56 protein-coding genes (1 of these 56 running past the window's edge) are annotated in these 57671 nt (G+C 44.3%); 47 read left to right on the forward strand and 9 right to left on the reverse strand.

All coding sequences use genetic code 11. The features are described from left to right. Positions 1-93 precede the first annotated feature (93 nt). Positions 94-4659: a DUF5057 domain-containing protein gene (locus tag A8708_RS21060; protein WP_068667063.1), complete on the reverse strand. Its 4566-nt coding sequence runs from the start codon at positions 4657-4659 to the stop codon at positions 94-96. 302 nt (positions 4660-4961) lie between these two features. Between A8708_RS21060 and A8708_RS21065 the strand changes: the two genes are divergently transcribed. The 7 genes from A8708_RS21065 (at position 4962) to pilO (ending at position 12424) form a co-directional block, all read left to right on the forward strand. After that, on the forward strand, positions 4962-6626 hold the full coding sequence (locus A8708_RS21065; RefSeq protein WP_068667065.1) for a GspE/PulE family protein: 1665 nt from the start codon (positions 4962-4964) through the stop codon (positions 6624-6626). A gap of 20 nt (positions 6627-6646) precedes the next feature. Next, positions 6647-7699 carry a type IV pilus twitching motility protein PilT gene (locus tag A8708_RS21070; protein ID WP_068667066.1) on the forward strand — a complete coding sequence of 351 codons (1053 nt, stop codon included), beginning with the start codon at positions 6647-6649 and terminating at the stop codon, positions 7697-7699. Continuing rightward, positions 7699-8907 carry a type II secretion system F family protein gene (locus tag A8708_RS21075; RefSeq protein ID WP_068667068.1) on the forward strand — a complete coding sequence of 403 codons (1209 nt, stop codon included), beginning with the start codon at positions 7699-7701 and terminating at the stop codon, positions 8905-8907. Before A8708_RS21070 ends, A8708_RS21075 begins: the two co-directional genes overlap by 1 nt. 23 nt (positions 8908-8930) lie before the next feature. Beyond that, positions 8931-9383 carry a type II secretion system protein gene (locus A8708_RS21080; protein ID WP_068667070.1) on the forward strand — a complete coding sequence of 151 codons (453 nt, stop codon included), beginning with the start codon at positions 8931-8933 and terminating at the stop codon, positions 9381-9383. Between the two features lie 73 nt (positions 9384-9456). Further along, positions 9457-10215, forward strand: a complete 759-nt coding sequence (locus tag A8708_RS21085) for a prepilin peptidase (protein ID WP_068667072.1) — start codon at positions 9457-9459, stop codon at positions 10213-10215. Positions 10216-10230: 15 nt separating this feature from the next. Further along, complete coding sequence (pilM, locus tag A8708_RS21090; protein WP_068667074.1) at positions 10231-11838, forward strand: pilus assembly protein PilM; 1608 nt, start codon at positions 10231-10233, stop codon at positions 11836-11838. Then, positions 11822-12424: a type 4a pilus biogenesis protein PilO gene (gene pilO, locus A8708_RS21095; RefSeq protein ID WP_068667076.1), complete on the forward strand. Its 603-nt coding sequence runs from the start codon at positions 11822-11824 to the stop codon at positions 12422-12424. The genes pilM and pilO overlap by 17 nt, the downstream gene beginning before the upstream one ends. A gap of 64 nt (positions 12425-12488) precedes the next feature. Here pilO and A8708_RS21100 read toward each other — a convergent pair whose 3' ends face one another. After that, positions 12489-13082: a nitroreductase family protein gene (locus A8708_RS21100; protein WP_068667078.1), complete on the reverse strand. Its 594-nt coding sequence runs from the start codon at positions 13080-13082 to the stop codon at positions 12489-12491. A gap of 211 nt (positions 13083-13293) precedes the next feature. On the opposite strand from A8708_RS21100, the gene A8708_RS21105 reads away from it, so the two are divergent. The 9 genes from A8708_RS21105 to A8708_RS21145 all read left to right on the forward strand — a co-directional run bounded on the left by A8708_RS21105 (position 13294) and on the right by A8708_RS21145 (position 22917). After that, positions 13294-13455, forward strand: coding sequence for a hypothetical protein (locus tag A8708_RS21105; protein ID WP_239696783.1), 162 nt, complete (start codon positions 13294-13296; stop codon positions 13453-13455). A gap of 59 nt (positions 13456-13514) precedes the next feature. Then, complete coding sequence (locus A8708_RS21110; protein WP_068667082.1) at positions 13515-15803, forward strand: DEAD/DEAH box helicase; 2289 nt, start codon at positions 13515-13517, stop codon at positions 15801-15803. Beyond that, positions 15800-17188, forward strand: coding sequence for a ribonuclease H-like domain-containing protein (locus A8708_RS21115; protein WP_068667084.1), 1389 nt, complete (start codon positions 15800-15802; stop codon positions 17186-17188). The genes A8708_RS21110 and A8708_RS21115 overlap by 4 nt, the downstream gene beginning before the upstream one ends. Positions 17189-17287: 99 nt before the next feature. After that, the gene (locus tag A8708_RS21120; protein WP_068667086.1) at positions 17288-18091 is read left to right on the forward strand and encodes an Fpg/Nei family DNA glycosylase; all 804 of its coding nucleotides are present in this window, start codon (positions 17288-17290) and stop codon (positions 18089-18091) included. A gap of 15 nt (positions 18092-18106) precedes the next feature. Next, positions 18107-18967, forward strand: coding sequence for a deoxyribonuclease IV (locus tag A8708_RS21125; protein WP_068667088.1), 861 nt, complete (start codon positions 18107-18109; stop codon positions 18965-18967). Then, entirely contained in the window at positions 18945-19298 is a 354-nt protein-coding gene (locus A8708_RS21130; protein ID WP_068667090.1) for a cyclic-phosphate processing receiver domain-containing protein, read from the forward strand. Before A8708_RS21125 ends, A8708_RS21130 begins: the two co-directional genes overlap by 23 nt. Before the next feature lie 19 nt (positions 19299-19317). Continuing rightward, positions 19318-20091, forward strand: coding sequence for an ABC transporter ATP-binding protein (locus A8708_RS21135; protein WP_068667591.1), 774 nt, complete (start codon positions 19318-19320; stop codon positions 20089-20091). Between the two features lie 53 nt (positions 20092-20144). Further along, the gene (locus A8708_RS21140; RefSeq protein ID WP_068667592.1) at positions 20145-21182 is read left to right on the forward strand and encodes an SAM-dependent methyltransferase; all 1038 of its coding nucleotides are present in this window, start codon (positions 20145-20147) and stop codon (positions 21180-21182) included. Positions 21183-21273: 91 nt separating this feature from the next. Next, complete coding sequence (locus tag A8708_RS21145; RefSeq protein WP_157264929.1) at positions 21274-22917, forward strand: serine/threonine protein kinase; 1644 nt, start codon at positions 21274-21276, stop codon at positions 22915-22917. Here the strand turns inward: A8708_RS21145 and A8708_RS21150 are convergent. Next, complete coding sequence (locus A8708_RS21150; protein WP_068667094.1) at positions 22901-23383, reverse strand: TspO/MBR family protein; 483 nt, start codon at positions 23381-23383, stop codon at positions 22901-22903. The two genes, A8708_RS21145 and A8708_RS21150, sit on opposite strands and share 17 nt — an antisense overlap. Before the next feature lie 132 nt (positions 23384-23515). On the opposite strand from A8708_RS21150, the gene A8708_RS21155 reads away from it, so the two are divergent. The 16 genes from A8708_RS21155 (at position 23516) to A8708_RS21230 (ending at position 41469) form a co-directional block, all read left to right on the forward strand. Further along, complete coding sequence (locus tag A8708_RS21155; RefSeq protein ID WP_068667096.1) at positions 23516-24028, forward strand: acyl-CoA thioesterase; 513 nt, start codon at positions 23516-23518, stop codon at positions 24026-24028. Positions 24029-24304: 276 nt separating this feature from the next. Continuing rightward, positions 24305-25441: a nucleotide-binding protein gene (locus A8708_RS21160; RefSeq protein WP_068667098.1), complete on the forward strand. Its 1137-nt coding sequence runs from the start codon at positions 24305-24307 to the stop codon at positions 25439-25441. Continuing rightward, positions 25422-26681, forward strand: a complete 1260-nt coding sequence (locus A8708_RS21165; RefSeq protein WP_068667100.1) for a CpaF family protein — start codon at positions 25422-25424, stop codon at positions 26679-26681. Before A8708_RS21160 ends, A8708_RS21165 begins: the two co-directional genes overlap by 20 nt. Before the next feature lie 191 nt (positions 26682-26872). Next, entirely contained in the window at positions 26873-27556 is a 684-nt protein-coding gene (locus A8708_RS21170; RefSeq protein ID WP_239696784.1) for a type II secretion system F family protein, read from the forward strand. Between the two features lie 22 nt (positions 27557-27578). Next, positions 27579-28427 (forward strand): type II secretion protein F, encoded by an 849-nt coding sequence (locus A8708_RS21175; RefSeq protein WP_204787607.1) that lies wholly within the window; start codon positions 27579-27581, stop codon positions 28425-28427. 15 nt (positions 28428-28442) lie between these two features. Beyond that, positions 28443-28670 (forward strand): Flp1 family type IVb pilin, encoded by a 228-nt coding sequence (locus A8708_RS21180; RefSeq protein ID WP_068667104.1) that lies wholly within the window; start codon positions 28443-28445, stop codon positions 28668-28670. After that, on the forward strand, positions 28660-29664 hold the full coding sequence (locus A8708_RS21185) for a TadE family protein (RefSeq protein WP_068667106.1): 1005 nt from the start codon (positions 28660-28662) through the stop codon (positions 29662-29664). Before A8708_RS21180 ends, A8708_RS21185 begins: the two co-directional genes overlap by 11 nt. Before the next feature lie 14 nt (positions 29665-29678). After that, positions 29679-31937, forward strand: a complete 2259-nt coding sequence (locus tag A8708_RS21190) for a hypothetical protein (RefSeq protein WP_068667108.1) — start codon at positions 29679-29681, stop codon at positions 31935-31937. Between the two features lie 16 nt (positions 31938-31953). After that, positions 31954-32619: a hypothetical protein gene (locus tag A8708_RS21195; RefSeq protein ID WP_068667110.1), complete on the forward strand. Its 666-nt coding sequence runs from the start codon at positions 31954-31956 to the stop codon at positions 32617-32619. Then, on the forward strand, positions 32604-33164 hold the full coding sequence (locus tag A8708_RS21200; RefSeq protein WP_082927683.1) for an A24 family peptidase: 561 nt from the start codon (positions 32604-32606) through the stop codon (positions 33162-33164). Before A8708_RS21195 ends, A8708_RS21200 begins: the two co-directional genes overlap by 16 nt. Positions 33165-33168: 4 nt before the next feature. Then, entirely contained in the window at positions 33169-34674 is a 1506-nt protein-coding gene (locus tag A8708_RS21205) for a DUF6382 domain-containing protein (protein WP_068667113.1), read from the forward strand. Between the two features lie 106 nt (positions 34675-34780). Continuing rightward, positions 34781-36337 carry an ABC-F family ATP-binding cassette domain-containing protein gene (locus A8708_RS21210; protein ID WP_068667115.1) on the forward strand — a complete coding sequence of 519 codons (1557 nt, stop codon included), beginning with the start codon at positions 34781-34783 and terminating at the stop codon, positions 36335-36337. Between the two features lie 25 nt (positions 36338-36362). After that, the gene (locus tag A8708_RS21215; RefSeq protein WP_068667117.1) at positions 36363-36653 is read left to right on the forward strand and encodes a Dabb family protein; all 291 of its coding nucleotides are present in this window, start codon (positions 36363-36365) and stop codon (positions 36651-36653) included. A 153-nt stretch (positions 36654-36806) separates the two neighbouring features. Continuing rightward, on the forward strand, positions 36807-37856 hold the full coding sequence (locus A8708_RS21220; protein ID WP_239696785.1) for a M42 family metallopeptidase: 1050 nt from the start codon (positions 36807-36809) through the stop codon (positions 37854-37856). Further along, the gene (locus A8708_RS21225) at positions 37853-39808 is read left to right on the forward strand and encodes an ABC-F family ATP-binding cassette domain-containing protein (protein ID WP_068667119.1); all 1956 of its coding nucleotides are present in this window, start codon (positions 37853-37855) and stop codon (positions 39806-39808) included. The genes A8708_RS21220 and A8708_RS21225 overlap by 4 nt, the downstream gene beginning before the upstream one ends. A gap of 47 nt (positions 39809-39855) precedes the next feature. Then, positions 39856-41469 (forward strand): ABC-F family ATP-binding cassette domain-containing protein, encoded by a 1614-nt coding sequence (locus A8708_RS21230; RefSeq protein WP_068667121.1) that lies wholly within the window; start codon positions 39856-39858, stop codon positions 41467-41469. Between the two features lie 65 nt (positions 41470-41534). On the opposite strand, the gene A8708_RS21235 is transcribed toward A8708_RS21230, so the two are convergent. Continuing rightward, a complete protein-coding gene (locus A8708_RS21235) occupies positions 41535-41756 on the reverse strand; it encodes a hypothetical protein (protein WP_068667123.1) in 222 nt (73 codons plus the stop codon). Positions 41757-41829: 73 nt separating this feature from the next. Here A8708_RS21235 and A8708_RS21240 point away from each other — a divergent pair, with 73 nt between their 5' ends. From A8708_RS21240 to kapB, 3 genes are read left to right on the forward strand one after another with little or no spacing between them, the layout of a single operon-like run. After that, complete coding sequence (locus A8708_RS21240) at positions 41830-42348, forward strand: hypothetical protein (RefSeq protein WP_068667125.1); 519 nt, start codon at positions 41830-41832, stop codon at positions 42346-42348. Between the two features lie 2 nt (positions 42349-42350). After that, positions 42351-42674 carry a thioredoxin family protein gene (locus tag A8708_RS21245; protein WP_068667127.1) on the forward strand — a complete coding sequence of 108 codons (324 nt, stop codon included), beginning with the start codon at positions 42351-42353 and terminating at the stop codon, positions 42672-42674. A 14-nt stretch (positions 42675-42688) separates the two neighbouring features. Next, positions 42689-43075: a sporulation phosphorelay system protein KapB gene (gene kapB / locus A8708_RS21250; RefSeq protein ID WP_068667129.1), complete on the forward strand. Its 387-nt coding sequence runs from the start codon at positions 42689-42691 to the stop codon at positions 43073-43075. Here the strand turns inward: kapB and A8708_RS21255 are convergent. Next, positions 43072-43293, reverse strand: coding sequence for a hypothetical protein (locus tag A8708_RS21255; protein ID WP_056621044.1), 222 nt, complete (start codon positions 43291-43293; stop codon positions 43072-43074). The genes kapB and A8708_RS21255 overlap by 4 nt on opposite strands. Positions 43294-43549: 256 nt before the next feature. On the opposite strand from A8708_RS21255, the gene A8708_RS21260 reads away from it, so the two are divergent. The 11 genes from A8708_RS21260 to A8708_RS21305 all read left to right on the forward strand — a co-directional run bounded on the left by A8708_RS21260 (position 43550) and on the right by A8708_RS21305 (position 53037). Beyond that, the gene (locus tag A8708_RS21260; RefSeq protein WP_068667131.1) at positions 43550-44626 is read left to right on the forward strand and encodes a Gfo/Idh/MocA family protein; all 1077 of its coding nucleotides are present in this window, start codon (positions 43550-43552) and stop codon (positions 44624-44626) included. A 17-nt stretch (positions 44627-44643) separates the two neighbouring features. Beyond that, the gene (locus A8708_RS21265) at positions 44644-45279 is read left to right on the forward strand and encodes a trimeric intracellular cation channel family protein (RefSeq protein ID WP_082927684.1); all 636 of its coding nucleotides are present in this window, start codon (positions 44644-44646) and stop codon (positions 45277-45279) included. A gap of 48 nt (positions 45280-45327) precedes the next feature. Further along, complete coding sequence (locus A8708_RS21270; RefSeq protein ID WP_068667135.1) at positions 45328-45807, forward strand: hypothetical protein; 480 nt, start codon at positions 45328-45330, stop codon at positions 45805-45807. Between the two features lie 147 nt (positions 45808-45954). Continuing rightward, on the forward strand, positions 45955-46110 hold the full coding sequence (locus A8708_RS35560; protein WP_157264935.1) for a hypothetical protein: 156 nt from the start codon (positions 45955-45957) through the stop codon (positions 46108-46110). A gap of 29 nt (positions 46111-46139) precedes the next feature. Continuing rightward, positions 46140-46814, forward strand: a complete 675-nt coding sequence (locus tag A8708_RS21275; protein WP_068667137.1) for a hypothetical protein — start codon at positions 46140-46142, stop codon at positions 46812-46814. A 284-nt stretch (positions 46815-47098) separates the two neighbouring features. After that, positions 47099-47989: an AAA family ATPase gene (locus tag A8708_RS21280; protein WP_068667595.1), complete on the forward strand. Its 891-nt coding sequence runs from the start codon at positions 47099-47101 to the stop codon at positions 47987-47989. Positions 47990-47993: 4 nt separating this feature from the next. Next, the gene (locus A8708_RS21285) at positions 47994-49922 is read left to right on the forward strand and encodes a nitric oxide reductase activation protein NorD (RefSeq protein ID WP_068667139.1); all 1929 of its coding nucleotides are present in this window, start codon (positions 47994-47996) and stop codon (positions 49920-49922) included. A gap of 218 nt (positions 49923-50140) precedes the next feature. Then, the gene (purT, locus tag A8708_RS21290) at positions 50141-51319 is read left to right on the forward strand and encodes a formate-dependent phosphoribosylglycinamide formyltransferase (RefSeq protein WP_068667141.1); all 1179 of its coding nucleotides are present in this window, start codon (positions 50141-50143) and stop codon (positions 51317-51319) included. 60 nt (positions 51320-51379) lie between these two features. Beyond that, the gene (locus A8708_RS21295; RefSeq protein WP_068667143.1) at positions 51380-51853 is read left to right on the forward strand and encodes an acyl-CoA thioesterase; all 474 of its coding nucleotides are present in this window, start codon (positions 51380-51382) and stop codon (positions 51851-51853) included. Between the two features lie 180 nt (positions 51854-52033). Next, positions 52034-52258, forward strand: coding sequence for a hypothetical protein (locus tag A8708_RS21300; RefSeq protein WP_204787608.1), 225 nt, complete (start codon positions 52034-52036; stop codon positions 52256-52258). After that, complete coding sequence (locus A8708_RS21305; protein ID WP_068667147.1) at positions 52255-53037, forward strand: DUF817 domain-containing protein; 783 nt, start codon at positions 52255-52257, stop codon at positions 53035-53037. Before A8708_RS21300 ends, A8708_RS21305 begins: the two co-directional genes overlap by 4 nt. A 52-nt stretch (positions 53038-53089) precedes the next feature. Here A8708_RS21305 and A8708_RS21310 read toward each other — a convergent pair whose 3' ends face one another. From A8708_RS21310 to cysT, 4 genes are read right to left on the reverse strand one after another with little or no spacing between them, the layout of a single operon-like run. Next, positions 53090-54205 carry a sulfate ABC transporter substrate-binding protein gene (locus A8708_RS21310; protein WP_068667149.1) on the reverse strand — a complete coding sequence of 372 codons (1116 nt, stop codon included), beginning with the start codon at positions 54203-54205 and terminating at the stop codon, positions 53090-53092. A 44-nt stretch (positions 54206-54249) separates the two neighbouring features. Beyond that, the gene (locus A8708_RS21315; RefSeq protein ID WP_068667151.1) at positions 54250-55335 is read right to left on the reverse strand and encodes an ABC transporter ATP-binding protein; all 1086 of its coding nucleotides are present in this window, start codon (positions 55333-55335) and stop codon (positions 54250-54252) included. Then, a complete protein-coding gene (locus A8708_RS21320) occupies positions 55325-56155 on the reverse strand; it encodes a sulfate ABC transporter permease subunit (RefSeq protein WP_068667153.1) in 831 nt (276 codons plus the stop codon). The genes A8708_RS21315 and A8708_RS21320 overlap by 11 nt, the downstream gene beginning before the upstream one ends. Beyond that, positions 56152-56958 carry a sulfate ABC transporter permease subunit CysT gene (cysT, locus tag A8708_RS21325; RefSeq protein WP_068667154.1) on the reverse strand — a complete coding sequence of 269 codons (807 nt, stop codon included), beginning with the start codon at positions 56956-56958 and terminating at the stop codon, positions 56152-56154. Before cysT ends, A8708_RS21320 begins: the two co-directional genes overlap by 4 nt. Before the next feature lie 327 nt (positions 56959-57285). Between cysT and A8708_RS21330 the strand changes: the two genes are divergently transcribed. Next, positions 57286-57671: the 5' end (the start) of an alpha/beta hydrolase family protein gene (locus A8708_RS21330; protein WP_068667156.1), read on the forward strand. The gene runs 445 nt beyond the window's last position; the window shows 386 of its 831 coding nt (coding positions 1-386); its start codon is at positions 57286-57288; its stop codon lies beyond the right edge, outside the window.

The following is a 57671-nucleotide window of genomic DNA, read 5'->3' on the forward strand; positions in this document are numbered from 1 at the left end:
AACATCGGAAAGCCGTATGAGGGAAAACCTCACGTACGGTTTGATGAGGAGGGGCTGAAATATTTCAGCCCTTTACTCTAGGCATAATCGGAATTAATACCGATTATCAAATTGTTTTTGTACAATGACACGAACCGTACCTAATATCTGTTGGTCATCAAGATATCTAAGAGTTACATCCGTAGTGCCTGCTTTCGTCCCTGTTACAACACCATTGCTTAGCGAGACGATAGTAGGGTCAGCGATAATCCACTCTAATCGGTCTTTGAGCTCATCGCGCCATTTCGTTGGCGTAATAACAGTCTGAGACCAGATGTCTGATGTATTTTTATCCGTGTTTAGGATTAAACGAATAGGCCCATCAGGTAATTTAATACTGGTTAACGCTTGTACAATAGCTACGTTTCTAATATCTTCTTTACCGCCAACGAGAACTCTTACTTTAATGGTTCCTTTCGTATCTCCCGTAAGAGTAACGTTCTGGGTGCTGTCTGTATTTAATGTCGCGGAGCCAGTGGACCCAGCTTCTTTGATGATGAACCATTTAAATCCAGTGTGAACAGCATCTGGACGCTGAATGAGGGCTGTAAGATTGACAGATGCCCCTTTATCAACGGTTATCGTACTTTGTGAGTTATCCGTCTCATCAGGTTCGCCATTAACTTGACGTTTTATGGAAACGGAATTAACTGGATTCTCCACAGTTACTCGAAAGTTCGCTGAGTATTGCTTACCTTCATTAGTATCAATCGTAACTGTCCCTGTTACCGTACCTACTTTGGCACCTGTTATGGATCTTGTAAGAATGGCATCACCTTTAAATACAACGATAGACTGATTAACATCATCTAATTTCCAAGTGCTCTTAATGGGAACCTGGTGAATGAACTCAGTGGATACCTCTAACGTTACTGGGGTATCCTCTACGTTTATTTGTACAGGAGTATTAATGGAAATCGCAGGATCAATGACACGGATCTCTATCTGGTCGGACAGATTGCTTCCATCACGAGCGCTTACGGTAATTGTTGCATTTCCAGCTGACTTAGCTTTGATCGTTGCAAGTCCTTCATTAGAGCTTGCATTTGAGCTTGTTTGCAAGATTTCAATCACATTTGAATTCGATGAATGCCAGTCTAAAGATGGATTTGTAGCATAACCCGGCTCATAGTAGGCGTGTAAAACGGATGAGTCACCAACTTCGTAGCTTGTCTCGCCAACAAGGTCTAACGAAGTAAGGGGAGCTAAGACAGTTACCCGATACGTTTGTTTATAAGTCTTTCCTTTGTCCGTTGTTATCGTAAGAGTGACAACTACTTGTCCAGGTGATTTCCCCCAAAGGACACCATTATTCTGGGTATTTGTAATCTCGCTGAACTTCGCAATGGTGTCATTGGATGATTGCCAGTAAATGGTCTTGATATTTTCATTTGCGGTTACAAGCACAGATCTTAATTCAATGGGTTGATTAACATTCACCACAGATGGACCTGTGATATTTAGGCCAGGTATGATGACAGTCACTGTGGCTGTGGCTTGCAATCCACTTCCATCTTTCGAAACAGCTGTGATGTTGGCAGTACCGGCTTGGTTACCAGTTACGATGCCAGTGTCATCGACGCTTACGATAGATGGTGCATTCGATGACCATGTGTAATCCGTATCTCTTATAAATGTGGCATCTTCTGGTAGATATATTGGAATTAACTTTGTTTTGTCGTCCTTCGCGATGGTTAATCCATTTAAGGATAAACTTGTTAATTTCGTGAAAGCCGTCAGTAAACGGTCTGTGAAAAGAATAGTTTGCTCATTTGCAGTACTGTAATCCTTAAAGCTCAAAGTCGCATTGGTTAAAGAGTAATTACCGTTGTTTAACGGTTGTACTTGAATTGAAAATATACTATTATCCGCTATGAATTTGGTTCCAACTTGCTTATAAGGAATGTCTGGTAAGTTTCCTTCAATTGTATACCCTGCGGCTACAGTACCGGATTTAGAGAATCCTGCTGGCAGGTTAATGATTTCTAATTTTGCAGGCAACTTTTCTTTAAAATGGATTCTTCTAATGGTAAGATCGCCCACATTAATGCCCGTATTATAATCCATTGCAATTGGTGTTATAGCGTACTGAATCGTAACTGGCGTGTTTTTCTCAACACGATCATTTGATAGGGTCCGCGTCGGATTCAATCCCGTAGAGGTAATAACTTTGACTAACACACTTTTGGTTTCTTTTGCACCACTTGGATCTACGGTAGAAACAGTAATTGTCAGGTCTCCACCTCGATTAGCTAATGGATTTGAATAAGTTCGTGTGACGGTTTCTCCTTTGGGAGTTTCTAAATTGGACAGAACTGTATCCACTTGCGTTGAACCATTTGCTTTTTGGTAAGTAAACGTTACTGTAGATGTGACCGTCTTATCATCTAAATCCAAATCATCAGGCTTGAAGCTGACGGAAATATCGCTATTTGCTGAGATATAGTTTTTGGAGTTATCGCTGAAAGCGGCTGGTGACAATATGTCTAACGTAGGTTTATGGTTGGAACCAATAAAGGCCCGGTACATCGTGTTTACGAACAGCTTCTGTTCCCAATCAGGGAAGGAGCTATTTGTTGTTGTATTTACGAAATTATGTCCTGTTCCTGAATAAGTTACGTTCCCTTTGGAGTACGTATAATAATGGTTCCAGCTGTCTTCGATATCGCGGGGATCCCCTTTAATGTTGTACCATGGAATGACAGTTGGGTCGTCCAAGTTAAGTCGAAAATATTGATCATGCGTGGTTGCAACCGCAGTTGTCATATCGCTAATAAAGAAAGGGAATTGTGTAAGCAGACCCTCATTTACTTTAACGGTTGACGTTGATGTATTAGGTGCATTGAGACCCATATTTGTCATAGGTCCGATTTGCCCCGTAGCTGCTTGGAAATAGTTAATCCAAGTCTGATTCCCTTGATATACGGTATCATGCGTGAACATGACTCCTTGCTTCGTAGCAATGAAGGATTTTACAGCCTCGGCAGCAGTGTTAGAAATATCGCCCGTTCCATTATAGGAATCATTGAAACCGAATATGACCATATCGTATTTACTATTTAGTGTACTGTAGATCGTGGAATTAAAGGAACTGAAATCAGTGACGGAAAGATTAATATCATAATCACTTGAGTGCAAGTATGTTTGGTTCATATTCGTACTTTTGAGTAAGCTGCTTGTTAAAGCTGTAGATTGTGAGTTCGGTAACACTTGCAGTACATTAATCGTCGGTTTTTGGTCCTTGTACCGGAATACGCCAGATGCTGTATCCTTCAGCTTTCCTGTGCTGGTCTGGTCTACAAGCTCTAACCGCCAGTAGTATAAACCGGAATAGCCTTTGGGAAGTGTGAAACTAATTGTGTTGTTCGTTAAAGCAGTTACAGGTACAGTTTGAACGATGTTCGATGCGCTGAATCTCAAGACACTGTCCGTGCCCAAATATAGATTCGCTACTAGGTTTCGTTGCGCGAGATTGCGTACATTGGAGACGTTGAATGTATAAGTTAAAGTATCGCCCGCGGTATACGTTGTGTTTCTATTTATACTGTTGGTGTAGTCCGTTGGTGCGGTTATTAAATTGAGTTGAGGTCTTACATTGGCGTTCATAAGCAGATTTGTTTTGGTCATAAAAGCAGCAGTTGATGCTAAATCAGTTTGATTTACGAAAATAACGTTGCTCTTTGGAGTAGTCGTATTATACGGATTAAATAAGTTGAAAAGCTTTCCGCGATTGCTGATGGCATTCGAGTAGCTTTGATATAGAGCTCCACGTTTCTGTGTGGAATCACTGTAAACGATAACAGGTAGCCCTTTATTAATGTATTTCTCGGTGATTTCGGTCGCCTTCAAGTTTGTAATGTCATTTTCTTCATATCGCGTATTATGATTATTACCTGTTTCAGAAGTGGGATTGAACAAGCTATTACCGAAATAAATAGCATCATATTTCCCATCCAATTCATCACGAAGTGCGACGAACTTTTTGATACTCATCGTTTCAAGCTGAAAGCTAGTGTTCGATCCCAAAACGGAAGTTAGATCGGAAATAACTGAGTTTGCTTCTCCGCTCGATGGCTTCTCTAAATCTTTGATTTCAAGAACCTTTAAAGGTTTAGTGAGATCGAAATAAGTTACTTTGAATTTGGCAGCATTTGCAGTTGAGGTGTTTGGGGTTATGGAATTATTATTACTCGGTGAATTGAGAAAATTAAAGGATAAAGATTTGAAAGAAATTGTTCCATCAGCATTAGTGAACTGTTGAAATTTCTCCGACGTTCCAACGGTATTTGCAGATGCTTGTATGGCGTTATTTTCATTAGAACCAACACTAATATAACGATTGTTTGTACGCGATTTTAACGCTACATTACCATCACCCTGATCGATGACGTCAAATAACTCACTAAACCAAGGATTAGTTTTGTTGGCCTTTAATTTAGAGTTATCGTTTGTATCGACCGAAACATACTTGTTATTAGAAGTCTGCAAACTAATTGTAACCGAATCACCCGTTGCTGCAACTGCTGTCTGGGTAAATGATGATCCTTGAAACCAACTAAACATCGATGCGAGTAAAGTGGCAATTAATACAAAACTTATTCTTTTATATAAGGTCCTCAATCGATCATCTCCTCTTTAATTATTTACTCAAGAGTTATATGGGACTATTTTACTACTTATACATACAGTTTGTGTACATAATATCGAAAATAATTGTGAATAATTTATATTTTAATTTTAAATACCTATTTACTTGTGGATTTCAGGGGGTTATTTTCAAAGAAACGCGAGAAAGTGTATTCACTATGTGACTTTGATGTTGTATAATAGGCCAATGGTATTATATTGTAGGCAATAAGGCCTATGTTTTTGGGTAAATGACAACTCTATTTACCTTGTAATCAGGGATGGAGCTGATGGGTATGGCACTGCTTAGAAAAAGATTAGGTGATTTGCTAGTCGATAGTGGAATTATCTCGGAGGCTCAGCTTCAAGAAGCGCTTCAAGAACAACGGAAAACGAAACAAAAACTAGGTGACTTGCTAATCACGCAAGGCTATATCACCGAGCAACAATTAATTGAAGTTCTTGAATTTCAACTAGGCATCCCACATGTGAGCTTGTTCAAATATCAGATTGACCCTGAGATTACCAAAATCATTCCAGAAAGCATGGCAAGACGTTACCAAGCCATTCCCCTTACGAAAGATGGCGGAAAGCTTATGGTCGCGATGGCGGACCCGCTTGATTATTTTGCAATCGAAGAAATGCGCATGAGTACGGGCTATCGTATTGAACCGGCAATCACGAGTAGGGATGAGTTGCAGCGTGCAATTGCGAGGCATTACGGTCTCCAGGATTCAATGAGTCAAATGTTGACGGATATGCCTACGACGGAAGATATCAAAGAAACAGAAATCACTGATGAAGATTCTCCGATCGTTAGACTCGTAAATCAGATGATCCAGCAAGCTGTTCAGTTGAAAGTATCTGATATTCACGTGGATCCAGGTGAAACCAGTCTTGTGATTCGTTATCGGGTGGATGGCCACCTTCGAACGGAACGTGTCATTCCAAAGCAGATGCAAGGCTTTATTACGGCAAGGTTGAAAATTATGGCCAAGCTGAACATTGCTGAACGAAGACTGCCTCAGGATGGTCGAATCAAAATGCAAGTTGATTTTAAACATGTTGATATTCGTGTGTCCTCTCTACCAACGATCCACGGCGAGAAAATTGTACTTCGATTACTCGATCTATCCACAGGTGTTAAACCGATTGACCAGCTTGGCTTTGGCGAACGGAACATGGGTGTATTTAGAGAAATGATTGAGCAGCCTTATGGAATCTTGCTGATTACGGGACCCACTGGAAGTGGAAAAACAACGACTCTGTATTCTGCGCTAAGTCACTTGAATCGAGAGAATGCGAACATTATTACAATTGAAGACCCTGTCGAATATCAATTGCAAGGTATTAACCAAGTGCATGTAAATCCTACGATCGGTTTAAGCTTCGCAGCAGGGTTGCGCTCAATTCTGAGGCAAGATCCGAATATCGTGATGGTCGGCGAGATTCGTGATTCAGAAACTGCTGAGATCGCCATTCGAGCGTCGTTGACAGGTCATTTGGTACTATCCACCCTACATACGAACGATTCCGTGAGTACAATTACGCGTTTCCGAGATATGGGAATTGAACCGTATTTAATTGCTTCGTCTTTAATTGGCGTTGTCGCGCAGCGACTAGTTCGAAGAATTTGTCCAGAATGTAAAGTTGCTTATGTGCCAACGGAACAAGAATCAATTTTCATGAAAAACAAAGGTATTAGTACGGATCAATTACATAAAGGCGCTGGCTGCGGCAACTGTAATCGAACGGGATATCGAGGTCGATTCGCCATTCACGAAATTCTCGTGGTAAACGAAGAACTACGTCAATTAATCAGTAATAAAGCAACTGTTCAAGAAATGAGAGCAGCAGCGCAAGAGCATGGCTTGATTCAATTGATGGATGATGGCATAGAGAAAGTGAAAATGGGTATTACAACCTTGCATGAAGTTATTCGTGAGACTGTTGCTTACTAAATTGAAGGGAGGTGGACTTCATGTCTAATTCGTTAGTACAAATATTGGATTTGCTGAAGCAAGCTCACGAGTCTAAAGCTTCGGACTTACATTTATCTGTTGGGTCTCCTCCCGTATTACGTGTACATGGAACACTGCAATTGGTCGGACAAGTAGCTTTAACGGCGGATGAGACGCGGTCGATGGCGGAAGCGTTATTAAGTGCCGCACAATTCGAGCGATTCCAAGAAGCGGGTGAGATTGACTTTTCCTACGAGCTAGAAGGCTGTTCGAGATTTCGGATTAACGCCTATCGTCAAAGAGGACGAGTTAGTGTGGCGATTCGTACAATTCCTACTGCGATACCATCACTTGAACAGTTGCAGCTGCCATCCATTATTTCTACGTTGGCGTTAAAACCGCAGGGCCTAGTGCTCGTAACAGGACCGACAGGAAGCGGGAAATCTTCAACCTTAGCGGCCATGATCAATTACATTAATCGCAAAGAGAAAAAGCATATCGTTACGCTCGAAGATCCGATTGAGTTTCTCCATACGCATGCCACATCGATCATTGATCAACGGGAAGTCGGGAGTGATACCAAATCATTTTCGAATGGTTTGCGTGCTGCGCTGCGTCAAGATCCTGATGTTATTTTGGTGGGAGAGATGCGTGATCTCGAAACCATTGCTGCAGCAGTTACAGCTGCCGAGACAGGACATCTGGTTTTTGCAACGTTACATACATCGGATGCCCCACAAACCATTGACCGGATTATCGACGCGTTTCCTGCCCATCAGCAAGGACAAATTCGCGTTCAGTTAGCTGCTGTTCTTGTTGCCGTCATTTCGCAAAGGCTGTTTCCAAGACCAGGTGGCCAAGGACGATCATGCGCAACGGAAATTATGATTAATACACCTGCTGTAGGCAATTTGATTCGTTCGGAGAAAATACATCAGATCAAGAGCGTCATGCAGACAGGTAAGAATCAAGGCATGCATACGTTAGAGATGGCGATCAAAGAGCAAATCCAGCAGGGGCTCATAGATCCGATATCAGCAAGAGCGTATCTTGCTGAAGGTGGTGTCTTGTAATGTCCGAGTATGTGTATGAAGTACGAGGTCTCAGTGGCAAGCAGCATAAAGGTAAAATAACGGCTTCTGATAAGCCGACTGCCGTGGATGAGCTTCGTAAAAAAGGATATATCGTTCTCTCTGTGAAAGAGGAGCAATTCAAAGCGTTAAAGACGGAGATTTATATCGGAAATCCCGTCAAGACGATTCATTTTATCGTCTATTGCCGCCAATTTGCTACATTGATCCGAGCGGGTGTAAATATCGTAGAGGCTACTAGTATTTTGGCGGCTCAAACCGAAAGTAAAGCACTCAAAAAAGCGTTAATCGAAGTAGCTTCGAGTATCTCTAAGGGGGTTTCATTTTCCCAAACGATATCGGAGCACAAAAGGATTTTCCCTGCGATGTTTATCAACATGGTTCGAGCAGGTGAGGAGACCGGGGATTTGGAAGGGACGTTAGATCGTTTAGCCAAATTCTTCGAGAAAGAGCACGTGACGCGAGAGAAGATTAAGTCGGCGATGACGTATCCAGCAACTGTTGGCGGATTATCGATTGTTGCTGTTATCTATCTCTTGAAGTCAGTTGTGCCACAGTTTGTAAGTACATTTGAATCCCTGCATGCAGAGTTGCCTCTGATTACACGAATAGTGTTGTCTCTGAGTAACAGTATTCAGAATCAGTGGTTGATGTGGTTAGTTGCAATTGTAGCCATTGTACTCGTTTATCAGGTTGCCAAACGGAACGTTAAAGGGGCTTACGCGATTGATTACTTGAAGCTGAAAGTTCCTGTCTTTGGTAAGTTGAAGCAGAAAGGGTCAGTAGCATTGATGACTAGAACGCTAGCCTCGCTATATGCGAGTGCTGTACCTGTATTGCAGTCGTTGGCCATCGTAGAAGAGGTGGTAGACAACAAGGTGATCGGTGGCTTTATACGTAAATCAGCGGAGTCGTTGCGTCAAGGGAATCCACTTTCAGAACCACTCAAACAAGCATGGGTGTTTCCTCCACTCGTTACTCAGATGATAGCTATTGGCGAAGAAACGGGTTCCTTGGATCAAATGTTAGAGAAGATTGCGGATTTCTACGAAATGGATGTTGAGAATACGGTAGATCGTTTGAAATCGTTGTTAGAGCCGCTATTACTCGTTGTGTTATCAGGACTTGTTGGTGGGATTGTTGCAGCGATTATGCTGCCGATGTTCAGTATGTATTCGAATTTAAGCTAAATAAAAAAGTGGAGGTAGAGATTATGTTAATTAAAATGATGAATCGTTTGAAAAAGGAAGAGAAAGGCTTTACGTTGATTGAGTTATTGGCGGTTATCGTTATTTTGGCGGTTATTGCGGCGATTGCGGTACCTTATATTTTGGGGGTAATTGATAAGTCGAAGAAAGATGCTGATATTGCAACTTTCCACCAAGTTTATGAAGCTGCAAGATTATACATTACATCTGAAAATATACCAACATCTCCAACAGGTACAGTTTTAGTTGCAGACCTTATTACTAGTGGTTATTTAGATGCTGCTACAGTGTATCCAAGTACTAAAGCAAAAATTACTACTGGGACATTGTCATATACAGCGGGGAAATTATCTGGAACTGTTACGATAAAAGCAGGAACTCTGACTTATTCTTTACCATCAGATGTTGTTGTTGCTGGTTCTGGTACGACTGCTCCAACTGCAACGACTTTACCATAATCATGTAAAATGCTAAAAAGGAATCGGTCCATTCCGATTCCTTTTTAAAATCAAACGAAAGCGACCCAAACACATGACGATTTTAATCGCGATTTATGTTCTCATACTTGGTCTTGTTCTAGGTTCGTTCTTTAACGTAGTTGCGTTACGCGTGCCAGCGAAGCAATCCATCGTCAAGCCGCCATCCGCGTGCCCATCCTGTGGAACGCAATTGAAAAAGAAGGATCTGATCCCGGTGATCAGCTATCTTTTTAGCCGTGGAAAATGTCAGTATTGCCAGGCGAGGGTTTCCATTTTATATCCAATTGGAGAGCTTGCAACAGGTTTATTATTCCTTTGGGTGTACGTGCATGTGGGTCTGACAGCAGAAGTGTTAGTAGGTTTTGTACTGGTAAGTTTATTAGTTATTATTACGATTTCGGATGTAACTGTAATGCGAATACCGAATCGAGTTTTACTTTTTTTCTTTCCGATTTGTGTAGTCGTGAGAGTTCTTGTGCCAGATGGACAGGCGTGGTGGAGTTATGTGCTTGGAGCAGTAATTGGATGCGGGATTGTTGTCATGATCTCCCTTATAACGCGCGGTGGAATGGGAATGGGGGATGCCAAGCTCCTGTTGGTTTGCGGCTTTGTCGTAGGTTTGACTCATATCCTTGTGGCTTTTCTTTTAGCATGTCTGATCGGTAGTCTTATTGGTGGATTACTGCTGCTGTTAAACATCATCAAGAGAAAACAACCGATACCATTTGGCCCCTATTTGGCAGCGGGCATTCTTATTTCATATGGATATGGATCGGATCTTATACAAGCGTACCTTAATTTAATCGGATAGCAGGATGTGATGGACATGTTCGGTCTAGGTAATAAACGAATCGGGATTACAATTGATCAAACAGGTGTCCGATATGTAACGATCAAGAAGAAAAAGTCGTGGGAGATCGGGTCTAGCGGCTATTTGCCAATCCCACCAGGCATTATTGTTGAAGATCATATTATGAATAGTGAGTCATTAAGTTTGCAAGTAAAACATTGGGTCAAAACGGAGAAAATTCGTGGGGCTTCGGCCACTCTTGCAATCCCAACGTCTCAAATTATTATTCGTAAAATGCGCATACCGAGCATCAAGGCTGCTGAACTTAGCCAGCTTGTAGAGCTAGAGGTAGAAACGGCACTCCGATTACCTTTTGAAGATCCCGTTTATGACTTCATTAAGGTCGGACATGATGATGAGAGTACACAAGTACTGGTGTTTGCTGCACCTAAGAAATTAATCCAGAGCTATGTGGACGTTTTTGAAGATGCGGGCATTCATGTCAGAGCCGTTGAAATATCAGCGACAGCCCTTGCCAGAGCGATTGCTGCGCATCAGCATGATTTTATCCAAGAATCAATGCTAATCTCATTGGATAGAAATTCACTTGAAGTGTATATGCTGCAAAATGGTAATCCCATCTTCATGCGCACGATCTCGTTAGTGGATCATGCTGCCATAGATACAGATGAATTGACTTCCGATCAGGTTGGCGAAATAATTGCCGAGATCTCAAGAATGTTGAGCTTTTATCAATACAGCATTCAAGAAGGGGCAAGCCGAATTTCACATATCATGGTAACGGGGGCCAATGAGACTAGAATTCAACTACACAGAGAACTTCAGTTGGGGCTTTCTGAACTTCATGTAGATACTGTTGATTTTGATACTTTGACCAAAAGCCGTTTCAAAGATTTCAATGTCAATGCGTTTCGCGTAGCTTCGGGTGTAGCCATGTTCTCGAAACGAAATGCTTTCATTAATCTGCAGCCGCATCGGAAAACAGAGACTCGAATTAAGCTGTTCGTTCTATGCAGTTTTGTCGTTGCATGGATCGCTTGCATGGGTATTAGTGGTTACACCTACTGGGATAATAGCAAAGAAATTAAGGCAAACACCTCCAAGCTTGTTCAGATGAATCAGAATAAAGCGATCCTAGAGGCAAAATTATTGGTGAAACCGGAGCTTTCCTCCGATCCAGCCAATTTCATTGCTACAACGAAAGCTTCTCGTAAAGATGTGGTCGTAATAACAAATGATCTGATGAAGCCCTTGCCGGTAGACGGTCGCATCACTACGATGGCTTACTCGGCAGATTCACAGATATCGTTAACCGTTCTTTTTAATAAAATGGAAGATTCAGCGCGTTATTTGTATGATCTTCGCAAACTTACCTTTGGGGAGAATGCGTTGCTGCAATCCATCACAGAGTCCGTGAATGGGAAAACAACATTGAATGGCACTGCGGACAGTAGTTCGTCAACTGAGGATAGAACTGACTTGAATGTTAATTTATCAGGAGATAAGCAATATGTCGTGAATTATTCCATTTCGTTGAAAAAGGAAGTGGCTAAGGAAGCTGTGAATAAGGCTGCAACGACGGAAGTGAAAGGGGCGGCAGCAACGAATGTCCAACAAAAATAATCAACAAACATTGCTAATTTTTGTCGCCGTTTTGCTTTTTTTAGGGCTATTCGCCTTTTATTACTTTGTACAAATTCCTTCCTCAACAAAAGTGAAGAATCAAGCGAATGAAGTCAGTAATCTCGATAAACAAATTCAACTCCTTACGCAAAAAGTGAGTGAAAAGCAAAAATCAAACCCAGGTCCTTCAATGAAAGATGTGCAGGCCGCGCTTCCGCTGTGGGATAATACAGAACAACTAACACTCGATTTAAACAAAATTAGAAATGATCAGAACGTTACTTTTAGCAGCATTGCATACAGTATGAATGATAAATCGGCTCAGCCAGCAGAAGCGGCGAAAAAGAATGCCTTTCCGAATATTCGTGAGATCAAAGTAACAACGACTTTAAATGGAACGTTCAAAGAAATTTCCGCTGCGCTCACACAATTGCAATCCCTGCCGCGTTTGATCAATGTGGATGCTGTCAACTATGGTAATTTACCGAAAGAGACAAACAAGAAAATTACGGTAAATTTAAGTTTTACAACTTATTTCGATCCTTCTTATAAATCGAAGGTAGATAAAATTGAATCACCGTATTAGGGGAAAAAAACAGGGCACCACTTGTCATAAAGTGATGTCCTGTTTGTCTTTAACAGATTAGGTATTACTCGAATTGTCCTGCGTAAATAAACTCGCTTACTTCACGTCTTCCGGATGGAATTTCACGTTCTTGCAATTTTTCAGGAAGGGCATCCGCAGGACCGCGATAACCGATAGCAATAACAGCGTGAAGTTGATAATCCGCTGGAATTTGCAGGGCTTCACGTGCTTGGTCAGCTTCGAACCCGCCCATTGCGTGTGTGATAAGTCCTTGATTATTCGCTTCAAGTGCTAGGTAACCCCATGCTGTACCCGCATCGAAAGCGTGGCTAGGGTTGTCGGTTCCTTTAGGTGTTTTGGTATGGGAGATCACGAGTGCAAGGACAGGGGCCTTCTCACACCATACGAGATTGAAAGGGTTAATGAATGTATGGAATTTAGCTAATTGTTCAGGTGTGCGTGCCACGATGAAACGCCAAGGCTGATTATTGCTGCCGGATGGTGCCCAGCGTGCGGCTTCAAACAAGCTTAACAGTACTTCTTCCGATACTTCTTGGTTAGAGAAGGAACGAGGTGACCAACGCTCCAGAAACTGCGGATTGATTTCATGATCTGGTTGGCGATGAGCTTCAATTTCATTGGATAATGAAGTGGACATTAGTTATTCCTCCTTAGGTTGAATATCATCCTAATTTTACCTTATTATTGCGCGATTTACGAATTTCTTATTTTTTCGTTGGCTTGTATGTCGTTGGGGTTAATTGGAAAAGCTAGTAGAGATGAACATGATGGACTAAAAAGAGGTGCGAGAAACTGTGAATTTCACGAGTCATGATGTCATTATTATTGAAAGAGCTTTAAGAACTGCCATGAAACATGATCGAGAAGAGCACCGTTCTAGAGACTATCAAGAGGTATTGTTCAAAATGCAAGAGAGTGCCAACCAAGCGCTGTCGGTTACAACTCAGCTCACAAGCGATCACCTGGATGGAATTCGATATGATTATGACGATTCAGCTGATTTAATGTAGACATACGAACGTATATTCTGTAAAATGGAAGAAACGATATGGGTAAGGAGATTCGGTTTATGAATCCTTTCACAGGTAAGGTTTCTTCAATGATAGAGATGATTGACGGGCTGCGCAAATCGCCCGAAATCATGCAACAAGTCACGTATTGGCATACGATACCCCCACGAGATCCGAAGCTGGCTGATTTTCCAGAAGGATTGCATGAGGGTATTTGTGTTGCACTTCAACATAAAAACATCGGTCAATTATATACACATCAGGCGGAATCGTTTCGGCAAGTTACAGCGGGTCATCATGTTGTTACTGTAACTCCTACTGCGTCTGGAAAGACGCTGTGTTACAACTTGCCAGTTCTTCAAAAGATTTTGGAGAACGATGCTTCGCGAGCACTCTATTTATTCCCTACGAAAGCGCTAGCCCAAGATCAGGTTGCGGAACTGCAGGAAATGATAGACTTCATGGACGTGGATATCAAAACGCATACGTACGACGGTGACACGCCGCCGACAGTACGGCAAGCGATACGGAACGCGGGACATATCGTCGTCACCAATCCTGATATGCTGCATTCTGCTATTCTTCCACATCACACCAAATGGGTGAAGCTATTCGAGAATTTGAACTACATCGTGATTGACGAAGTGCATTCCTATCGGGGGGTATTCGGCAGTCATGTCGCGAATGTGATTCGCAGGTTGAAACGGATTTGCCGTTTCTACGGTTCCAACCCACAATTTATTTGTGCTTCCGCTACGATTGATAATCCGAAGGAGCACGCTGAACGTCTAATCGGTGAAACCGTTGCCTTGATTGATAATAATGGTGCGCCTGCAGGCGAGAAGCACTTTGTATTTTATAACCCGCCTGTAGTGAATCAACAGTTAGGAATCCGTAGAAGCTCCGTCTTGGAGACACGCACGCTTGCAGGCAAGCTGCTGCGGAGTGGGATTCAGACGATTGTATTTGCACGGAGCCGCGTGCGTGTGGAGATCTTGCTGACCTATTTGCAAGAGCTCGTGACTCACGAGCTCGGCAGCAAGTCGATCCGCGGCTATCGCGGTGGGTATCTTCCTAAGCTGCGCAGGGAGATCGAAAGAGGCTTACGCAGCGGGGAAATCCGCGGCGTCGTAAGCACGAATGCGCTGGAGCTGGGCATCGACATTGGCCAGCTGCAAGCGTGCGTGCTTAACGGCTATCCAGGGACGATAGCCAGCACTTGGCAGCAGTCCGGGCGTGCCGGACGGCGGCAGGAAACCTCGCTGACGATTCTCGTCGCGAGCAGCAATCCGCTGGATCAGTATTTGATCCAGAATCCGCGTTATTTCTTCGAGCGCCCGCCTGAGCAGGCGCGCATTCATCCCGATAACCTGATCATCCTCGTGGATCATGTGAAATGTGCAGCTTATGAGCTGCCATTTGAAGCGAATGAAAAGTTCGGTGAGGAGTCGCTCACCGATGTTCTTGAGTATTTGACGGAGGAACAGGTGCTGCATCAAGTCAATGATCGTTGGTATTGGATGGAGCAGTCATTCCCCGCTCACAATATCTCATTGCGCTCTGCGGCTCAAGAAAATTTTGTGATTATCGATATGACCAATGGCCATCGTGTAATTGGGGAGTGCGATCGTTTCAGTGCGCCAACCTTGATTCATGAAGAGGCTATTTATATACATGAAGGCATACAATTCCAAGTTGAAAAGTTGGATTACGAAGAGAAGAAAGCGTTCGTAAGGCAAGTAAGCGTAGACTATTTTACGGATGCAAGTATGGCTGTTCAGCTCAAGGTGCTTCACGTGAATCGGGAGGGACGTGTTGGCGGTCTACTTCGTCAATTAGGCGAAGTGACCGTGAACGCGCAGCCAACGATTTTCAAGAAAATTCGTCTGCGCACGCACGAGAATATCGGCTCAGGGCCGATACGATTGCCAGAGGAGGAGCTGCATACGAGCTCCTATTGGTTCACTTTCGACGAGGCGATGGCGGTAGGACGAACAGCCAATGACATGCAGCATGCGCTGCTTGGCATTGCTAATGTCCTGGCGCATCTCGCGCCGCTGTATTTGATGTGCGACCCGATGGATATTCGGGTCGTTCCCCAAGTGAAGGCGGTGCATAGCAAGCTGCCGACTGTGTTCTTCTACGACCGCTATCCAGGCGGCGTAGGTCTTAGTGATCGGCTGTACGAGGTCCACGGACAGCTGATGGATCAGGCGCGCAACCTGATCAATAGCTGCGGTTGCATCAGCGGCTGCCCAGCCTGTGTCGGGCCGATCGAAGAGGTCGGCCTGTTGGGCAAGAAGCTCGCGCTGGAGCTGCTCGCAGAGCTCGATGGCGGTGCCCGATGAGCGGGCTCCGCGAAAGGCTCGGCCGCCTGCGGGGACCCGCAGCGGCTGGGGTAACACCGCCGCCCCCGCCGGAGGCGGGTGGCGAGTGGGCGCAGCTCGGCGCCCATATTGCGACGAGCCCGGCGGGCTCGTTCGTTATGCGGCGCCGCCAGTACGGCGCGGACAGCTCGCACGGCATTTATCGGCTGCGTGAGCTCGCCGATGTAGCGCCGCAGCTGTCCAGCTTTCACGACGGAGACGCCGTCGTCCGGCTCGAAGAGTTGCTCTTCTTCGATACCGAGACTACCGGACTCGGCGTCGGCGCTGGTAACGTGCCGTTCATGGTCGGCATCGGCTACTACACGGGAGAGATGTTCACGGTAGAACAGCTCATGATTCGCAACCCAGCAGAGGAACATGCGATGCTGGTATATTTACAAGAACTGTTAGAACGATTCACACACATCGTTTCCTATAATGGCCGCACGTTCGATTGGCCAATTCTGAAGAATCGGTTCGTCCTGAATCGTCTTAACTTAGATGATACAGAACTGCTTCAGCTCGATCTTCTCTATGCTTCACGTAGTCTGTGGCGCAATACGCTGCCCTCTTGTCGACTCAGCAAGGTCGAGGAGAGCAGACTTGGCTTTGAACGCATAGACGATGTGCCAGGTTCCATGGCGCCAACATTATACTTTCAATATTTGGCTGAGAAAGACCCTTTTGTCCTTCAAGGCGTATTTATTCATAATGAGCACGACATCGTAACATTGGCCGCATTGACAATCCACTTCGGCAAGTTGTTACGCCCAGATGACAATGACCCTGATCTTATTTCGAATCTTGAACCTGAAGAACTCTTTCGGACAGGACTTTGGCTCGATAAAATGGCGAGACCTGCCAAGGCATCGCAATATTTCGATGTTTTATATGAGAAACTATTAAATAACGCGGCTTCAATTCAGCCAGATGAACAAGAAACGGCCCTGCTTCAATTAGCGGGATACTATAAGAAGATTGGTCTATATCACCGTGCGCTCGCGTTATGGAAGGAAGCTATTTTACTTAAGCCTGCAAGCATTTCCATGCAGCTTGAGCCGTATTTAGAGCTTGCCATGTATTATGAACATCGGGAGAAAAACTTGGGGCAAGCGGTATTTTATGCGGAGGAAGCATGGACGAGGCTTTGGCGGCGGCGTGCACTTCATCGAGGCGATCGGAAAGTTAATGAGATTGAAGCAGCTTGGGAGAAGCGACTTGCCCGTTTGCAGCAGAAAGTGCGAAAGAAAGAGGGGCATGTACAACCGCAAGTAGATTTGAATTCATCAATATCGGATGCTAGGAGAATAACGAAACGAAGTACAAAGGCACCAAAGCCTACTTACGTCAGCGAAGGTTTAATATAAAGCACAACCATCGCTTCTGACCCATTCAACCAATGGTCTGTGTTTATGCAATCCGTCAATTGGTTATACAAGGTAAAAAAATGGCAAGGAGCGATAGTGGTGCCTGAGCTTCCGGAGATGGAAACGTATCGTCAGCAATTGACGCGATTAATCATAGGAGTACCAATTACAGGGATAGTGGTGACACGCCCCAAATCCCTGAACGTGGACCCCGAAGTGTTTGCAAAGAAGCTTATCGGTAATCGGGTAGTGCGGATGGAGCGCAGAGCCAAACACCTGTTATTTCATTTGGCTACAGGTGAAATTTTATTGTTGCACCTTATGCTTGGCGGTTGGATGTTCTTTGGAACGCAAGAAGAGCAGCCGGATCGTACCTTTCAAGTCGATATTCAATTTGGGGTTAATCGTCTATGCTTTATTGGATTGCGGCTAGGGTATTTGCATGTTCATACGCCAGAAGCAGCCTATACACTCTTACAAAAGCTTGGTCCTGAACCGCTTGAACTAAGCTTTATTCAATTTCAAAACGTTTTGCGTCCTAAACGGGGCATTCTTAAAGTAACGTTGGTAGATCAAACCTTTCTTTCTGGTATAGGGAATTGTTACTCGGACGAAATTTGCTTTGAAGCGGGCTTGCTTCCTTTACGGAAGATATCTACACTTACGGGGAATGAACAACTTCAGCTCTACCAAGCTATGCAAGCTTTGCTTCGTGAGGCGATTGCCGTAGGTGGTTATATGGAAGAGCCTTTATTCGTAGGCGATCGTTTAACAGGCCAATATAATCCGAAATGTCGTGTCTACGATCGTAAAGATGAGCCTTGTTTGCGATGCGGGAGATCGATCATTCAAATCGAAGTCTCAAGCCGTAAATGTTTTTATTGTACCTATTGTCAGAAGTGAAAGGTCGGATTGAACATGTTTATCGGGGCTCACGTAAGAACGCGAGGTGGATATTTGAATGCCGCCAAAACTGCCATTTCCATCGGTGCAAAGGCATTTCAATATTTTCCGATGAATCCTCGAAGTTTGGCAACGAAAGTTATTGATCGCAAAGATGCGAACGCGTGTGCACAATTGAGTTTGCAGCATGGCCTTCTCTCCATCGGTCATGCTCCTTATGCATTAAATCCCGCAGCAGATGAGCATGAACGTGAAGTCATGGTTAACTTACTCAGAAATGGCCTAGATATCACAAATGCTTGTGGTTCTGCTGGCCTTGTGGTGCATTTTGGTAAATATACAGGAATAGACCCGTTACAAGGCTACAAAAATATAATACAATGTTTGAATAGAGTTACGGAGAGTTACACAGGAGCTTCTTATATACTGCTTGAAAATCAAGCTGGTGAAGGCTCTCAATTGGGTCTGACTCTTGAAGAAATGGTGCAAGTTCGTAAACTATGCAATTCACCTGAGAAAATTGGCTTTTGCTTAGATACTTGTCATGCTTTTGCTAGTCGTCTATGGCAAGGACCAGATTGGGCAGAGTTGGAGTTGAAGGGAGAACAGCTTGATTATTTGCCTCATCTGAAAGCTATTCATTTGAATGATTCCGTACATCCTTATGGATCACACCGTGATCGGCACGCCAACATTGGATCGGGTCATATTGGAATTTCGAATTTTCAAAGCCTCTTACTTTCCCCTTATTTACGTGACATTCCAGTTGTTCTGGAGACAGGTGTGGGGAGTGACGGCACGCATCGGGAAGAGATTGCATTCGTAAATTCTTTGTTGGAAAGGAAATGTGAGGATGATTCATGTATACTTAGATGATTCGCGTCCTTGTCCCCGAGGATTTGTTGGAGCCAAAGATGCGCAAGAATGTATTGCATTGCTTCAGGATTGGGAAGTAGACATCTTATCTCTGGATCATGATTTGGGTTGGATGTCGAAGCAAACGGGCATGGATGTTGTCGTTTGGTTAACCCAACAACGTAAATTTCCAAGAGCCATTTATATTCATACGTCTAGCTCTATTGCGTGTACTCAGATGTATCAGATACTTTTGGCTGCCAAGCCAGATGGCATGGCGCTCTATCCACATCGTATGCCTGATGATGTATTGATGGGGGTTGCACAAGGAACCTATCCAAGTAAACTGTAATGTGAAAGGAAACGAACTTATGATTTATTTATCCGGTATTCATTTTATACGTGGAGAACGCCATATTTTAAACGAAGTGAATGTACATATCGAATCCGGTGAACACTGGGTATTGCTAGGTCGTAATGGCTCTGGTAAAACAACGCTGCTTGAAATGATGAATGGTTATGAATTTCCAAGTCGTGGCACTGTCGATGTGCTCGGGAATCGGTACGGTCAATGTGATGTACGGGAAGTTCGTAAGAAGATTGGTTATATTTCTCAATCTCTCTTTGAAAAATTAAATGGAATTGATCCAGTGCTGGAAGTTGTTGCAACTGGTGAATACGCTTATTTGCGATTCTATCAAGAAATTCCTCAAGAAGTGAAAGACAGAGCGATGGATATGCTTACTCGTGTGCGTATCCCGCATCTGGCAGACCAACCTTTGGGGAGCCTTTCGCAAGGCGAACGTAAGAAGGTAATGCTTGCAAGATCCTTGATGAGTAAGCCAGCGATCCTCGTTATGGATGAGCCTGCGGCCGGCTTGGATTTGTTTGAGCGTGAGCGCTTCTTAGCTGACGTTAATGAGCTTAGTCAACAAAATGTAACGGTCGTTTATGTCACTCATCACATCGAAGAAATCATGCCATTATTTACGCATGTTGCAATAATCGAACAAGGTGAATTAATTGCCACTGGACGCAAGGAAGATGTCTTGACACCTGAGAATATATATAAGGCTTTCGGTATACATGTCACTTTGGAATGGTTCCAAGATCGCCCTTGGATCAAGGTAATTGAGGACAAATAAAATTGTTTTGTAAGATAGCGAAAACGACTGTAGAATACTCAAAGGATGCGGCTATGACACAATTAACGACCTATATTGGAACCTCGAATCATGGGTTCGCCCAATATGCGCAGGACGAACTGCGTAAGTTATTTCCACTTACGAAATTTACATTATTGGTACCAACAGAAGTGTTTTATTTTCAGGTACCTGAAGATACGACGGATGTTATTTCAACCATTCATGAGAACGAACCTATTTTTCTGCGACATGTACAACCCGTTCATCAGGAATGGGAGCTTAGTCGCACAGATGCTGATATTGCCCATTTGGCATCTTGGACTCGTGAAGCGTATGCTGCTGGATTGTTTAGTTACGGCGAGAAGATTGCTACGCAAATTCGAAAGGAAGAGCGGGCAGATGTGCCTTACGCACCATTTGCAATTAAAGCAGCCATTGACGAAATTCTAACTTCGGAATGTGGAGGGGAACCTGTGGTCCGCTATGCAGACCATATTATTTCGGTTTACATAAGCGCCAAGAAGCTCTACATTGGCATTTCGAAGCCAACTGACAACTTATCAGATTGGTCTGGTGGAGCGATTCGTTTCATGAAAGAAGAAGATCAAATCTCACGTGCCAAATTTAAACTCTTGGAAGCTGAGCAAAGGTTCGGTATTGATTTCAGCGTCGCTCGGAAAGCGATTGATATTGGAGCAGCGCCTGGTGGATGGACGTCGTTATTGCTTGAGCGTGGATTGAAAGTGACAGCGATTGACCCAGCGGCGATGAATCCCCGTCTACTTGGCAATCCATTGTTGACATTCCTGAAGAAAAATGCGAACGATGTGAAACTACGTGAAAATGAGTTTGATTTACTAGTCTGTGACATGAGCTGGGATCCGCGGCAGATGGGCCGTCTTGTATCGGATTTACTGTTCTCCCTGCAAAGTGGCGGAACCGCGATCGTGACCGTAAAGCTCATGCATAAGAAACCGTTTCAAACGGTTCGTGAAATTCTTCGCATTTTTGAAGACTCACTCTTCCTGTTGAAGGCGAAACAGTTATTTCATAATCGGGAAGAATTGACACTTTATTTGCAGAAGATATAAAAATACGAGAAAATAGCTAGATTTTCCAATCCCCCTCCCTTATAATCTTAAGCATTACTGCTTAGATGGAAGAGGGGGTTTTTTATTTATTGTGAAGTCTAAACCACAGTGGCAAGGCTCAATTGTAGGAGGGAGATACGAACTTGTATCTATGCTCGGACAAGGCGGCATGAGTCAGGTATATCTTGCGAGGGATAAGAAGTTAAAGGGTAAGCGTTGGGCAGTGAAAGAGGTTATGTGCGTAGATTCCGATGAGACAGCATTCGTAGAAGAAGCGGAAATGCTAGCCAAACTCGGGCATGCGCAACTCCCTCAGTTAGTAGATTATTTTATAACTGAAGATGGAAAAGGCTACCTAGTCATGGACTATATCGAAGGTCCAACACTACAGGATTTATTTGAAAAGAACCATCGTGAACTACCTGTGACACTAATCGTTCAAATTGCCTTTCAGTTACTTGATATTTTCCACTACCTGCACACATTTCAGCCCCGACCTATCATTTACCGTGATCTTAAGCCTTCCAACGTCATGATTAACCAACATCATCAAGTCCGATTAATTGATTTTGGCGTAGCCAGACAGTTTAAACAAGGGCAATCTTCCGATACGATGCAGATGGGCACAATTGGTTTCGCTGCACCTGAACAATACCTAGGACAGCAAACAGATGCTCGAACAGACCTGTATACACTCGGCTCTATGTTATATTATTTATTGTCTGGTGGTCACTATGTCTATAGCAAGGCCAAGCCTCTGGAACTGAGGCGGGATGAGATACCAGAAACTTTGCGTACAACGATTCATTTTCTTCTGCAAGATCAACCTCAGAACCGCTGTCAAACCGCCATGGAAGTAAAGCTAAGACTTCGTTCTTTAACCCCAGAAGCCGATCTGCACGTTACCGATTCACAAATCCAAACCACCGCACAACAGTCAAATATAAGTGATAAATTAATTGTCATTGGCGGGTTATTCGCAGGTGTTGGTGCAACTTTCACTGCGATTACGCTAGCCAGAATACTGCATGCGCTTCAAATTCCCAATGCGCTAGTTGAACAGCCGACAATAGAGCCTGATTTATATATGTTATTGTATGGCGATCGACATGCACCAAGCCCGTATATGTTTCCTTCCGATCACTTATGTAACCCCTCTTCAACTTACACTTCACCATGGCTCAACGGTTTCACCACTTGGGCACCTATTAATCCTGATGGTTTTCAAGGTACATGGCAGGCTTCTCATGCGTTCAAGCTTCTGCATATGCTCAAAAAGCCGATCATCCTATGGGACGTATCGACGCAGTGGGAGCATCCTACAGTAGAGGAGCTTTGTTATAGTGCGGATGAAATAATCGTCATTGTAGATAGTTCGCCTGGCAAATGTGATCGCCCTCGCTCGCGTCAACGAATAGAGAAGTTCGCTTCCTACCAGCAGCGAGGGAAGAGAGTGCACTACATCGCTAATGGTTTGTTACCTCCGCACCTTCATGGAGAGTGGCTAGACTCGCTCCCGGCAAAACCTTTGTGTACTATGCCCCTAATAGCAAGATCCGAGGTCGTGCAAGCGGTGTGGAAGGGGGAATGCATTCAAGATCAACCACTGTATTTGGAGGGGTTTTATGAAGCATTGAAACCATTGCTTAGCAAGATTCTCCCGGAAGAAAACCTCAATCAATTCACTCTACATCCCAGAAAGTCGCTATTTTCTCGATTTAATAAGCGCGGTTAGTATTTTTATTTAACTGATAAATCGTCCAAGCTAGCAGAGTAGCGAAACATGACCATAATAAGTAAGGGACCAATAGCCAAGCAGCAAGTTTGGAATACGGAATGGTTGCGCAAATCAACAAAAAGGTGGATATAGCCACAATAGCGGAATCAATGAAAGCAAGACGCAGGTTCTTTAATTTAAATTCGAAAAAGGTGAATGCTTGGTTAGCCAAGTAATTAATCAATAATATCAATACATAGCCGTAGGTTGCTTCTTGAAATCCATCGGTTTTGGTGTAGACAATGGCGACAGATGCTGAAATTAACGCATATAAGATCGCCCAGACGATTCCGAATAGCTTAGCTGGTGGATTCCAGCTTGGTTTCTTTAGAGTGGCATAATAACTCAGATCTGTTGGGAATAATACGCCTGAAATTGAAAAGAGCGCATAGGTAATCAAGAACACTGTGATAAACGTAAACATATACAAACACCTCCTATAGATATATGGGCTTGTATTACTATATTACACGCTTGGCATAAGTTATAACCAAATCCAGCCAAAAGTATGATATGATGAGTCATATTTTGCATGAGATAAATAGGGGGAACAGATATGGAACAGCGATATTCCAGAGAATCGAGATGTTTCAAAACATCACGCATATTTCCAACGGATGTAAATAATCATAATACGCTTTTTGGTGGAAAACTGATGTCTTATATTGATGATATTGCCTCAATAGCCGCGCATAAGCATTGTCGAAGATCTGTTGTGACGGCCTCTACGGATTCTGTTGACTTTTTGTCGCCGATTCATACTTCGGATTCTGTCTGTTTAGAATCTTTAGTGACGTGGACAGGTAAAAGCTCGATGGAAGTTTTCGTTAAGGTTGTAACAGAGGATTTGAAATCTGGTTCTAGAAAAATTGCAGCGACATCCTTTCTAACTTTTGTTGCTTTAGATGAAAATAAAGTGCCTGTGGAAGTGCCAGATGTCATTCCTGAAACAGAAGAAGAGAAGAAGCTTCACGAATCTGCACCACATCGAGCTGAGATGAGACGTATACGACGTGTAGAGAGTAAGAAGCTCGCTAGTTTCTTCACAATGAAATATCCTTGGGAATAAAGGTATTGATTTATTGGGAAAATGTGGTACAATTTGAATAATTGAAAATCGGACAAGCGGAAGCACCGCTGATCGTAGAGTTTTATCTCTATCATCAGCGCGTGCTTTTTTTTGTTTTTCCGAGGAGGATAGGAGGTAAAGTATGAAGGGTGGAACAATAACCCGAATAGCAATCGTACTCGCTGTTATGGGTTGTGTACTTATTGGCAATGGTGTGTACGCGAATTTCGCTGGATAGCGAAAGTTTGTGAATATTTGTGAGAGGGAGATATGGAGATGAACAAACTTGAATTGTATGTCTTAGATGACGACATGGTTTATGCTGAACGATTAGCGGTATTCATTCGGGGGACGGAATTCGCTGAACGCGTGCAAGTTAAACTTTTCTCACAGATGGAACTTCTCTTGCAGGTTGTAAAGGACCCGAATCTCAAGGGAGTGCTATTGATTTCGGAAGCTTTTTACCCGTTATTGCAGCAGTATCGAACTTCATTAAAAAAAATATTTTTGAGTCAACTTATTCGGAACTCCGATTCACTAGAAACAGTCCATCCTTTTTTATTCCGCTTTCAGCCGCTGCATGAGTTAATCTTACATATTGAAGTTTTATATTCGGACAAATCTCCGTCCATCTCTGGCTGGTCACGATCCAATCGCACACGTGTAATATCGGTTTACAGTAGTAGTGGCAATGCAGGTAAATCGATCACAGCAATTCATATGGCGAAACAGTTGGCTTTTCGTGGCGAACGTGTACTGTATCTAAGTTTGGAATCCACTAGCCCAGCTTCACAATGGTTGCAGGGGGAATCGGGACGATTATCACAGCTCCTCTATTATTTGAAGGAATCATCGGAGTTAATCGGACCGAAGTTAGCGCTACTCAAATCGCATGATCCTACTCGAGGGTTTGATTATTTAACACCACTTGAGCAAATGCGAGAGATGCAAGAAATGAGTGGTGAGCAAGTGAAGAAACTCCTAGCTGCAATCGTTGATTTATCACTCTACGATACCCTTATCGTTGATCTTGAAACGTCTATTCATCCCAGAATCATTAAGAGTTTGGAACAGAGCGATGCGATTATTTGGCTTATCCAAGATGATTGGAATGACGCTTTTAGAACCAAGTCGTTGTTAAAACAAATGAGCGCGCTCTCCGACATACATTTTGTCATGACGAGCTATAGAGGGCAGGGGACACCAACCAATTCCATTGATTTTCTTGGCAAAGAATTGACCTTCAAGCTTCCTTATATTCCTGAATGGAAAATGATGAGTTCGGCAGAACAAGTTTGGCAATCTGAGATATTTTCAGAACAAGTCTATCTCATGCTCCAAGCTGTGTGTAAGGTGACTGGGGGTATTTCCAAGGAAGGAGCTCAATTGTATCTTGAATCCAGAGCTGTTTAACGAATTAAAGAGAGAGATCAAGGAAAATCTCGATCTCACACATGAGCTTAGTGATGCACAGTTATTGGGGCATATCGAAGAAACCATCTTTCGCACGGCGAGTGTGCTAAGTTGGACTTCAAATGAAATTCATATCGGCGTTAAGCGTATTTTCGATACCTTTCGAGGCTTGGATATTCTCCAACCGCTGATCGACGATCCAACAGTCACAGAAATTATGGTAAATGGACATACGTGTATTTTCTTTGAACGGATGGGTGCCGTTGAGCGATACCCTTATGAAATTGAAAGCGCCGAGAAGCTGGAAGATTTAATTCAAATGATTGTCTCCAAAGTGAATCGAATTGTCAATCAAGCCACACCTATTGTGGACGCTCGCTTGAAAGACGGTTCCCGTGTAAGTATCGTGCTTCCACCTGCCTCTCTCAGTGGTCCAACGCTAACCATTCGTAAATTTCCTGCTAAACCACTTCAAATGTCAGATTTGATACGTATGAATAGCATTTCTATTGAAGCGGCGGAAATGCTTCGGATCATGGTTGAGGCAGGTTTCAATCTATTCATAGGTGGAGGAACAGGCTCAGGTAAAACAACCTTTCTCAATGCTTTGAGTGCGTGGATTCCTGGGCATGAACGTGTCATTACGATCGAAGATTCAGCGGAGCTACAGATCCAAACCGTACCGAATTTAGTCCGCATGGAGACGAGAAATGTCAATACGGAAGGCAAAGGCGAGATCACAATGCGAGAATTGATTCGTTCTTCGCTACGGATGCGTCCTAATCGCATTATTGTTGGAGAGGTGCGTGGTGCTGAAGCGTTAGATATGCTGGCAGCAATGAATACGGGGCATGATGGCAGCTTAAGTACCGGCCACGCGAATACCTCACAGGACATGCTCAGCAGATTGGAAACGATGGTACTCAGTGCGGCTCCGCTCCCTATTGAAGTTATCCGTAAGCAGATTGCCTCAGCTCTTGATGTCATTGTACATGTATCGCGGATGCGGGATCGATCACGCAAAGTGACTGAGATTCACCAAGTCATTGGGATGAAGGATGGTGAAGTCCAACTGCAACCGCTGTTTCTCTTCGAGGAGAGTGGCGAGTCGCCTGAAGGTAAACTGCTTGGAACGCTCCGTTATACGGGCCAGTCAATTGCCAATATGCACAAGCTCCAAATGGCAGGCAAGCAGCTTCCGAGTTGGTTTGTCCGTCACGAGGCAGGTGATGCAGGTTGAGTGTGTGGATGCTGCTCGTCTTCATAGGTGGCTTAAGTTGGCTCCTGCTGCTTTACCTTGAAAGAAGGAAATTCCCTCGTAAGCAAAGTGAGAACTCCTCATCACACAAGTCATCGCCTATCCTTCCAGTTGTCTACATCGATTATAATCATTATCAATTATCCTCCAAGCAGAGAGTAGCAGCTATACTCATGCTTGCTCTTCCGGCTTTCCTGATAGGTTATATTTTCTATCAAAATGTTATCCTCGCAGCTGTCTTGGCATCTATAGGTTTTCTATTTCCTCGCTTTCGTCGGCAGCATTTAGTCCAAAAACGTAAAAATATGCTTTATGTGCAATTTAAGCAGGCACTTAGCTGTCTTTCTTCCTCAATGACAGTGGGGAAATCCATTGAATCGGCATTCCGAGAAGCATGGGAAGATTTGAAACTATTGTACCCAGACCCCGCTTGTTTGATCGTCGTGGAGTTTGGTTTGATTTGCCGAAAGGTTGAAAATGGTGAACCGATTGAATCAGCCCTTAAACATTTTGCTGATCGCAGTCATTTGGAAGATATTCAGAGCTTTTCTGATGTATTTCTAACCTGCAAGCGCACGGGAGGTAATTTAGTTGAGGTCATGAAGCGTACAGCAACGGTCATTGCAGATAAGTTAGAAATAACCCAAGAAATTTCAGTCATGGTGGCTCAGAAGCGTTTCGAATCGAGAGTTCTTGTTGTTGCACCCATCCTGATTGTTGCTGTATTGGCCTTTTCCTCGCCTGATTATATGGTTCCACTTTATCGTGGGAGCGGGATTCTCATTATGACGGTCTGTTTGTCATTACTTGGCGCTTGTTATGTACTCACTCAAAAAATAATGAATATTAAGGTGTAGGATGTGGATATGGTTTTTTGGCATGGCGCAAATTGTGTTTGGTTTGACCATACAAGTGATGGGGCATAGGAAATACGGGGAACAGCTTCAATTACAACCGTATCCATTTCGGATGAAAATTTTATTGCCTGCAAGCTGTTACGTGATAGATAAGTTCCAGTTGTTAGAGAAATTCCCTGATTTCACTTCGAGAATTCATCATAAGTGTATGTCCTTGTATGGGCGAAGTGTATCTTCGCAAGGCAGTAAATGGTTTATTGCTGAACTTATATCTGCCTGTATGATATGCCTATTCGTCGCTACAGTTCTTGCCATTCTAGCAGGTAAAGATAGTTCGTTACTTGCTCTTGGTGCAGTTGCAGCGATCGGGATTCCTGTGGTGATGGTTCGTGATTTGGATACTAAAATACGTAAAAAGCAGCAAAGGATGATCCTTGAACTGCCTGAATTCCTAAGCACAATCGTGCTGTTGGTGAATGCTGGAGAGACGGTCAATCGAGCTTGGATCCGATGTGTTCAAGCAAAGCCTAATTTGTCGGATTCTCCACTGTTCAAAGAGCTACTTGTTGCTGTGCATGAACTGGAGATGAACATCTCTTTTACGAAAGTATTAGAAGATTTCAGCAAGCGCTGCGCGTTACATGAAGTGTCATTATTTGCCTCAACGTTAGGCTTGAATTATAGAAGAGGCGGTAATGATTTTGTCGTTTCGCTGCATTCACTCTCGCTGGAGTTATGGCAAAGGAGGAAGAGCGTATCGCGAACGCTTGGGGAGGAAGCATCTTCAAAGTTAGTTTTCCCTATGGTGTTAATTTTTGTTGTGGTGATGGTGATTGTTGCTGCACCAGCGTTACTCATGATGAATCAATAGGAGAGGGATGTTGAAATGAGAAGTAGACTAGATATATTTAAGCGTGTGTGGAAAGAGGAAGACGGGTTAGGCACGTTAGAAATTTTATTGATTGTTGCGGTATTGGTTGCGATAGCAATTATTTTCAGAAAATGGATTGTCTCTTGGTTCCAGAAGCTGATTGGTGATGCGAATTCCGACTTGAAAGATAATAGTGCGGTTGCACCTTGTGCGCCTAGCCCGACCACAAGTTGTGCGCCATAATCGACTTCGTCGGTTCATTCTCGATGATTTGGGCACTTTTACAGTAGAAGCATCGCTTGTTTTTCCAGCGATACTCATTTGCACAGTGATATTATTATTTGTAGGCATGTTTGCCTATCAGCATGTTTATGTAGGACAATTAGCTCGCTCTGCTGCAGAAAAATTAGCCTTTACCTGGACGAACAGCCATAAAGATATCAATACGGGAAGTTATAATCCGCAGGAAACGGATGGTTTGTATTGGCGATTGACACAAGATAATGTAAGTGACTTATTTGGCTTATTACATGGAAGTTCAGGGGGGAGCATTTCACTCCCTACCAATCAAGTCAACGGCTTAGTGCAGCGAAAACTGGCCAAAGCTTCGGTATTATTTCCCAAAGGCGTTACTGGAACTGCCTCATACAAGAATTATTTATTAGATCATCGTATTGAGGTGACTGTGAAGAAGTCGTTTGTCATGCCAACATTTCTTAGTCGCTGGATGCGTGCAACGCAAACAGAAAGATCAGCTGTCGTCCACGTAGTTGATTCGATAGAGCTGATTAGAACAACAGATTTAACACGAACTTATCTGCCAACTTTAATTGGAAGGATTTCTCCAGGAAAAGCGAAAGCAGCACTCGTAGATCCGGTTAAAACGGACTTGTCTGGTCCTAGTGTCAAGATTCAATCTGAGCGTCAGGCATCAACATACTTGAGATCACTTGTGGGAGGGACAGAGGTTATTCGGACGACTCCATCAGGTAAAAGTAGGACAATTGATGCGTTAGACGCAAGAGGCATTGGTCATCAAGCCTTTTATAGTATGACGGAAGCTCAGCTTCGCACTGAACAACTGCCGAAGGATGTTGAACTTCTCCAGCATGATCCTACGGTGAAAGGCATTGTTTGGCATTTTTTTAAGAAGGATGCTAGCGGCAAAGGGATGCCTACAGTTTCATTTCGCAAAGAACTCGAACGTAAAGGGATTGTAGTTGTTATTCATAATTAGAAAGAGGGGAGCCATTGAAAAGATTCTTACGAACAGAAAACGGCACAGTATCTGTGTATTTGATCCTGATCATTGTGCCGATTTTTTTATTTCAAGCAGTACTTATAGATTTTGCCAGAATTAAAGTTGCAGAGAAAGAAACGGAATCTGCCATACAAGCATCGGCGCGATCCGTCATGTCCTCTTTTAATCCTGAGTTGCAGAAGCGAGGTCTTTATGGTATGGGTCTCTCTCAGGAGGCGTCAGAAAAATTACTTAACGATGTTTTTGCTCGGAATGTATCGAGTGGGGTCTCGGCGAATACTTTTAAATTTATTAATACCAAAGCAGTGGATGGAGCGTTGCGTGTTACACCAGTTTATACGCTTGCTAGTCATGTCATTTTTGAGGAGCAACTCTTAGAGGATATGAAACTCAAAGCACCAATTGAATTCACACTCGAAATTGTTGATAAATTTCAAAAGAGTGGAGTCCGAGAACCATTTCATACCAGTTCCCAATTTGTTAAAGATGCAGACGCGATTGAAAAGTTGATTGGACAACGGGAAAGTTTACTAGATGAAGCTTGGCAGCGCGCGGAAGAGCTTCATGGCAGAACTACAGAATTTCATGGATATTATAGAACTAGAGTTGCTGAATTAGACAAATTTGCTGGTGAAATCGGCATTCATACGGTTGACGGAGTGCGCAGCGAAATCAGTCAAGTTGAAGAGAATTTGCGTTCACTTACAACGAGCATAAGAAATATGGATCTTTCATTAGCTTCGCTTGTACAAGCAGGTCCTGAGGCAGCAGCAAGTATCCGATCCCTAGCTGAAGCCAAAAGCAGGCTTGAGGAACAGGCCAGATTGTTGTCACAAAAGCTAAGTGAGCTTGAAGCTTTAGTGCAGAAAATACTGACTTATACAGCTCTCGTCATCTCCACGAAACTTGAGGTGGCAGTGAATGAAAGAACGATTCTCCAACTACAGCAAGAGATTGAGCCAACCTTGCGGCAAGCCAAGCAAAAAAATGACGAGATACGCATGAAGCTGACAGGAGTTTCGGGTTCTTCAACGCAAGCGAATTCAGCTGCATCGGATGTGTTTCAGCACGTCTCGCTCATGGGGGATGACTATTTTTACCAATATCAAACGTCAATTGCGGGCATCGCCTCATTGTTTTCCTCATTCCGATCTGCCGTTGATGGCGTTATGTTGTATACGTCTGTGCATACCAGTAAGGTCAATCAAGCCAACGACAACTATTTGGAAGTGTCAAATGATTTCCATGCCAAACAAAGTCCGCTAGAGAAATCTAGAATGACAACAAATGAAGCAACAACGGCGAATAAACAGGCACAAAAGAACAAAATTCAAGCCATTATGGATCAAGCAAAGCAAGCAATAGGTGGTTGTCCCGTATCGAATACGCATTCTGGTGATTCTGTGGCTTATCGTAAACTCCAAGGAGAATCCGGTTATTATCAGAGGTATCGACAAGTGAATGCGCAGGATACAATGATCGGGAACGATGTGGCCTACGACATTGAAAAAGCAGAGCCTGCTAGTTTGCGGGCAATGGATATGCTAGGCGTATTAAACAACGCGGCGGAGATTCTCCGAGATGAACTATACGTAAATGAATATGCCCTAACAAAGTTTAATTATCGTACGTATGGATTAGAGAAAGATCTCAACGGGAATCCCAAATTATCGAATGAGTTAGTCGATCCTGGGACTCACTCTTTAGTAAATCAAGAGGTTGAGTATCTGCTGTACGGCTTCTCCTCTTGTGCAGCTAATATGGCCTCAGCTTATGCAGAAATGTTTTCATTGCGTCTAGCGATTCGTACAGTTGAAGCGCTATTAGATCCCAAGAAGGAACTTCTTCAAATAGGATCCCCTCTGCTGGTTTTTCTGGCTGCAGCAGCTCAAGGTGCAGCAGAGGCACTCGTTGATATGAATGCATTGGTGAAAGGGGATGCTGTTGAGTTATCGTCAAAGCTCTCCACATCTGCACTTAAGTTGACCTATAAAGACTATCTCCGTCTATTTTTAATGCTGCACAGCAACAATTCCAAACTGATGTCCCGAATGCAAGCTCTACTGGAGTTAGAGACTGGTATTGATCTCAATCAAGCAACCTCCTATATCCAAGCGAATGCAACGAGTGAGATCAGGCTTTGGTTTATTCCTCAAGTTATGAGGTTATTGGACGGGACGGGACTTCTGGGGTGTAAAGTTGTCGGAACACATTGCCAAATGAATCGAGCGGCGGTCGTTTCGTACTGAAGAAGGAGGCGTCAATTTGCTTCATAAATTGCACAGGGAGCAAGAAGGTGGAATTGTCCTTGAAGCATCACTTATTCTACCTTTGTTTCTTGCTTTCATCGTAGGATTGGTTCTAATCATTCAAATTGCGTTGGTTGAGATGGCTTTGCAGTCTGGCGTTTCTGAGGCGACGAAGTCGATCGCGGGTCAACTATATCCCGTGCGGATCGTCGTCCAAGAGGTCCAATCGAAATATGATCAAAGTCGTGCTGCAGAGATGCTTAATGCTGTCGTGAATGGTGTTCAATCAGCCAGGGATCACGTGACCAGTACAGAGAATTTGGCTGATGAGTATCAGGCGTATATTCCAGACCAACTGTTGGAACTCGTACGCTGGGAGAAAGAGAAAAGGGAGCTTGGCGAAGACGTGGCACAAGATGAGTTGAGTGATTTTTATCAAACGCAGGTTAAACCGCGAATGCTGGCAGTTTTTACACCAATTGTGTTTGCATTTTGTGATGATAAGCGTGTTGATAAAAGGAACTTTAAAGTCATTGCAGTAACATTACCAAGTTTGCAACTGGATGGGGAGGCATTTGTGGGGATTGAGGCACAACTCATCTATAAATTGCCCATTCCATTTATGAGCGAAACGATTATTTTGAAGAAAAGGGCTTATGAGCGGGCTTGGGTGGGAGCTTAATCGGTAGGGAGGGTAACATTATTTTTGTGTGTCTTGGTTCTTTCATTATTTTTATTGCCGTTGCATTTGCTTTAGATGTGCGCTTTTCCAAGTTACCCAACAAATTGACCATGTGTGGAGCAGTATTCGGAGTTATGTTCCACGTGTGGTCTGAAGGGTGGAACGGGTTCTTATTTTCCATGCTTGGTGCTGGCGTAGGCTTTCTACTCGTATTTGTGTTGTATGTAATTGGTGCTTTGGGAGCTGGAGATGTCAAACTTTTCGGTGCTATCGGGGCAATTATGGGTGCAATGTTTGTTATACAAACACTTGTTTATGCAATTTTGTGGGCAGGATTAATCGGACTATTCCTTCTATCTGTTCAAAGAAAAATAAGAGCAACGAGTCGTAAGCTATCAGGTTGGCTATTCACAATAGTAGCGTTGCGAAAGGTTGAAGCTTTGTTTGAACTAAAGCAGCAAAAAAACATTAAATTCCCATTTATGTACGCAGTTTTACCAGCGGTATCCATTACGATTTACTATTCTTTGGTAGGAATGAGGTGATGATATGACGCAAGAAGTATTCGGTCTTCGTTATGAATTTGTGTATCGACATGGACATCTCATGGAACTGTATAAGGAAGGTGGTTTAGCAACCAGCGAGCTTTCCAACTTACAGGTGCGCATGCTAGAAGCCAATCAAGTTCCGAGACTGTTGCCGCTCGACATTCATGAGGTTGATTCGAACATACGACTTCTATATAGGTTGTCTTCCAAGCGAATGCTGTCACATGTTATGAAAGTAGAAAATTTCTCAATACAGTTCCTTGCCAAGTTGATTTACGCCATTGTTTGTACATTGGACGAGAGCAAGAATTATATGCTGTGTGAAATGAATTTTGTACTGAAGGATAATTTTATATTCATAGGGCAAGATTGGTCGGATGTTTACCTAACGTATGCGCCCATACATATCGAACATGATGTCGATGAGTGCTATTCAGCTTTAGACGCACTTCTCCATAAACTTATCGTATACCTTGGAGAAGAGGAACAGGATCAACTGCTTAAGTGGATGCCCATTCATTTAAATAGAAAAAGCTTTCAGTCATATAAGGAAGCGTTTATAAAGCTTATGGATGAGTCGATTCTAACACAAGTAGCAAGGCATACAGTGCAATCCCAACCGGTCGAAGCAACACTAATAGAACAAACAGAACAAGGCCTACCCAAAGCACATTGGAAACAAGATGAGGCTATACCTATTCTGCCCAAATCGGAGAATCCCAAGTTGGCTAAACATGATCCCACTCAATTGAATGGACAAGAGAACAATCCCTCATCAACTGCCAATGTAAGTTTATTTCCATTTTCCTTCGTTCCCCTTCAGCAACGTGGGCGATGGATGGCAATCGCGCTCCTCTTTATTTTACTTGCTTTTCTATGGCAATATTATTGGGAACACCCTAAGGCAAGCACGCTGCAAATCATGGCTGGCCTAACACTGTTGTTGGGGGATGCAGGCTTCGTACTTCTCTTCTTAGGGCGACCAGAATTTATTAATCAAAGTAATCAAACGCGGCAAAAGTCATCTATCAATCCAAACACAACCAATCCCGCTCATGAAGTCACAACGGATAACGTTGCAAGTGCCCCGAGTCCACAGGACATGCAACACTACTATCAAAAACTGTCCATGCAAACAACCTTACTTAGCCCATCGCTTTCAAATGCTACAGTGCTACTTGGAAAAATTCCGAAGCAAGATCCACTCGGCCCTCGTTTGGAAAGTCAAGGAGAAGGCGATAGCCGAACTGTTCCTATTAACAGTGATGTTTTTACGATCGGCAGAGGAGATTCAAGCAGTAAAGTTGATTATGTCGTCGATGATATTGGTGTTTCCAGGATCCATGCGGAAATAGTCCAAACTAGCAACGGTTTTCAACTTCGAGATGCAGGCTCTACGAACGGAACGTTTTTGAATGATTTCCCCCTCGTCACCTATCAAGGATATTCGTTAAAAGATGGAGATATTGTGCGAATTATACGACAAGAATTGATTTTTCGGCTCTAATACAAATAGTTTCTACTTCCTGTCTGCCGTGAGCAGTGGTATAATAAGAAGTCACGTGTCCATCACGTGATTATCTCAGAACTAGACAGGGGTTTGGTTTTACAAAATGAGTCTTTTAACAATTGAAGATTTAAGCCACAGCTTTGGGGATCGTACTTTGTTCAAGAATGTATCCTTCCGCCTGCTTGCTGGTGAACGCGTTGGGATTGTAGGAGCAAATGGCGTGGGTAAATCCACGTTGATGAATATATTAACTGGCAAACTTTTGAAGGATACAGGTAAAGTAGAATGGACCCCGAGAGTCCATTATGGCTATTTAGACCAACATTCTGTGTTGGCAGCGGGTAGAACAATCCGTGATATTTTGCGTGATGCGTTCCTTCCCCTGTATGAAGAGGAAAAAAGAATGATGGCTATCACCGACAAAATGGGAGATGCCACGCCTGAGGAGCTTGAATTGCTTCTTGAGGAAATGGGTGAAATTCAAGAACGTTTGGAGATCGGTGATTTCTATCTGCTTGATGTGAAGATCGAAGAAATGGGAAATGGTCTTGGCTTGAATGCGATTGGATTAGATCGAGATGTAACTTCGCTTAGTGGTGGACAAAGAACGAAAGTACTTCTAGCTAAACTCTTGTTGGAAAAGCCAACTGTTCTATTGCTCGATGAGCCTACCAACTACCTGGATGTAGAACACATTGAATGGTTGAAAATGTACTTGAAGGATTATCCGTATGCGTTCATGCTGATCTCACATGATACAGAATTCATGAATGAAGTCGTCAATGTTGTCTATCATTTGGAGTTTTCCAAGTTGACACGCTATACGGCAAATTATGAGAAATTTCTAGATATGGCTGAGATGAACAAAGCGCAACATATCGACGCCTATGAGAAACAACAGGAGTATATCAAGAAACAAGAAGATTTCATCGCACGTAACAAAGCGCGAGCTTCAACTTCAACTCGTGCGAAGAGCCGAGAGAAACAGCTTGATCGGATTGATCGGATTGAGCGCCCTGAAACGGCAATGAAGCCTACATTTGTATTCAAAGAATCGCGTTCCAGTGGTAGAATCGTATTTGAAGCGCAGGATTTGGAAATCGGCTATGATCGTGCTTTACTTCCAAGGATGAACGTTACGATTGAACGTGGTGAGAAAATTGCGATCGTCGGCTGCAACGGGGTTGGTAAATCCACCTTATTGAAAACAATTCTTGGAAAAATTGAGCCATTCAGTGGTAAAACGTATCGCGGCGATTATTTGAACCCTGCGTACTTTGAACAAGAGGTCAAAGCGCCAAGCATGACTCCGATTGATGATGTATGGAATTCTTTCTCTTCCATGACTCAGAATGAAGTTCGTGGAGCGCTTGCGCGCGTTGGGCTTAAGAATGAGCATATCACACGAGCGATGAGCATGTTAAGCGGTGGAGAACAAGCGAAAGTTCGTTTGTGCAAGCTGCTTATGCTGGAAAGCAACTGGTTGTTATTCGATGAGCCGACGAACCATTTGGACGTCGTAGCCAAAGAAGAACTTCAGCGTGCTCTGAAAGAGTACAAGGGAACTGTCCTCCTTGTTTGCCATGAGCCGGAGTTCTATGAAGGCTGGGTAACCCGCGTGTGGGATGTTGAAGAATGGTCTGCCAAGGTCACCAATTAATCTAATCAAATCGGAGGAGATAACGATGTTAACGCATGTTGTGTTTTTTAAGCTCAAAGATCGTAGTCCAGAAGCCATTGAAGTAACCAAAGCCGTTCTTACGAACATGGAAGGTAAAATTCCGGTATTAAGGCACATCGAGGTTGGGACTGACATCTTACACCTTGAGCGTTCTTACGATATCGCACTCATTACGAAATTTGATTCCCTAGACGATTTGAAGACTTACGATACGCACCCTGTGCACGAACAAGTTAAAGCTCATATGAAAACAGTTCTTGATGGTACGTCCATCTGTGTTGATTTTGTAAGCTAACCCATGTTTGAAAAACATAGGAGAACAGTGTAGTATCCTTAGAAGAGGCTCGTTCTTGACATTGTCAGGGACTTGCCAATGTTCTGAGGCTGCACTGTTTTTTGTGTGTTTAGCGCAGATGCGAAATGACATAGACATGGGAGAGGAATCCAAGTGAAGTCCAAATTAAATAGAGCTTACATGACAGAAGTTCTAGAAATGCTGCTGCGGACTCCTAGTCCGACAGGGTATACCCATCACATTATGCAAAAAGTAAAGCTAGAAGTGAATAAGCTAGGCTTCGAGCTTTCTTATACGAATAAAGGCTGCGGTATCGTGACCGTTCCAGGCGTGAGTTCAGATCGTGTAATCGGGATTTCTGCGCACGTAGACACACTCGGTGCAATGGTACGTTCTATTAAAGAGAATGGTAAGCTGAAGATTACGTCGCTTGGCGGATTTATGATGGGCGCAATCGAGAATGAGTACGTACAAGTACATACCCGCGATGAGCGTGTTTATGATGGTACGATTCTTACATCAAGGCCATCTGTACATGTATACGAAGACGCGAGAGAGTACAAGCGCGATGAAGCGAATATGGAAGTTCGGATTGACGAGCTCGTGAATTCCAAAAAAGATGTGGAAGCACTCGGCATCCGTGTCGGTGATTTTATTTCTTTCGATCCACGTGTTCAGGTGAAGGATAATGGCTATGTGAAGTCTCGCCATTTGGATGATAAAGCGAGTGTAGCCTCCCTATTTGGCTTGCTCAAACTAATCAAAGAAGAAGGGCTTCAGCCTCACTATACGTTCAAGTTGTTCTTCTCGAATTATGAAGAAGTTGGTCATGGTTCATCTTTTATTCCAGATGATATTACAGATTTCATCGCCGTAGATATGGGTGCGCTGGGGGATGACTTGAGTGGTACCGAACGTGATGTTTCCATTTGTGCGAAAGATTCATCAGGACCTTACGACTATGCCATGACGTCTAAAATGATTGAGCATGCCGAGAAGCTGGAAATCGGCTTTGCGGTGGACATTTATCCGCGCTACGGATCGGATGCTTCCGCAGCGCTTAGAGGCGGCCGCGATATTCGCGCGGCGCTAATCGGGCCAGGAGTTCATGCGTCACATAGCATGGAGCGCACGCATATGGATGCTGTAGTGAACACAGCAGCCCTTCTTGCGGCGTACATCCAGGAGCCGGTGCAAGGATGAATATTCTAAGCGCAGTCGACATTACAAAAACCTACGGAGACAAAGTGATCTTCGATGATATCTCGTTCACACTGAACGAGAAGCAACGCATTGGCCTCATCGGCGTGAACGGAACAGGCAAGTCCACGCTACTGAAGATGCTGGCGGGTCTGGAAACCCCGGATCGCGGCAAGCTCGTGCACGCGAACCATTTCCGCGTGGAATACTTGCCGCAAAATCCGGAGTTCGATCCGAACTCCACAGTGCTTGAGCAAGTCTTCCACGGTGATTCGCCGCTCATGAAGACGCTGCGCGACTATGAGCTGGCACTTGCGGAGTTAGAGCTGGACTCCGGAAGCGAGAAGAAACAAGCGCGCCTGTTCTCCGCTCAGGCGAGCATGGATGAGCAAGGTGCCTGGGAAGCCAGCACCTTGGCCAAGACCGTGCTGATGAAGCTCGGCATCAGCGAGTTCGACAAGCCCGTCGGCCAGCTGTCCGGCGGTCAGCGCAAACGCGTCGCCATGGCGCGCGTGCTCATTCAGCCCGCCGATCTGCTCATCCTTGACGAGCCGACGAACCATATTGATAACGAGACGGCCATCTGGCTCGAGGAATTCCTCAGCAAATGGCGCGGCGCCTTGCTGCTCGTTACCCATGACCGGTACTTCCTAGAGCGGGTCACCACCCGCATTCTGGAGCTGGACCGGGGCAAGATCTACAGCTATGAGGGGAACTACGAGTGGTTCCTCGAAAAGAAGGCGGAGCGGATGGATTCCGAAGCCGCTAGTGAAGACAAGCGGCAGAATCTTCTCCGCCGCGAACTGGCTTGGCTCCGTCGCGGCGCGAAGGCGCGCACGACGAAACAGAAGGCGCGTATTCAGCGCGCCGAGGATTTAAGGGACCGTAAGGTAGACGGTCCCGCTGACAAGCTGGACATGGCGCTGGCTGGCAGCCGACTTGGCCGAAAGGTGATGGAGCTGGACGACATCTCCAAGTCTTTCACAAGCGGGAAGCAGCTGCTCAGCGGCTTCAGCTACATTGTGATGCCGAAGGATCGTCTCGGCATCATCGGTCCGAACGGCAGCGGCAAGTCCACGCTGCTAAATATGCTCGCTGGGCGTATACAGCCCGACAGCGGCACGATCGAGACAGGTACTACTGTGAAGCTTGCGTACTACACGCAAGAAAACGTCGAGATGGACGAAAAGATGCGTGTAATTGAATATATCAAGGAGGCCGCAGAGCAGATTCGCACGTCGGATGGTGAAACCATTTCGGCCGCACAGATGCTTGAGCGCTTCTTATTCTCTCCGAATTTGCAGTGGTCGCCAATCGGGAAACTCTCGGGTGGAGAACGTCGTAGACTGTATTTGTTACGTACGTTAATGGGCGAGCCGAATGTTCTGCTACTAGATGAGCCGACCAATGACTTGGACATCCAAACTTTGACGATACTGGAAGATTATCTAGATCAATTTTCTGGTGCTGTTATTACTGTTTCCCATGATCGCTACTTCTTGGATCGAACCGTGACACATTTATTTGCTTTCGACGGGAACGGTGGGATTGAGCCTTTCATAGGAACGTATTCCGATTATTTGGAAGACAAACGCGAACAAGAAGAGGCGGAGCAAGCTCGCAAAGAAATCGTACGCCAAGCGAGCACTAAGGCGACTAGCAACAGTCCTGCTTCTACGACTTCCAGTACAAATTCAAGTGCAGCCACGAATCGTCCGAAGAAGCTTTCTTTTAAAGAACAGAAGGAATGGGACGAAATTGAGAATACAATTGCTGCCCTTGAGGACAAAGCAGAAAGCTTGAAAAAGCAAATTGAAGCCTCAGGAAGCAACTTTGATCTTGCTCGTGACTTGTATGAACAAGAGCAGCAAACGACCGCGGAGCTTGAAGCGGCCATGGAAAGATGGACTTATTTATCCGAGTTAGTAGAACAAATAGAACAAAATAAGTTATGATAGTATAAATAAGATAAAAATAATTTAAAGGCAGGTATATAGTCCCTATGATTAATGTTAACAACGTGACGCTTCGTTACGGCAAGAGAGCCCTATTCGAAGATGCCAATATTAAATTCACACCAGGAAATTGCTATGGTTTAATTGGAGCAAATGGTGCAGGTAAATCTACTTTTCTTAAAATTCTATCAGGTGAGATTGAGCCGAATACTGGTGAAGTTAGCATTACGCCAGGTGAGCGTATGGCTGTCCTTAAGCAGAACCACTACGAATTTGATGAAATCGAAGTATTGAAAACTGTCGTTATGGGTCACTCCCGCTTGTATAAAATCATGGAAGAGAAGGATGCCCTATATGCCAAAGCGGATTTCTCCGAAGAAGATGGCATGAGAGCAGCTGAACTTGAAGGCGAATTCCAAGATCTTGACGGCTGGCAAGCTGAATCCGACGCAGCGGAGCTTCTAATCGGTCTTGGGATCCCAACATCCTTGCACGATACGAAAATGAAGGATCTAGATGGTAACGAAAAAGTTCGCGTTCTCTTAGCGCAAGCACTTTTCGGTAATCCGAACATTCTTCTACTCGATGAGCCTACCAACCATTTGAACATGGAATCCATTAAATGGCTTGAGCACTTCTTGTCACGTTTCGAAGGCACAGTTATCGTCGTATCACATGATCGTCACTTCTTGAACCAAGTGTGTACACATATCGCAGATATCGACTTTGGTAAAATCCAAATGTACGTCGGTAACTATGATTGGTGGTATGAGTCCAGTCAGTTGGCACTTCGTTTGCAGCGTGATGCGAATAAGAAAACGGAGGAAAAACGTAAAGAGTTGGAAGCCTTTATCGCGCGCTTTAGTGCGAATGCCTCCAAATCCAAGCAAGCGACATCCCGTAAAAAGCAATTGGAAAAGCTTACGCTTGAAGATATTCGTCCGTCCTCCCGTAAATATCCGTTCATTCACTTCAAAGGTGAGCGTGAAGCTGGTAAGCAATTGTTGGCTGTTGAAGGTCTAACGAAAACAATCGATGGCGTTAAAGTTCTAAACAATGTTTCCTTTACCCTTAACAAAGGGGATAAAGTCGCTTTCGTGGGGCTAGACGGTATTGCCAAAACGACGCTTTTCAAAATTTTGATGGGCGAATTGGAAGCAGACAGCGGCACATTCTCATGGGGCATAACGACTTCGCAAGCTTATTTCCCAAAAGACAGCCAAGATTACTTCAATTCCGATCTAACGCTCGTGGATTGGCTGCGTCAATATTCCAAAGATCCGGATGAATCATTCCTTCGCGGATTCTTAGGACGTATGTTGTTCTCTGGGGAAGAAGCGCTGAAAAAAGCGAATGTCCTTTCCGGTGGAGAGAAAGTTCGTTGCATGTTCTCCAAAATGATGTTGAGCGGTGCGAATGTACTAATTCTTGATGAGCCTACGAATCACTTGGATTTGGAATCCATTACTGCATTAAACAATGGTCTCGTTGATTCCGACTGTACGATGCTGTTCGTTTCCCATGACCATCAGTTCATTCAAACGATTGCCAATCGCGTCATGGAATTGACACCGAAAGGTATCATCGACAAAATGGTGACGTACGATGAGTATTTGGAAAACGAAGATGTAAAAAAACAACGCGAAATTCATTACGCGTAAGAAATAAAGAAAAAAGCGCCCTGAAGTGTTACTCTCAGGGCGCTTTTAGCTACACAAAGTGCAGTTTAGCTGCCGCCGGTGCGACGGCGTTGGTTATTTACTTTTTTGGTCATTTGGCTTTTGGCAGTTTGGTTCGCATTTCCTGCAGCTTTCGGGTTAGCGCGTGCTGCGGCTTGATCCGCTTGTTTCTGAGCTAGTTTCGCTTTGATCGCGTCGGCTAAACTTACTTTTTTGATACCTTGTGGCTCGACCTGGTCGGCTTGCTGATCTTGAGGCTTGTCTGACATAAGAACACCTTCTTTACGTGGTATATCCATAGTATAATCGAATCAAAGAAAAGATGAAAGAAGGTGTGTGGGGATGTTTGATCCAACGATCTATGACAATATCAAAGTCGTGCTCGAAGGGGCCGTCTATGATTTGGATTTGGAAGGTAAAATCATCATAACTCGACGAGAAGATTTGGTTAACTTGTCCTCGATGTCTCGCACATTTGCTATAGAATTTGCTAGACAAGTTGGACAGCCGAATCTTGCGGAAATTTACTTACATGTACATTTGAGTGATTTGGCAGCTGAGATTTTGGAAAATCCAACAGCTAAGCCTGGATGTAAACTGTTAATTAAACTTCATACGTATGTGAATGATCCCGAAGTGGATTGTCCGATGATTGAAGCGCAATTGAATGCGATTTGGGAGCAACGACCACGTATTACCCAACAAATTTCGTACCTATTTGGGGAACAGCCGGATAAGTACCGTAATCTCATTACGCTGTCTTTTGGCCGCAAAATTGATGAAAGTCATCTGGACGACTTCTCTGACCTGATCGACTATGCGTTCCAAAGCATTGTTTGGCTCGATGAAAGAGGGGCATAACGATGCAAGAGTTATCGCAGCAAGAACTTCGAGACAAAGTTAATCAAGTAAGCGAAGGTTCCTTTGCGGTCTTCTTGTACACACCGTTATGTGGTACATGCAAAGTAACAGAGCGAATGCTGGACATTATTCTAACAATGAAGCCGAACTTGCCGTTAGTGAAGAGCAACATTAATTTCCTGCCCCACCTCAGTCAAGAGTGGCGAATTGCAAGTGTCCCTTGTGTGGTCATTATCGAACCTGGGAAAGAGAAGCAGTATATGTATCGGATGCAATCCGTGGATGAATTATATCGTAGACTAATACCATTAGTACACCAAGAATAGGAGTTGTTAATATAATGAGTTTTCAAATCGGAGACAGCGTGATCGCTGAGTATAAGGCAGGGGTTTATTATGGTGAGGTTGTTGAGTTAACTTCAAGTATGAAGGCGGCTGTTCGTATTCTTGCTGTGAAGGAGCACCCAACTCAAGGGGATTTACATAATCCGATGGATCCAAGCGTAGCTTTTTTTCATCAAAGAAGAGCATTATCCCATCAAGAAATTGCCTTAATGCCGATTGGCACGATTCGTCTTTATTCGGGTGAGGTACCGGATTACCAAGTGTCTCTGAAGAGAGCGCTATTGGCTCAGATCGATAAGCTGTCGGACATGGAAGCATGGGCCCGACGCTCTCTGCAGGAGCTTGATCAGTTGAGTAAAGAATATTTTCCACCTTCCAATTAGGAAACTTCTAAGTACAACTTCGTGCCATCATTGTATTTGAAAATAGCGACATCACCAATGATCTCGATCATCGAGATCATTTTTAATTTTCTGCGAAATTCAAAATGTAGTTCGTATTCCTTCAATTTAGTCGATAGTAACTCCATTTGGGAACGTTTATGAGTGAAATTCATCACAGGGATCGATTTATTCTTGAAACGAATTGTGTTTGCTTGCATATTCAAAGCCCTCCTTTACACGGTAACTTTCCTTTTGTAACTTCCTTACACTATTTAGGATACATTTCAAATGTTAAATATGTTTGCGTTCAACTATTAAAAAAGTTTTAGCATTTTATTATATGTGAATAATAGCGCTACAGGGCTAGTTCCGATAAGATAATTTTTGGAGGGCTAGATTCGTGGTTGCGGGGAGGGTTAACCCCATTTATAATAGATAAGATTGTATTCTAACAGGTTCTGGAGGGTCACAGAAATGACAGTAGCAAAACCAACTCGCATAGGGATTATCGGCGCCGGAAATATCGGAAATGTACACATGGAGACGTTTAAAACGATACCCTGGGCACAGCTTGCAGGAGTGACAGATGTCTATTTACCGCTTGCTGAGATGAGAGCGAAAGATCATAACATTGAACAGGTATATGCAAATTCAGATAAATTGTTAGACGATCCTTCCATTGATGCCGTTGTCATAGCTGTTTCGAATGAGTGGCACGCACCCATTGCGGTGAGAGCATTAGAGGCGGGCAAGCATGTCATGCTGGAAAAGCCGATGGCGATCGACTTAGCATCAGCTCGTCAAATTGTTGAAGCAGAGCGCAAATCGGGCAAGATAGTTATGATTCCTCACCAAATGCGTTGGGAAGCATCGTCGATGGCTGTGAAGGAGCAAGTAGAAAAAGGTGCCCTCGGTCATATCTATCATGCGAAAGCCAGCTATATGAGACGCAAAGGCATTCCAGGCTGGGGAACTTGGTTTACGCAAATGGCGAAGTCAGGCGGAGGTCCTCTTATTGATCTTGGTGTACATATGTTGGATTTAACCATGTACTTGATGGGGAATCCAAAACCAGTTTCCGTATATGGTGCAACCTATGCCGAATTTGGACCTCGTAAGCAAGGGATTGGGACTTGGGGAGCTCCGGATTGGAATGGGAAATTTGACGTAGAAGATTTAGCAACAGCCTTGGTTAAGTTTGACAATGGGGCAACACTTTCCTTAGATGTCAGTTGGGCTGGCCTGCTTGAAACAGATAACTTACCCGTTGTCCAATTGTTAGGTTCGGAAGGCGGCGCGTATTTAAAAGGAGCAAAAGGGAAGCTTTTTGCAGAAAAATTCGATCGGATCGTAGAAACGGAACTTTCGGCTCCTGCAGCGAATGATGATCCACGTGCACGAATGGTGCAGCATTTCTTGTCCAGTATTACGAGTGGTTCTCAGCCGATTACCTCTGTCATGACAGGTTATACCAATAATTTGATCCTAGATGCGATTTACCGTTCGTCGCAAACGGGCGATGAAGTGAAATTGAACTGGGACATCGAGTAGACAGGGGCTGCAAGCAAGTGAACTGGGAGTTATTTAGTATCATCGGGACGATCGCCTTCGCAGTCAGTGGTGCGATTGTGGCGATGGAAGAGGAATATGATATCTTAGGTGTGTATGTACTTGGGCTTGTGACAGCCTTTGGCGGCGGAATCATTCGGAATATGCTTATCGGTAAACCGATTGTCTTGCTGTGGGAGCAGGGGATGTACTTTCAAATCGCTTTGTTTGCGATGACAGTTGTGTTCCTAATGCCTGTCAAATATATTCGCATGTGGAAAACTTGGGAAGCTTTCTTCGATGCAATTGGTCTCGCGGCATTCGCGATCCAAGGAGCGCTTTATGCAACCAATATGGGTCATCCATTAAGCGCAATTATCGTTGCCGCTGTATTAACTGGGATTGGCGGAGGCATGGTTCGCGATGTGTTGGCCGGTCGTAAACCCCTTGTGCTTAAGGATGAAATTTATGCCGTTTGGGGTATGCTTGCAGGTGCATTGGTTGGACTTGGGTGGTCGCAAGGAACGTGGCAGTTAGCTATTTTATTTGCACTTATTGTCATTTTACGTATGTTCTCAGTTAACTATAAATGGAAGCTGCCGAAACGATCTTTGCGTGATTCTTTAGCGGAATCCGTAAGAAGATCGGATTCTTAGTCCCATTCAGCTTGTTTGATATTGGCTTGGAGATAGGAGGAATGTCAAATGGAAACATCTTTCACACAGCAACAGAAAATTTCAGCTGAGATGATAGCATCCCGTATTATTTCTGTGAAGGAATTGTTGCAAACGGAGTTAGACCTGTATGAAATTTCCAAGGATGCTGAGACCGGTGAACATTACTTGCATTACGCCTACATGCACCGAGATTTCACGAGTACGGGTGAGCCTGAATCCTTCCATTACTTGATGCCAATAGAGAATGATGATGTGCTTGGTATGATTTTTGGCGAGCAGGGATATGCCTATCCCGAACATTGGAAAGCATCCTTTCTGAGAAATGGGCCAGAAGGCTTCTATATCTGGTGGGATCCATCGCACGAAGAGGAACAATCCGAAGATGATGCGATTGCCGCGGAGCTTCTGCAGAAGCTCAAAGCCTTTCATGAGCAAGGTCATGTAGACCCGGATGCCGTCCGTAAGCTTTTGGAAGACATGGATGAGACCCGTAAGAAAAATGAATAGCAAGAACATGAAATGAACCTCTTCGAAACCACGCAATTGAGTGGCGGCGATAGAGGTTTTTTTTGTGTAGACGTTTAGTAAAAATAAGGGAAATGGACCATATTAACAGTAGTGATATTTGGAGTTAAGAAAGGGGGACATTTGTAGATGGAGATGGAATCTTATCATTTTGCCAATTTAGGTATTCATGAACATTTAATGCAAGATCTTCGAAATTTAGAAGCTCGCATGAAAGAAGAATTAGGATATGATATTGCGCTAATTGCGTATGCCAAGGAAGCGGAAGGACAAGCAAACAAGTAATACATACAGAGAAAATAGGGGGAATGACGATGAAAGCTGTGAAAATGTCAGTCATCATGACGGCTGCCTTCGTCGGGTTGACGGGGTGTTCTACAATGCACTCCAACAAACTAGAAAAGGCGTCGGTGTCTATTCAGAGTGTTGGGTTATCTGATTCGGAAGATGCGAAGCATCGAGAACATGCGAAAGAAGCCGCAACTGAGAGTAAAATGGATCAAACACGTGGTCAATCGCGCCTACAGGAGCAAGATTTACACCGCAATACCTATCTCTCTATGAATCGCGAAGTAGCAGATCAAGTGATGCAGGCAGCTCACTTGGGCTCATCTGCAATTGCAATGACTGACACCAATATATACGTAGCTGTTGATATGGGTGAATACCAGGATCAAGGTATGAATGAGAAAGCTAAACAATTAAGTAAATATAATGATTCAGCAACAGAAGCGGGATTATTCGGATCTGGCATGGGCGCACAGATGGATTGGGTGACTGCCAAGCCTATACCTAGTGATAGCATCAATGTGATTCGACATGTGTTAACGCGTATTTATCCGGATTCGCATATTTTTATATCGTCCAATGCACTGTTCGTAAACCGAATGATGTACTACGATATGCAGCAACGAAAAAATAAACGGATGGACATGTATTTGCATGAATTTAATACGATGGTGCAATATACGTTCAATCCTCCCAAATGAGCAATAAATACAAGGTTCGCGCTTACTGTTCGTCAAGAATATGTGAATATGTCCACAAAGACGATGTGATGATCGCAATCAATTATGAAACAGCCTACAGTTTGGCACAAGTGTATAATGATATTTCGTCTAAACCGAGCTGCCCTTCTTGTGGAGAAGCAATGGCTTTCTATGCCCATTCTGTCATTGAGGAGACTTGGCTAACCTGATGAAGCTTGACAATTCGCGCTTTCCTGATAATAGTTAGAGAATACTGCAATCAGGAAAGGACTACTTAAGCGATGATGACTGATGTTAGGCAAATAGATGGTTTACCACTTGAGGTTAGAACGCATTTGGAGGAGCATAAACAGATCCTTTATACGTCTGAAGACAGTAAGCTAATCGGAATTGCGGCATATGAAGCGCCTACAGAGGAACTGCTGACCGATACGATCCTATCACTTTATTTGGGCAAAAACGTTCTCTTAAAGGGGCCGACTGGCTCAGGTAAAACGAAACTGGCAGAGCACGTTTCTGCTGTTTTTCATCTCCCTATGCATAGTGTGAATTGTTCCACGGATCTGGATGCGGAAGCGCTGCTTGGTTTCAAAACATTAACTCACGATGAGCAAGGCAGGAGTCAAATTGCTTTTATCCCTGGTCCAATTATGAAAGCGATGACCAAAGGACACTTGCTCTATATTGATGAGATTAATATGGCTAAGCCAGAAACACTTCCTCTTATCAATGGTGTGTTAGATCACCGCCGTTCGATTACAAATCCTTTTACAGGTGAAGTGATCACTGCGCATCCGAATTTTAGAGTTGTCGCAGCCATAAATGAAGGCTACATAGGTACTGTCCCGTTAAACGAAGCGCTGAAAAATCGGTTTGTTACCGTGGAAGTGCCTTATTTGCAAGGGGATTTGTTGTTTCAGTTGTTGAAAAGTCGTTCTGTGCTGCGGGATGAAAAGCTCTTGCGCACGTTCGTTCGACTATCCGCAGATCTACTCACCCTGATTGAAATGGGGCAATTGCCCGATGAAGCAGGTTCAATTAGGGCTTTGTTAGATGCTTGTGATTTGGCTGCTTACATCCCACCGATTCGGGCAGTTTCACGTGCAATTGCGGATAAGCTAGAAGATGAAAGGGAACGTGGGGCCGTGATGAATACGGCTGAAACGTTACTGTAGCGACATGTTTGTAGGAAGCCTTAGCCGTTTAGATGATAAAATCGATGCGATGCTCCATATGCAGTTGGTGGATTTGGCTCGTTTATTTACCAAACGTGGAAAGCTTGAAGTCGAGGCTGGTTACCATGCGCATTACGATGAGACTGCTTTGCTAATGACGGTGAGTCAGTTTTGGTGGGATTATCCTCTGCGTGACAAAACAGCCGGTATGAAAAGCGATGTGTATCTACGCTGTTTAGGCAGTGCATGGTTTACAGGAAGGGAGGCCGTCACCGACTACCTCCACTACTGTGGGGGTGTTACGTATCCCAAGCTGGCCAATAGTTTATTTGCACTTTGCGAGGATATGCGCTTGGAGCGAATTTGCCGTACGCTGCGTCCTGGCATGGGTGCTGTCTTTGCTCATCGGCATCATATCTTGGGTGGATTTTTCCAGCATAAGCTCCGAACACATGTGAGTAAAGGTGAAATGGCGGATGCCTTCCTCTTGTTCGTGTATGGTTGGTTCACAGGTAAGTCTTGGCAGAGTGAAACGTTCTCTTCTGTGCAGGGGAAAGAGCTAGCTGCCCGGTTGGTAGACCTCTACGCATTGCTTGAACAAGTAGAGGAAGCTGAGCATACCGCTAGGGTTGCGGTTTTGTGTGAACGCATAGCAGAGACGCTTTTCCCTTGGTTAGAACGTGATGCTGTGGCAGCATATTTCTGGATGCAGCAAGGAAGCGGTAGTGAAGAGCCTTTGCCTGCTGATTACAAAGGCGAATTGAAGCGGGCGAAGCGACTCGCGAACGATGATGTGCTCCCCGATCAAGAGGGGGAGCGTCAATTGCCCGGCCAAGAGCGGATGCCGACTTGGCATCGTGAGACCAGCGACCGCAGCCCCGGGCTGCTGCGGTTCGAGCTGGAGCGCGGCGCTCGCACCGCCGCGCAGGGCTCTGCGCCCCGTGAAGGCGATGCCGCCGATCAGGCGCTCGCCATCACCCAGGGGCGCTCGCAGCGCGCCCAGCGCACTGGCGCCGCAGCTGAGCGGCGCCAAGGGCATTCCGTGCCCGCTGCCGCGGGGCACGGGGAGGGCGAGGTCGCCGCGTATACGACGGCGACCTGGCTCTTGCCTGAACGTCCTACTGCTGCGCAGGAGGACGGGTTCAGGCGCCTCCGCGAGCGCGCAGCGCCGCTCGCGAAGCCCTTACAGCGTGCGATACGGCGCACGCTGGAGCAGCGTCGGATCGCCCCGCGCGGCGACCGCCTGTTCGGGCGGCTCGACAAGCGGCTGACGCGAGCCGTTACACAAGAGCTGCCGCGCCTCTTCTATAAGAAGCGTGCGCCAGTCCCCCAACTCGACGCGGCGTTCGCGCTGCTCGTCGACTGCTCAGCGTCCATGTATGACAAAATGGACGAAACCAAGCTCGGTCTCGTGCTATTCCACGAGACCCTGAGAAACCTTCGAATCCCCCATGAAATTGTGGGATTCTGGGAGGACGCGGACCGCGTGACAGAGCAGGAGGCACCGAACCTGTTCCAGGTTGCGGTGGACTTCGGCTCCTGCCTCGCGGCCGGGAGCGGAGCGGCTCTGATGCAGCTGGAGCCGCAGCAGGATAATCGCGATGGCTTCGCGATTCGCGAGATGATGAAGCGGCTGCTGCGGCGCACAGAGCGGCAGCGCATCCTCCTCGTATTCTCGGATGGGGAGCCTTCGGCAGCCAATTACAATGATCTCGGCATTCTAGATACACATGAAGCTGTTCTACAGGCGAGACGCATGGGTATCGAGGTAATCAGCGTATTTCTGGCCAATGGCACTGTGCATGAAACACAACGGAATGCGATGCGTAATATGTATGGGCGAAGCTCTATCGTTGTTCCGAATGTAGAAGGATTACATGAACAGCTAGTGCCAATTCTACGTAAGCTTCTGCTGAAGTCCATTAGCACTTGATCCATGAGTGAGGATTTTGACCTGTGCTACGCGTCAGCGACACCGTGCGAGATTGGAATGATAGTCTGACATCTATCTTTTAACCTCAAAATCCAGTACAATAGATCAGGGTAATTCTAGGTAAATTTCACCAAACTCCGACAAAAGCTGGATAAATCACATACGTAATCATCTTTTATAACTTATACTCATTATTCATTTAGGAGGCATTTCATCTTATGTACGGAGCACCATTATCTAACAAGTCTAAAAAAATTATGCTGCTTGGCTCTGGTGAGCTAGGTAAAGAAGTGATTATTGAAGCTCAGCGACTCGGTATTGAGACAATTGCCGTGGATCGTTATGCGAACGCTCCAGCCATGCAAGTTGCACATCGGAGTCACGTGATCTCGATGTTGGATGGTGAACAGTTACGTGCAGTAATCGAGAAAGAACGCCCAGATCTCATCGTGCCGGAAATTGAAGCGATCGCGACATCTGTGCTTGTTGAACTCGAGCAAGAAGGCTACCGTGTGATCCCGACTGCTACAGCATCCCGTTTGACAATGGATAGAGAAGGGATTCGTCGACTTGCATCCGAAACGCTTGGGCTGCGCACAGCCAAATATGAGTTTGCCAATAGTCTGGAAGAATTGCACGCGGCTGTTGCCGTAATCGGAACACCTTGTGTCATTAAGCCGATCATGAGTTCATCTGGCAAAGGGCAAAGCGTTTGCCGTACGCCTGAAGGTGTAGAAGCTTCTTGGAATATCGCGATGGAAGGCGGACGTGCCAAGAATGCGCGTGTTATCGTGGAGGAATTTATCCATTTTGAGTCTGAGATTACATTATTGACGGTTCGATCTGTATCCGGAACAACCTACTGTGAACCAATTGGTCATATTCAAAAAGACGGCGATTACATCGAATCCTGGCAGCCGCATACAATGTCAGAGCAACAAATCGTAGATGCACAGCTCATGGCAAAAACGATTACAGACGCACTTGGCGGTTACGGTCTATATGGCGTTGAATTATTCCTAACCGCAGATGGCGTATATTTCAGCGAAGTATCCCCGCGTCCGCACGATACAGGTATGGTGACAATGGCTACGCAAGATCTCAGTGAGTTCGCGCTTCATGCAAGAGCTATTCTTGGATTCCCGATCACTGGCGTTCGCTTGTTGACGCCAGGAGCCAGCTATACGCTGAAAGCTGATCGTGAACAAGTGGAGTATACAATTAGCGGTATTGATGAAGCATTATCCGTACCGAATACCCAAGTTCGAGTATTTGGCAAACCAGAAACCAAAGTAGGTCGCCGCATGGCTGTTGCTTTGAGTTCGGGGGATACTGTGGAAGAAGCGCGCAGCCTTGCAAAAGAAGCGGCTAGTAAGCTCACATTGAATTACAACTAAATTGAATGACTAAAGTACGTTGTACACCATGTCTGAAGTCATCATCCGGAGGCAAGCATTATGGAACCTAAAGCAGCAAGACTGTCTCGAACCGTGTTGACAGAAATTATTTTACCGGCGGATACGAACTACCATAACACTGTATTTGGTGGCCGTGTGATGCAATATATTGACAAAGTTGCCACGATTGCCTCCATGCGCCATTGTCGTAAGAGTGTGGTAACAGCGTCGAGTGATAGCTTGGATTTCTTCGCTCCGGTTAAGCTTGGCGAAGCCATTCAATTGGAAGCATTTGTTACGTGGACCCATCGGAGTTCGATGGAGGTTTATGTCAAAATCGAGTCCGAGAATCTTCTGACTGGTGAGAAAAAGCATACAGCCACGTCATTCTTGACATTTGTTGCGTTAGATGAAGCGGGGCAGCCATGTCCAGTGCCTGGCATTATTGCAGAGACAGATGAAGAGAAGAAACTGTTCGAATCCGCGGAAGCTCGCTTTACCGCTCGAAAACTTCGTAAACAAGCGCGACTGTAAAGTTGCCATCCGTCTGTTCATGTAAGCAGTTCCCTACCATCAAGGGAGCTGCTTTTTTTCTTTGGAAATAGCATACATCTCACAACTTTTTGATTGGTTAAGGAGTCAAATGAAGAGAGGAAGAGACGCCTCCAATATATCTGAACAGATAAGGATGAAAAATCAGTGGGACTTGTTGACATGAAACAACGGCTAGGCAAAGGATTTCCATTCTTATATAGGCTTCGCGTCCAGGAAAAGAATCACTCGTTCTACGAAACTTCAAATAAGTGGTACAGAGGCAACGAAGTTTGGCGGCAACAAGTAAGTAAGCTGGATGATTCAATCATCGATGAAGAACTGGTTAACGTGAATCATGCAGAGGTCAACTATATGAAATCTAATGGAACTCAGGAGAACGAATGAAGCGTGAATATGTGAAAGATTTTTTCATCTTCGGTTGGAAGCAAGCGTTATGTTGTATTTTTCCAGTTATCATCTTTATGACCTTGGCCTTATCCAAAGTCGTGGAACTGCCATTCATACAACGCTATGATTTCATTTTACTTGTGTGTATTCTTGCGCAATTGATCTTGGTTTGGACGAAGATAGAGAGCGTAGACGAACTAAAGGTTATTACCGTATTTCACATTATCGGCCTTTGTCTTGAGTTGTATAAAGTGCACATGGGGTCATGGTTATATCCAGAAGAGGGTGTGACCAAGATAGCCGGAGTTCCGCTGTACAGCGGTTTTATGTATGCCAGTGTCTCAAGTTACGTGTGTCAGGCGTGGAAACGATTTGATTTGCATCTCATTAACTGGCCGAGCAAATACATGGCGATTCTAGTGTCTATAGGCATTTATGCCAATTTTTTTACGCACCATTTTATGGTTGACGTCAGATGGATTCTGATTGCCTTGATCGTGATCCTGTTCTACAAATCTCATATTCGCTTCACAGTCTCAACCGAGACCTATCGGATACATACGATTCTTTCCTTTATGCTAGTTGCTTTCTTTATATGGCTGGCTGAAAATATTTCTACATTCCTTGGTGCTTGGCGCTACCCTGACCAAGAGTTATCTTGGCGGATCGTTCATTGGGGTAAAATTAGTTCGTGGTTTATGTTGGTCATTATTACAATCATCATCGTGGCGGAATTGAAGCGGATCAAATATCCAAAGCAAGTTAAAGGTGCATGAAATAGCGAACCCCCAGTAGTAATGGCTTCTGGGGGTTCTTTTTGCATTTCGTTTATTTAGCTCCGCCTTCGGCAAGGATGGTTTCCCAAATAGCGCCTTTACCGTAAAGATCTTTGTTCACTTTGTCCCAACCACCTAGGTATTCAATATTGAATAGGCCTGGAGGTGTTGTGTAGTTTTTCTCATATTGTTTAGCGACTTCTGGAAGAACAGAGCGGAAGCCTTTGTCAGCGAATACTTTCTGAGCATCAACAGAGAACAAGTACTCATAGAACGCTTGAACAGCTGCACGATTACCATGCTTATCTACGTATTTATCGATAATAGCAACTGGATTTTCAATGGAAGTGGTGTATTGTGGAATCACTTCTACATATTTCTTGCCTGTTTGAATACGAGCAACAAGTTCATTCTCATACGTAATGATGGCATCGCCAACACCTTTATCGAAAGTTGCAAGGGAATCGGCACCGCTCTTATCAAGTACTTTAATGTTCTTGTAAATTTTAGCTACGAGATCTTTGGCTACAGCAGGATCTTGTTTACCAGCAGCTTCGGAAATTTTGAGCCCAGCTCCGTAAACAGCGTTGATATCCCATTTTGCACCACCAGATGTGCTTGGGTTCGGAATAAGAACTTCAACGCCTGGCTTCGTTAGATCAGACCAATCTTTAATGCCTTTCGGATTCCCTTCACGCACACCGATAGCAGCGATAGATGTTGTTACGAAACCTTTTTGTGGCGTCTTTTTCCAATCATGCGTAATTAGACCTTTTTCCACGATTTTTTGAATGTCACCTTCAAGAGAGAGTGGAGCAATATCTGCTTCAAAGCCTTGGATGATCGCTGTAGCTTGTGACCCGGATGCTACATAGGACTCTTGGAATTCAACCGTTGTACCGGTTTTCTTCTTATAATCTTCTTTGAATTTTGGCAGGATGACATCAAAGGATTCTTTCAAAATGGAGTAAGCACCGACTGTAATCGTCACTTTTCCGCCGTCAGCTTTCGGTGTCGTGCTAGCCGCAGCTGTTGCTGCTGTCGTTGCAGCCGCAGATGGAGCACTTGTGCTAGCGGACTTCGTCGAACCGGATCCGCAAGCTGTAAGTGCAATACTTGCTGTGAATAAAGCTGCAGTAACGAGGCCAAGCGTTTTGAAATTTTTCATGGTTAACAACTCCCCTTCTTTTCTAAAGCTTATTTGGTATTTGGTTATATGAAGACAGGCTGTGGATCTTGTTTGGCCTGATTATCAATCCAGGTTGTTCCTGTTTGGGTAAATACGGAAATCTGGTGGATAAGAATATTCACTTCATCGCCAACTTGATATATTCGCTCTTTCACGGGCTGGTAGGCGAAAAGCTTGATAGCGCCTGTATCCACTTCTAGATACCAGGAATCGCCGCGGAAATGAACATGCGTTACTTTGCCTTTTTCCCCAGCGGTAGCCAAGTGACTGACATTGTGCGGACGCACTTCGATGTTCTCAGGACGTATAAGCACATTCACATGAGGAAGCCATTTGCCATCTTGATGAAGATCAGCTAGTGTAGGGAATCCAACAAGTGGCGCATAGGAGGGAAGTACATTGGATTCACCAATGAAGGAAGCTGCGAATGAGGAAGCAGGCTTCGTATAAATTTCCCATGGAGTTCCTTGCTGTTCGATTTTACCGCCTTGAACCAAGATGATTTCATCGGCAACCTCGATCGCTTCATCCTGATCATGCGTGACGAAGAGAGTCGTTACTTTAAATTCATTAATCAGATTACGCAGCCAAACACGTAGTTCTTTACGAATCTTGGCATCAATCGCGGCGAAAGGCTCATCGAGTAGAAGTAATCGTGGTTCTGGTGCTAGTGCTCTCGCGAAAGCTACCCGTTGACGTTGGCCGCCAGATAGTTGATGCGGATATTTTCGCTCGTGACCCGAGAGTCCCATTAAGTTGACGAGATACGTTACGCGATCCTGAATGTCAGTCTTCGACTTCTTGAGTACCTTCAATCCGTAAGCGACGTTGTCAAATACCGTCATATGCTTGAATAGCGCATAACTTTGAAAAACGAAACCAATGCCTCTTTCTTGAACGGGAAGGTGAGTCGCGAGTTTGCCGTCGAAGTAAATATTACCGCTTGTTGGGCTTTCAAGTCCGGATAGCATCCGAAGGATAGAGGTTTTACCGCCACCGCTCGGCCCAATCAAACCGACTAGATTCCCTTCCTTTATTGAAAAATTAACATCTTTGATCGCATGAAAATCACCGAAATGTTTATTCAGGTTGGTTACTTCAATGTGCATGTGGGGATCCTCCTCCATGATTTCTCGTTGCTTCGCTTCTACGTTTCAACCATTCGAGCGATAATAAAATCGTAATGGAGATAAGACCTAATACGAAAGCTACGCTATTGGCTGCTACGAGTTGGAACTGTTCTGCATCTTGATAAACAAGTGTCGTTGCTGTTTGTGTTTGATTAATGATGTTACCTGATACAACCAGAATGGAGCCAAATTCACCAAGCGAGCGAGCGATTGTCAAAATCAAGCCATACACAACGCCCCAACGAATACTCGGCCATGTCACTTGGAAGAATGTGCGAATGGGTCCTGCGCCTAATGTTGCGGAAGCTTCTTCGGATTGTGTCCCGATCTCTTCTAACAAGGGAACTACTTCACGAACCATTAAGGGGAAAGTAATAAACATGGTTGCAATAACCATCCCGGGAATGGCATATACGATTTTCATATTATGATCTTCGAGGAAGGTACCAAGTGCGGTATTGGGTCCGAAAATCAAAATGACCATCAAACCTACAATGACAGGCGATACCGCGAATGGCAGGTCGATCAGGGCATTAATGATCGGTTTCAACCAACGTGAGATCCATGAACCTCTGACAATTTCTATTGAAATATAGACACCAATAATGGCATTAAGAACGGTAACAATGCTTACAATAATAAATGAAATCTTCAAGGCATGCAGCGCTTCTGGTCGAACGAGTGCATCGAAGAATGCGATTGGGCCATCTTCAAAAGCCCCGAAGGTAATACCTAAGAAAGGCAATATGATTAGTAGGAATATGACCAAAAAAGAAATGCCAATCAATAACTTTCTCATGCCAGCCGCCCCTTTCCGCGAGTCCATAGATGGATTCCCCATAAAATCAGAACGGAGAGTGTCAGGAGGACAAGTGAGATAGCAGCTGCACCTTCAGGATTGTAGTTCTGTGTTTCACCATATATATAGACGGAGGCGACCATCGTTTTGCCGGGTAAATTACCGGAGATTAAAGAGATGGCACCAAACTCTGCAAGTGATCGGGAAAAAGCGAGCATACTACCAGCAATCGTACCAGGTAATAGCGCTGGCAATACGATGCGGTAAAATGTATAGAATCTGTTTGCACCAAGTGTGAAACTCGCTTGTTCCTCTGCTGGATCAATCTGCTCTAATAGTGGTTGAACTGTTCGTACTACGAATGGGAAAGTGACAAAGACTAAACCAATTACAATGGCTGTTTGATTGTAAAGCAGTTTGATTCCTACTGAGTCCAGCCAAGCTCCTAGTGGACTTTGGGGTCCTAGTAGGGTGAGGAACATTAAGCCTGCAACGGAAGTTGGAAGTGAGAATGGAAGATCGACCATGCTGTTCAGAATACTCTGTCCCCGGAATCGATATCGGACAAGAACATAGGCAATGATCGTTCCTACCACGGCTTGAATAACCGTTGCAACAATACTTAATTTCACTGTTAATACAATTGACTTCCATGCTAAAGGTCCTGTAACTTCTTTCCAAAATGGTTCCCAGCCGAGTGAAAATCCTTTGACGTAGATGGTGGCAATAGGGATAAGAAGAAGCACAATTAAGTAGCCTATAAGCACGGATCGAACCGTCGCTTTAAAAACCTTGTTACGCATGGAGCACCACCTATTCTTATAAAGCATACCAACTTACTTGGTTTTAATAAAATGACTATAACAGCGCCAGGATTATTCTGTCAATACGTAATTTTGCGAAAATCTGGTGATGTTAAGTATTTATTTTTTCCTATAATGGTAGAGAGACATTGTTGGGAAAAAGGAATACATTGTAGGGAAATTGTGTATCCATTTTCATGAAAAATGTTTGGATAATTAAGTAAAACATAGATTGACACCAGTACTTTCCCATGCTAAGATTGGTTTACATTTTAATTCCGAGTAAAAAGATAAGATTAATATGAGTAACGAAAGGGAGATACCTTCATGGAGCATGCCATCACGATTCAGAGCGACGATGTCGAATTAGCCGCAACATTACATTACCCTACACAGCAAACCGCAGCGGTTCAACCCGATTGTCAACGCTACCCCTTAATTATCATTTGCCACGGATTTATTGGGAGTCGAATCGGTGTTGACCGGCTTTTTGTAAAGGCAGCCCGTTCTTTCAGCGAACAAGGATATTTTGTACTTCGTTTTGATTACGGTGGTTGTGGCGAGAGTACAGGAGACTATGGCGCAGGTGGGTTAGACGTACTTATTGAACAGACCCGACGAGTCATTGATTATGGTGTCTCCATTGATTGTGTGGATCTGAGTAGAGTGATACTGCTTGGACATAGCTTAGGAGGTGCCGCGGCAGTGTTAAC

The sequence above is a fragment of the Paenibacillus oryzisoli genome (assembly GCF_001653565.1).
Lineage (GTDB): Bacteria > Bacillota > Bacilli > Paenibacillales > NBRC-103111 > Paenibacillus_E > Paenibacillus_E oryzisoli.

Coding starts and splice junctions, on each gene's coding strand:
- A8708_RS21205 (WP_068667113.1), top strand. CDS start 33,169: ATGACGCAAGAAGTATTCGGTCTTCGTTATGAATTTGTGTATCGACAT.
- A8708_RS21235 (WP_068667123.1), bottom strand. CDS start 41,756: ATGTCAGACAAGCCTCAAGATCAGCAAGCCGACCAGGTCGAGCCACAA.
- A8708_RS21310 (WP_068667149.1), bottom strand. CDS start 54,205: ATGAAAAATTTCAAAACGCTTGGCCTCGTTACTGCAGCTTTATTCACA.
- A8708_RS21255 (WP_056621044.1), bottom strand. CDS start 43,293: ATGCAAGCAAACACAATTCGTTTCAAGAATAAATCGATCCCTGTGATG.
- cysT (WP_068667154.1), bottom strand. CDS start 56,958: ATGCGTAACAAGGTTTTTAAAGCGACGGTTCGATCCGTGCTTATAGGC.
- A8708_RS21230 (WP_068667121.1), top strand. CDS start 39,856: ATGATTAATGTTAACAACGTGACGCTTCGTTACGGCAAGAGAGCCCTA.
- A8708_RS21240 (WP_068667125.1), top strand. CDS start 41,830: ATGTTTGATCCAACGATCTATGACAATATCAAAGTCGTGCTCGAAGGG.
- A8708_RS21225 (WP_068667119.1), top strand. CDS start 37,853: ATGAATATTCTAAGCGCAGTCGACATTACAAAAACCTACGGAGACAAA.
- A8708_RS21210 (WP_068667115.1), top strand. CDS start 34,781: ATGAGTCTTTTAACAATTGAAGATTTAAGCCACAGCTTTGGGGATCGT.
- A8708_RS35560 (WP_157264935.1), top strand. CDS start 45,955: ATGGAGATGGAATCTTATCATTTTGCCAATTTAGGTATTCATGAACAT.
- A8708_RS21105 (WP_239696783.1), top strand. CDS start 13,294: ATGAAACATGATCGAGAAGAGCACCGTTCTAGAGACTATCAAGAGGTA.
- A8708_RS21260 (WP_068667131.1), top strand. CDS start 43,550: ATGACAGTAGCAAAACCAACTCGCATAGGGATTATCGGCGCCGGAAAT.
- A8708_RS21155 (WP_068667096.1), top strand. CDS start 23,516: ATGGAACAGCGATATTCCAGAGAATCGAGATGTTTCAAAACATCACGC.
- A8708_RS21320 (WP_068667153.1), bottom strand. CDS start 56,155: ATGAGAAAGTTATTGATTGGCATTTCTTTTTTGGTCATATTCCTACTA.
- A8708_RS21065 (WP_068667065.1), top strand. CDS start 4,962: ATGGCACTGCTTAGAAAAAGATTAGGTGATTTGCTAGTCGATAGTGGA.
- A8708_RS21175 (WP_204787607.1), top strand. CDS start 27,579: ATGGCGCAAATTGTGTTTGGTTTGACCATACAAGTGATGGGGCATAGG.
- A8708_RS21170 (WP_239696784.1), top strand. CDS start 26,873: ATGCTTGCTCTTCCGGCTTTCCTGATAGGTTATATTTTCTATCAAAAT.
- A8708_RS21305 (WP_068667147.1), top strand. CDS start 52,255: ATGAAGCGTGAATATGTGAAAGATTTTTTCATCTTCGGTTGGAAGCAA.
- A8708_RS21080 (WP_068667070.1), top strand. CDS start 8,931: ATGTTAATTAAAATGATGAATCGTTTGAAAAAGGAAGAGAAAGGCTTT.
- A8708_RS21270 (WP_068667135.1), top strand. CDS start 45,328: ATGGAAACATCTTTCACACAGCAACAGAAAATTTCAGCTGAGATGATA.
- A8708_RS21070 (WP_068667066.1), top strand. CDS start 6,647: ATGTCTAATTCGTTAGTACAAATATTGGATTTGCTGAAGCAAGCTCAC.
- A8708_RS21135 (WP_068667591.1), top strand. CDS start 19,318: ATGATTTATTTATCCGGTATTCATTTTATACGTGGAGAACGCCATATT.
- A8708_RS21315 (WP_068667151.1), bottom strand. CDS start 55,335: ATGCACATTGAAGTAACCAACCTGAATAAACATTTCGGTGATTTTCAT.
- A8708_RS21180 (WP_068667104.1), top strand. CDS start 28,443: ATGAGAAGTAGACTAGATATATTTAAGCGTGTGTGGAAAGAGGAAGAC.
- A8708_RS21140 (WP_068667592.1), top strand. CDS start 20,145: ATGACACAATTAACGACCTATATTGGAACCTCGAATCATGGGTTCGCC.
- A8708_RS21085 (WP_068667072.1), top strand. CDS start 9,457: ATGACGATTTTAATCGCGATTTATGTTCTCATACTTGGTCTTGTTCTA.
- A8708_RS21150 (WP_068667094.1), bottom strand. CDS start 23,383: ATGTTTACGTTTATCACAGTGTTCTTGATTACCTATGCGCTCTTTTCA.
- A8708_RS21115 (WP_068667084.1), top strand. CDS start 15,800: ATGAGCGGGCTCCGCGAAAGGCTCGGCCGCCTGCGGGGACCCGCAGCG.
- A8708_RS21275 (WP_068667137.1), top strand. CDS start 46,140: ATGAAAGCTGTGAAAATGTCAGTCATCATGACGGCTGCCTTCGTCGGG.
- A8708_RS21245 (WP_068667127.1), top strand. CDS start 42,351: ATGCAAGAGTTATCGCAGCAAGAACTTCGAGACAAAGTTAATCAAGTA.
- A8708_RS21160 (WP_068667098.1), top strand. CDS start 24,305: ATGAACAAACTTGAATTGTATGTCTTAGATGACGACATGGTTTATGCT.
- A8708_RS21130 (WP_068667090.1), top strand. CDS start 18,945: ATGATTCATGTATACTTAGATGATTCGCGTCCTTGTCCCCGAGGATTT.
- A8708_RS21300 (WP_204787608.1), top strand. CDS start 52,034: ATGAAACAACGGCTAGGCAAAGGATTTCCATTCTTATATAGGCTTCGC.
- pilM (WP_068667074.1), top strand. CDS start 10,231: ATGTTCGGTCTAGGTAATAAACGAATCGGGATTACAATTGATCAAACA.
- A8708_RS21110 (WP_068667082.1), top strand. CDS start 13,515: ATGAATCCTTTCACAGGTAAGGTTTCTTCAATGATAGAGATGATTGAC.
- A8708_RS21125 (WP_068667088.1), top strand. CDS start 18,107: ATGTTTATCGGGGCTCACGTAAGAACGCGAGGTGGATATTTGAATGCC.
- A8708_RS21285 (WP_068667139.1), top strand. CDS start 47,994: ATGTTTGTAGGAAGCCTTAGCCGTTTAGATGATAAAATCGATGCGATG.
- pilO (WP_068667076.1), top strand. CDS start 11,822: ATGTCCAACAAAAATAATCAACAAACATTGCTAATTTTTGTCGCCGTT.
- A8708_RS21100 (WP_068667078.1), bottom strand. CDS start 13,082: ATGTCCACTTCATTATCCAATGAAATTGAAGCTCATCGCCAACCAGAT.
- kapB (WP_068667129.1), top strand. CDS start 42,689: ATGAGTTTTCAAATCGGAGACAGCGTGATCGCTGAGTATAAGGCAGGG.
- A8708_RS21215 (WP_068667117.1), top strand. CDS start 36,363: ATGTTAACGCATGTTGTGTTTTTTAAGCTCAAAGATCGTAGTCCAGAA.
- A8708_RS21280 (WP_068667595.1), top strand. CDS start 47,099: ATGACTGATGTTAGGCAAATAGATGGTTTACCACTTGAGGTTAGAACG.
- A8708_RS21295 (WP_068667143.1), top strand. CDS start 51,380: ATGGAACCTAAAGCAGCAAGACTGTCTCGAACCGTGTTGACAGAAATT.
- purT (WP_068667141.1), top strand. CDS start 50,141: ATGTACGGAGCACCATTATCTAACAAGTCTAAAAAAATTATGCTGCTT.
- A8708_RS21075 (WP_068667068.1), top strand. CDS start 7,699: ATGTCCGAGTATGTGTATGAAGTACGAGGTCTCAGTGGCAAGCAGCAT.